52 protein-coding genes, 7 pseudogenes and 1 riboswitch are annotated in these 57,344 nt (G+C 39.8%); of the genes and pseudogenes, 41 read left to right on the forward strand and 18 right to left on the reverse strand.

Features of this window, described 5'->3' with window-relative positions; all coding sequences use genetic code 11:
• Window positions 1–355: pseudogene (locus K5Q29_RS10715) on the forward strand (transposase); the annotation flags it as partial.
• 134 nt (window positions 356–489) lie between these two features.
• Here K5Q29_RS10715 and K5Q29_RS06090 read toward each other — a convergent pair.
• From K5Q29_RS06090 to K5Q29_RS06100, 3 genes are all read right to left on the reverse strand, one after another.
• Window positions 490–798 (reverse strand): DUF1827 family protein, encoded by a 309-nt coding sequence (locus K5Q29_RS06090; protein ID WP_002938710.1) that lies wholly within the window; start codon window positions 796–798, stop codon window positions 490–492.
• A 54-nt stretch (window positions 799–852) separates the two neighbouring features.
• Window positions 853–1,314 carry an NUDIX hydrolase gene (locus K5Q29_RS06095; RefSeq protein WP_172699602.1) on the reverse strand — a complete coding sequence of 154 codons (462 nt, stop codon included), beginning with the start codon at window positions 1,312–1,314 and terminating at the stop codon, window positions 853–855.
• Window positions 1,315–1,499: 185 nt separating this feature from the next.
• Window positions 1,500–3,728: an ATP-dependent Clp protease ATP-binding subunit gene (locus tag K5Q29_RS06100; RefSeq protein ID WP_105138934.1), complete on the reverse strand. Its 2,229-nt coding sequence runs from the start codon at window positions 3,726–3,728 to the stop codon at window positions 1,500–1,502.
• A gap of 222 nt (window positions 3,729–3,950) precedes the next feature.
• Here K5Q29_RS06100 and K5Q29_RS06105 point away from each other — a divergent pair, with 222 nt between their 5' ends.
• From K5Q29_RS06105 to nmlR, 11 genes and pseudogenes are all read left to right on the forward strand, one after another.
• Window positions 3,951–4,181 carry a DUF1797 family protein gene (locus K5Q29_RS06105; protein WP_002938704.1) on the forward strand — a complete coding sequence of 77 codons (231 nt, stop codon included), beginning with the start codon at window positions 3,951–3,953 and terminating at the stop codon, window positions 4,179–4,181.
• A 125-nt stretch (window positions 4,182–4,306) separates the two neighbouring features.
• A complete protein-coding gene (locus tag K5Q29_RS06110) occupies window positions 4,307–4,996 on the forward strand; it encodes an amino acid ABC transporter permease (RefSeq protein WP_105138935.1) in 690 nt (229 codons plus the stop codon).
• Entirely contained in the window at window positions 4,989–5,723 is a 735-nt protein-coding gene (locus tag K5Q29_RS06115) for an amino acid ABC transporter ATP-binding protein (RefSeq protein WP_105138936.1), read from the forward strand. The genes K5Q29_RS06110 and K5Q29_RS06115 overlap by 8 nt, the downstream gene beginning before the upstream one ends.
• Window positions 5,724–5,852: 129 nt before the next feature.
• Complete coding sequence (locus K5Q29_RS06120) at window positions 5,853–6,701, forward strand: bifunctional methylenetetrahydrofolate dehydrogenase/methenyltetrahydrofolate cyclohydrolase (protein ID WP_024385039.1); 849 nt, start codon at window positions 5,853–5,855, stop codon at window positions 6,699–6,701.
• Between the two features lie 1,424 nt (window positions 6,702–8,125).
• A complete protein-coding gene (locus tag K5Q29_RS06125; protein WP_105138937.1) occupies window positions 8,126–8,425 on the forward strand; it encodes a DNA repair protein in 300 nt (99 codons plus the stop codon).
• Window positions 8,415–9,017 carry a signal peptidase I gene (gene lepB, locus K5Q29_RS06130; RefSeq protein ID WP_169051115.1) on the forward strand — a complete coding sequence of 201 codons (603 nt, stop codon included), beginning with the start codon at window positions 8,415–8,417 and terminating at the stop codon, window positions 9,015–9,017. The genes K5Q29_RS06125 and lepB overlap by 11 nt, the downstream gene beginning before the upstream one ends.
• 18 nt (window positions 9,018–9,035) lie before the next feature.
• Window positions 9,036–12,314 (forward strand): SpaA isopeptide-forming pilin-related protein, encoded by a 3,279-nt coding sequence (locus K5Q29_RS06135; protein WP_205032617.1) that lies wholly within the window; start codon window positions 9,036–9,038, stop codon window positions 12,312–12,314.
• A gap of 101 nt (window positions 12,315–12,415) precedes the next feature.
• The gene (locus K5Q29_RS06140) at window positions 12,416–13,900 is read left to right on the forward strand and encodes an isopeptide-forming domain-containing fimbrial protein (protein WP_105138939.1); all 1,485 of its coding nucleotides are present in this window, start codon (window positions 12,416–12,418) and stop codon (window positions 13,898–13,900) included.
• A gap of 235 nt (window positions 13,901–14,135) precedes the next feature.
• Window positions 14,136–14,969, forward strand: a complete 834-nt coding sequence (locus K5Q29_RS06145) for a class C sortase (protein WP_105138940.1) — start codon at window positions 14,136–14,138, stop codon at window positions 14,967–14,969.
• A gap of 130 nt (window positions 14,970–15,099) precedes the next feature.
• A pseudogene (locus K5Q29_RS06150) lies at window positions 15,100–15,277 on the forward strand (phage tail protein); the annotation flags it as partial.
• Between the two features lie 99 nt (window positions 15,278–15,376).
• Entirely contained in the window at window positions 15,377–15,787 is a 411-nt protein-coding gene (gene nmlR / locus K5Q29_RS06155; RefSeq protein ID WP_105138941.1) for a stress response transcriptional regulator NmlR, read from the forward strand.
• 22 nt (window positions 15,788–15,809) lie between these two features.
• On the opposite strand, the gene K5Q29_RS06160 is transcribed toward nmlR, so the two are convergent.
• Complete coding sequence (locus K5Q29_RS06160; protein ID WP_105138942.1) at window positions 15,810–16,124, reverse strand: DUF3270 domain-containing protein; 315 nt, start codon at window positions 16,122–16,124, stop codon at window positions 15,810–15,812.
• 160 nt (window positions 16,125–16,284) lie between these two features.
• On the opposite strand from K5Q29_RS06160, the gene K5Q29_RS06165 reads away from it, so the two are divergent.
• Window positions 16,285–17,214, forward strand: coding sequence for a peptidase U32 family protein (locus K5Q29_RS06165; RefSeq protein WP_221877053.1), 930 nt, complete (start codon window positions 16,285–16,287; stop codon window positions 17,212–17,214).
• A 176-nt stretch (window positions 17,215–17,390) separates the two neighbouring features.
• On the forward strand, window positions 17,391–18,677 hold the full coding sequence (locus tag K5Q29_RS06170; RefSeq protein ID WP_044761901.1) for a U32 family peptidase: 1,287 nt from the start codon (window positions 17,391–17,393) through the stop codon (window positions 18,675–18,677).
• A gap of 19 nt (window positions 18,678–18,696) precedes the next feature.
• Here the strand turns inward: K5Q29_RS06170 and K5Q29_RS06175 are convergent, their stop codons facing one another.
• Complete coding sequence (locus tag K5Q29_RS06175) at window positions 18,697–19,020, reverse strand: hypothetical protein (RefSeq protein WP_024384625.1); 324 nt, start codon at window positions 19,018–19,020, stop codon at window positions 18,697–18,699.
• A 91-nt stretch (window positions 19,021–19,111) separates the two neighbouring features.
• Here K5Q29_RS06175 and K5Q29_RS06180 point away from each other — a divergent pair, with 91 nt between their 5' ends.
• Window positions 19,112–19,327, forward strand: a complete 216-nt coding sequence (locus K5Q29_RS06180) for a YdbC family protein (protein ID WP_105116063.1) — start codon at window positions 19,112–19,114, stop codon at window positions 19,325–19,327.
• An 11-nt stretch (window positions 19,328–19,338) separates the two neighbouring features.
• Here K5Q29_RS06180 and K5Q29_RS06185 read toward each other — a convergent pair whose 3' ends face one another.
• Window positions 19,339–19,878, reverse strand: a complete 540-nt coding sequence (locus K5Q29_RS06185) for a biotin transporter BioY (protein WP_221877055.1) — start codon at window positions 19,876–19,878, stop codon at window positions 19,339–19,341.
• 205 nt (window positions 19,879–20,083) lie between these two features.
• Between K5Q29_RS06185 and K5Q29_RS06190 the strand changes: the two are divergent.
• Window positions 20,084–20,822 (forward strand): annotated as a pseudogene (locus tag K5Q29_RS06190) (cyclase family protein).
• Window positions 20,823–20,873: 51 nt separating this feature from the next.
• On the opposite strand, the gene gorA reads toward K5Q29_RS06190, so the two are convergent.
• Window positions 20,874–22,223, reverse strand: a complete 1,350-nt coding sequence (gene gorA, locus K5Q29_RS06195; protein WP_221877056.1) for a glutathione-disulfide reductase — start codon at window positions 22,221–22,223, stop codon at window positions 20,874–20,876.
• A gap of 213 nt (window positions 22,224–22,436) precedes the next feature.
• Here gorA and K5Q29_RS06200 point away from each other — a divergent pair, with 213 nt between their 5' ends.
• From K5Q29_RS06200 to K5Q29_RS06215, 4 genes are all read left to right on the forward strand, one after another.
• Window positions 22,437–23,594, forward strand: a complete 1,158-nt coding sequence (locus K5Q29_RS06200; RefSeq protein WP_221877058.1) for an efflux RND transporter periplasmic adaptor subunit — start codon at window positions 22,437–22,439, stop codon at window positions 23,592–23,594.
• Window positions 23,575–24,270 (forward strand): ABC transporter ATP-binding protein, encoded by a 696-nt coding sequence (locus tag K5Q29_RS06205; protein WP_044679028.1) that lies wholly within the window; start codon window positions 23,575–23,577, stop codon window positions 24,268–24,270. The genes K5Q29_RS06200 and K5Q29_RS06205 overlap by 20 nt, the downstream gene beginning before the upstream one ends.
• On the forward strand, window positions 24,271–25,518 hold the full coding sequence (locus K5Q29_RS06210) for an ABC transporter permease (RefSeq protein ID WP_105138946.1): 1,248 nt from the start codon (window positions 24,271–24,273) through the stop codon (window positions 25,516–25,518). It begins immediately after the preceding gene.
• A gap of 125 nt (window positions 25,519–25,643) precedes the next feature.
• On the forward strand, window positions 25,644–26,708 hold the full coding sequence (locus K5Q29_RS06215; protein WP_221877060.1) for an LLM class flavin-dependent oxidoreductase: 1,065 nt from the start codon (window positions 25,644–25,646) through the stop codon (window positions 26,706–26,708).
• Window positions 26,709–26,919: 211 nt separating this feature from the next.
• Here the strand turns inward: K5Q29_RS06215 and lysS are convergent, their stop codons facing one another.
• The 6 genes from lysS to K5Q29_RS06245 all read right to left on the reverse strand — a co-directional run bounded on the left by lysS (window position 26,920) and on the right by K5Q29_RS06245 (window position 32,143).
• Entirely contained in the window at window positions 26,920–28,410 is a 1,491-nt protein-coding gene (gene lysS, locus K5Q29_RS06220; RefSeq protein WP_024380363.1) for a lysine--tRNA ligase, read from the reverse strand.
• A 102-nt stretch (window positions 28,411–28,512) separates the two neighbouring features.
• Window positions 28,513–29,139 (reverse strand): histidine phosphatase family protein, encoded by a 627-nt coding sequence (locus tag K5Q29_RS06225; RefSeq protein WP_029752197.1) that lies wholly within the window; start codon window positions 29,137–29,139, stop codon window positions 28,513–28,515.
• Between the two features lie 2 nt (window positions 29,140–29,141).
• Window positions 29,142–29,624 carry an aminoacyl-tRNA deacylase gene (locus K5Q29_RS06230; protein ID WP_105138948.1) on the reverse strand — a complete coding sequence of 161 codons (483 nt, stop codon included), beginning with the start codon at window positions 29,622–29,624 and terminating at the stop codon, window positions 29,142–29,144.
• Window positions 29,624–30,466 carry a DUF368 domain-containing protein gene (locus tag K5Q29_RS06235; RefSeq protein ID WP_105138949.1) on the reverse strand — a complete coding sequence of 281 codons (843 nt, stop codon included), beginning with the start codon at window positions 30,464–30,466 and terminating at the stop codon, window positions 29,624–29,626. The genes K5Q29_RS06230 and K5Q29_RS06235 overlap by 1 nt, the downstream gene beginning before the upstream one ends.
• Before the next feature lie 102 nt (window positions 30,467–30,568).
• Window positions 30,569–31,117 (reverse strand): energy-coupled thiamine transporter ThiT, encoded by a 549-nt coding sequence (gene thiT / locus K5Q29_RS06240; RefSeq protein ID WP_105120808.1) that lies wholly within the window; start codon window positions 31,115–31,117, stop codon window positions 30,569–30,571.
• A gap of 58 nt (window positions 31,118–31,175) precedes the next feature.
• Window positions 31,176–31,271: riboswitch (TPP riboswitch) on the reverse strand.
• Between the two features lie 23 nt (window positions 31,272–31,294).
• Window positions 31,295–32,143: a glycoside hydrolase family 25 protein gene (locus tag K5Q29_RS06245; RefSeq protein ID WP_105138950.1), complete on the reverse strand. Its 849-nt coding sequence runs from the start codon at window positions 32,141–32,143 to the stop codon at window positions 31,295–31,297.
• Between the two features lie 112 nt (window positions 32,144–32,255).
• Between K5Q29_RS06245 and K5Q29_RS06250 the strand changes: the two genes are divergently transcribed.
• From K5Q29_RS06250 to tpiA, 12 genes and pseudogenes are all read left to right on the forward strand, one after another.
• The gene (locus K5Q29_RS06250; protein WP_024406699.1) at window positions 32,256–32,759 is read left to right on the forward strand and encodes a hypothetical protein; all 504 of its coding nucleotides are present in this window, start codon (window positions 32,256–32,258) and stop codon (window positions 32,757–32,759) included.
• On the forward strand, window positions 32,756–33,121 hold the full coding sequence (locus K5Q29_RS06255) for a DUF4430 domain-containing protein (RefSeq protein WP_105138951.1): 366 nt from the start codon (window positions 32,756–32,758) through the stop codon (window positions 33,119–33,121). The genes K5Q29_RS06250 and K5Q29_RS06255 overlap by 4 nt, the downstream gene beginning before the upstream one ends.
• 387 nt (window positions 33,122–33,508) lie before the next feature.
• Window positions 33,509–33,793: a CD1845 family protein gene (locus K5Q29_RS06260; protein WP_105138952.1), complete on the forward strand. Its 285-nt coding sequence runs from the start codon at window positions 33,509–33,511 to the stop codon at window positions 33,791–33,793.
• A 141-nt stretch (window positions 33,794–33,934) separates the two neighbouring features.
• The gene (locus tag K5Q29_RS06265) at window positions 33,935–34,471 is read left to right on the forward strand and encodes a replication initiator protein A (protein WP_398578109.1); all 537 of its coding nucleotides are present in this window, start codon (window positions 33,935–33,937) and stop codon (window positions 34,469–34,471) included.
• Window positions 34,360–34,977 (forward strand): annotated as a pseudogene (locus tag K5Q29_RS10720) (conjugal transfer protein TraA); the annotation flags it as partial. The gene K5Q29_RS06265 and the pseudogene K5Q29_RS10720, both read left to right, overlap by 112 nt.
• Window positions 34,978–35,122: 145 nt before the next feature.
• On the forward strand, window positions 35,123–35,398 hold the full coding sequence (locus K5Q29_RS06275) for a YciI family protein (RefSeq protein ID WP_105138962.1): 276 nt from the start codon (window positions 35,123–35,125) through the stop codon (window positions 35,396–35,398).
• A 423-nt stretch (window positions 35,399–35,821) separates the two neighbouring features.
• Complete coding sequence (gene ftsW / locus K5Q29_RS06280; RefSeq protein ID WP_011922075.1) at window positions 35,822–37,036, forward strand: cell division peptidoglycan polymerase FtsW; 1,215 nt, start codon at window positions 35,822–35,824, stop codon at window positions 37,034–37,036.
• Between the two features lie 20 nt (window positions 37,037–37,056).
• Window positions 37,057–39,753: a phosphoenolpyruvate carboxylase gene (gene ppc / locus K5Q29_RS06285; RefSeq protein WP_024418009.1), complete on the forward strand. Its 2,697-nt coding sequence runs from the start codon at window positions 37,057–37,059 to the stop codon at window positions 39,751–39,753.
• A 116-nt stretch (window positions 39,754–39,869) separates the two neighbouring features.
• A pseudogene (locus K5Q29_RS10910) lies at window positions 39,870–40,025 on the forward strand (RNA polymerase subunit sigma-70); the annotation flags it as partial.
• Window positions 40,020–40,229, forward strand: a pseudogene (locus K5Q29_RS10915) (hypothetical protein); the annotation flags it as partial. The pseudogenes K5Q29_RS10910 and K5Q29_RS10915, both read left to right, overlap by 6 nt.
• 354 nt (window positions 40,230–40,583) lie before the next feature.
• A complete protein-coding gene (tuf, locus tag K5Q29_RS06300; protein ID WP_012775011.1) occupies window positions 40,584–41,780 on the forward strand; it encodes an elongation factor Tu in 1,197 nt (398 codons plus the stop codon).
• A 174-nt stretch (window positions 41,781–41,954) separates the two neighbouring features.
• A complete protein-coding gene (gene tpiA, locus K5Q29_RS06305) occupies window positions 41,955–42,707 on the forward strand; it encodes a triose-phosphate isomerase (RefSeq protein WP_004298713.1) in 753 nt (250 codons plus the stop codon).
• Between the two features lie 157 nt (window positions 42,708–42,864).
• Here the strand turns inward: tpiA and yidA are convergent, their stop codons facing one another.
• Window positions 42,865–43,674, reverse strand: a complete 810-nt coding sequence (gene yidA / locus K5Q29_RS06310) for a sugar-phosphatase (RefSeq protein WP_024377408.1) — start codon at window positions 43,672–43,674, stop codon at window positions 42,865–42,867.
• Window positions 43,664–44,977, reverse strand: a complete 1,314-nt coding sequence (locus K5Q29_RS06315) for an HD domain-containing protein (protein ID WP_105138954.1) — start codon at window positions 44,975–44,977, stop codon at window positions 43,664–43,666. Before K5Q29_RS06315 ends, yidA begins: the two co-directional genes overlap by 11 nt.
• 98 nt (window positions 44,978–45,075) lie before the next feature.
• Between K5Q29_RS06315 and K5Q29_RS06320 the strand changes: the two genes are divergently transcribed.
• The 3 genes from K5Q29_RS06320 (at window position 45,076) to K5Q29_RS06330 (ending at window position 49,255) form a co-directional block, all read left to right on the forward strand.
• Window positions 45,076–45,963 (forward strand): sulfite exporter TauE/SafE family protein, encoded by an 888-nt coding sequence (locus K5Q29_RS06320; protein ID WP_024406705.1) that lies wholly within the window; start codon window positions 45,076–45,078, stop codon window positions 45,961–45,963.
• 11 nt (window positions 45,964–45,974) lie between these two features.
• Window positions 45,975–46,361, forward strand: coding sequence for a DUF1934 domain-containing protein (locus K5Q29_RS06325; RefSeq protein WP_105138955.1), 387 nt, complete (start codon window positions 45,975–45,977; stop codon window positions 46,359–46,361).
• 209 nt (window positions 46,362–46,570) lie between these two features.
• Window positions 46,571–49,255, forward strand: a complete 2,685-nt coding sequence (locus K5Q29_RS06330) for a cation-translocating P-type ATPase (RefSeq protein WP_105138956.1) — start codon at window positions 46,571–46,573, stop codon at window positions 49,253–49,255.
• A gap of 125 nt (window positions 49,256–49,380) precedes the next feature.
• Here the strand turns inward: K5Q29_RS06330 and K5Q29_RS06335 are convergent, their stop codons facing one another.
• Window positions 49,381–49,770, reverse strand: coding sequence for a hypothetical protein (locus K5Q29_RS06335; RefSeq protein WP_105138957.1), 390 nt, complete (start codon window positions 49,768–49,770; stop codon window positions 49,381–49,383).
• A 133-nt stretch (window positions 49,771–49,903) separates the two neighbouring features.
• Between K5Q29_RS06335 and K5Q29_RS06340 the strand changes: the two genes are divergently transcribed.
• The 6 genes from K5Q29_RS06340 (at window position 49,904) to ftsX (ending at window position 55,034) form a co-directional block, all read left to right on the forward strand.
• Window positions 49,904–50,320, forward strand: coding sequence for a TM2 domain-containing protein (locus K5Q29_RS06340; RefSeq protein ID WP_105138958.1), 417 nt, complete (start codon window positions 49,904–49,906; stop codon window positions 50,318–50,320).
• A 170-nt stretch (window positions 50,321–50,490) separates the two neighbouring features.
• Window positions 50,491–50,979 (forward strand): VanZ family protein, encoded by a 489-nt coding sequence (locus K5Q29_RS06345; RefSeq protein WP_024406710.1) that lies wholly within the window; start codon window positions 50,491–50,493, stop codon window positions 50,977–50,979.
• Window positions 50,980–51,019: 40 nt separating this feature from the next.
• On the forward strand, window positions 51,020–52,147 hold the full coding sequence (gene queG / locus K5Q29_RS06350; protein ID WP_221877063.1) for a tRNA epoxyqueuosine(34) reductase QueG: 1,128 nt from the start codon (window positions 51,020–51,022) through the stop codon (window positions 52,145–52,147).
• Between the two features lie 34 nt (window positions 52,148–52,181).
• Window positions 52,182–53,277, forward strand: a protein-coding gene (gene prfB / locus K5Q29_RS06355; RefSeq protein WP_105138959.1) for a peptide chain release factor 2 whose coding sequence is annotated in 2 segments (ribosomal slippage) — window positions 52,182–52,253 and window positions 52,255–53,277 — 1,095 coding nt in all. Because the reading frame shifts where the segments join, the coding sequence is not laid out codon by codon here.
• Between the two features lie 142 nt (window positions 53,278–53,419).
• Entirely contained in the window at window positions 53,420–54,112 is a 693-nt protein-coding gene (gene ftsE / locus K5Q29_RS06360) for a cell division ATP-binding protein FtsE (protein ID WP_002936190.1), read from the forward strand.
• Window positions 54,105–55,034: a permease-like cell division protein FtsX gene (ftsX, locus tag K5Q29_RS06365; protein ID WP_221877064.1), complete on the forward strand. Its 930-nt coding sequence runs from the start codon at window positions 54,105–54,107 to the stop codon at window positions 55,032–55,034. Before ftsE ends, ftsX begins: the two co-directional genes overlap by 8 nt.
• A 52-nt stretch (window positions 55,035–55,086) precedes the next feature.
• Here ftsX and K5Q29_RS06370 read toward each other — a convergent pair whose 3' ends face one another.
• On the reverse strand, window positions 55,087–55,239 hold the full coding sequence (locus K5Q29_RS06370; RefSeq protein ID WP_105138960.1) for a FeoB-associated Cys-rich membrane protein: 153 nt from the start codon (window positions 55,237–55,239) through the stop codon (window positions 55,087–55,089).
• Window positions 55,239–57,221: pseudogene (feoB, locus tag K5Q29_RS06375) on the reverse strand (ferrous iron transport protein B); the annotation flags it as partial. The gene K5Q29_RS06370 and the pseudogene feoB, both read right to left, overlap by 1 nt.
• Window positions 57,222–57,344: the final 123 nt, after the last annotated feature.

Genomic DNA, 57,344 nt, shown 5'->3' on the forward strand with positions numbered 1-57,344 from the left:
ACGGAGCAGAATGGATTTGAGAAAGATATTAAGATTTACGAAGCTGATCCAGTACAAGCTAGCGAGGAATTGGACCAGTTAGCACGGACAGAGAAAGGAAACCTCAAACAAATTCAGTATAATCCTACGTGGAACTATTTCAAGAACTTAGTCAAAGAGAAATTGACAAGTAAAGAGGGAGCCCGCATTTATGCCAAACGCAAGGTGGATGTCGAACCTGTATTTGGTAGGATGAAGGGTATTTTTGGCGTACGCAGAGTTCATGTCAGAGGTCAAAAGGTGGTTAAAACAGAGATAGGATTCCTCCTAATGAGCATGAATCTAACGAAATTGGCTAAGAAATTAGCCCAAAAGAGTAGAAACAGAAAGAAAAACACAGGCAGTTCAGCTGGATTTCATCAGAAGCAGCTCAATCTGTCTGTGTTTTTTATTTACTGGCTAGTTTTTGCCCAGCCTCTTTTTCTTCAATCTGAGAAGCCAATTGGCTTCTTACACTTCTGCGATAATGGGAATAGACATTTCAATCAAACGGTCTGTGTGAATCGTTTGAATGGCAGCCTTGTTAATAGTTCGTTCATCAATTTTTCGATGAAGGAAGAAATCTCGAATTTGCTCGATTTCATTTTGTTGTACTGCACGGTATTTATTACTAATCAAGAGTTCATAATGACGGGGTGCCTGTGTGAAAATAACGTCTGTATTCCCTGCAGAATAAGTCTCTACTAGGAAAGCATCAGTATTAGCCAACTGGCTTTGGACAAGATTGGGATGACTATTTGTCGTGTTAATGATTTTCATGTGGAACCTCCTCTATCTCTTTGGCTACATTATAGCACGATTAGAGTGTTTTTACTAGTTATTGAATGAATTTTCTTGCAATTTCCATTGTTCAATGCCCCATTTGTGACTACCACGTTTGAGTTTATCGATGGCTTCATTGACTGGGAACCAGGCAATATGGTTGAAATCTTCTAGTGGTTGCCCTATTTGATGGTAGCTAGTTACTTCATAGATGTAGGCTGGATTATAGAAATGGGTATCGCGGTGGCTAGAGTAGAAGTATTCGTCAGCCTGACCAAAGTATTTTCCGATTTCAGCGGTGAATCCAAGCTCTTCCATCAATTCGCGCTCCAAGGCAATGAGGTGATTTTCTCCCTTTTCAATTTCTCCACCAGGAAGAAACCAAGCTCCGTTTGGCGCTTGAACGAGTATGATCTGTTCTTTCTTTTCATCTGGGATAACTGCGTAAACACCAAAGCGAGTCTGGTAGCTGACGCCAGCCTTCTTTTCTCCAAATACAGCGATTTTCTCCATAGGCAATTCTATCCTCTTTCATAATTGGAATGAGTTGTATACATTATACCACTTTTTTATTATTTTTCCTTGTGATAGGCTTTACAAAGTAAAATTTTTTTATAGTATGGAGATGGGGAAAAATTTAGAAAAATAGAATATCAAAACAGTAAAATAGGCTACTCGTAGGGAGCAGCTCTATTTTCTTATTTTGTCTTTGTTTGTGCCTTGATCTGAATTGTACCTTTACTTGACATGACAGCACGTAGGTCTTTTTCTGCTGGATGTTCTAAGTAGAAGTCGGTGATAGCATCTTCAATCTGATCTTGGATGGTTCTGCGTAGTGGACGAGCTCCCATCTTTGGATCGTAGCCAAGGTCCACTAATTTTTCCTTAACTTTATCTGTTACATGGAGGCTGATGCCATTGTGAGAAAGGCGTTTGTTTACATCGTCTAGCATGAGGCTGACGATTTCAAGTAAGTTTTCCTTGCTCAGTGGTTGGAACTCAATAATGCCGTCAAATCGGTTCATAAATTCAGGTGTGAAGAAATTGCTAAGTTGGCCAAGGACTGATTGAGTCCGTCCTTCCATAGTCGCACCAAAACCGACACTTGCTTCAACTTTTCCAGTACCAGCATTTGATGTCATGATGATGATGGTATCTTTGAAGCTGACTGTCCGACCTTGTCCATCTGTCAGACGCCCATCGTCTAAGACCTGAAGGAACATGTGCATGACATCTGGGTGGGCTTTTTCAACTTCGTCAAGGAGGATGAGTGAGTAAGGATTACGACGGACTTTTTCAGTCAATTGTCCAGCCTCCTCATAGCCTACATAGCCTGGAGGAGCTCCGACGAGTTTAGCGACAGCGTGTTTTTCCATGTATTCGGACATGTCGAAGCGGATCATGCTGTCTGCCGAACCGAAGAGTTCGATAGCTAATTGCTTAGACAATTCGGTTTTACCGACACCTGTTGGTCCGACAAAGAGGAAGGATCCAATGGGACGATTTGGAGCACCGAGACCGACACGATTACGGCGGATGGCTTTAGCTATCTTGTCAACTGCTTCATCTTGTCCGATAACATGGGCTTTTAAGTCACTAGCGAGGTTCACAAGCTGGGACTGTTCCTTTTCTTTTAAATCACCAACTGGGATATTTGTTTTTTGCTCTACGATGGCTTCGATTTCCTTTTCAGTAATGAGTGGAATATCTTCCTCGCTGATAGTTGCCTTTTGCATCTCCTTGTACTTAGCAATTTGGTCACGGAAATAGGCCGCTTTTTCATAGTCCTCATCCCGTGTAGCTTGTGCTTTCCGATTTTCGGCATCAATCAGGCGTTGGTCAATTTCCTTTGGATCAATAAAGTTGAGGGTCAAATTCATTTTTGAACCAGCTTCATCCAGAAGGTCAATAGCTTTGTCTGGGAGGAAACGGTCTTGAATGTAGCGGTTGGACAGTACTGCGGCAGCTTCGATAGCAGCATCAGAGTATTTAACATGATGGTAATCCTGGTATTTATTTTGGATACCTTTGAGGATGGTAATGGTTTCTTCGACACTTGGTTCTTCAACTTTTACAGGTTGCATACGGCGTTCTAGGGCGGCATCTTTTTCGATAATACGGTATTCGTTGAGCGTTGTTGCACCGACTAGTTGCATTTCACCACGTGCGAGGGCTGGTTTGAGGATATTGCCAGCATCCATGTTGCCATCGCCTGCAGAACCAGCACCGACAATTTCGTGAATCTCGTCAATAAAAAGAATGATTTCGCGACGATTACGGATTTCTTCCATGAGTTTTTGCATGCGTTCTTCAAATTGTCCGCGGATACCTGTTCCTTGTACGAGGCTGACAACATCCAGACGAATGACTTCCTTGTCTCGTAATTTCTGTGGCACATCGCCATCAACAATTTTTTGAGCTAAGCCTTCAACAACCGCTGTTTTACCTACTCCAGGCTCACCGATAAGAACAGGGTTATTTTTTGTACGACGGTTGAGAATTTCGATGACACGGGTAATTTCTTGATCGCGACCGATTACTGGGTCAATATCCCCACGACGGGCAATTTCGGTAACGTTGATACCAAATTCTTCAAGGAGCCCATTTGGTTGTTGGGGTTGTTGCGGAGGAGGGGTCTGTCCACCACGTCCATTATGCCCACCGGCTTGAGTGGGAGGAGTCTGTTCGCGATTTTTTCCAGCAGGGGTATTGCCAGGATAGCCACCTAGGTGATTGAAGAATTCACTAAAGGGATCCATATTGTTAGGATTTGTTAAATCTCCCAACCCACGTAGGATAGCATTATTAGGGTCTGTTTTCATGATTTGGTAGCAGTTGTGACAGAGGTCTACCTGCTGCTGTTTACCGTTTAAGTTGGTGTAGAGATGGATAGTTGCGTCGTTGATATTACAATTTTTGCAGAGCATAATTCTACCTCTTTCTGTGAAAAATGTGACCTATTGTTAAATAGTCAAAAAAGGTCAGTTCTAGCTTTATTATAACAAGATTCATAGAAAAATCAAGAAACTGCTACGCTTGGAAAAACTTTCTATGAAAAATAGGGCGATAGGAAGAAAATAGGGAAAAAATAAGACTTTTTTGGCAATATGTGGTAAAATATTCCTATAAAAAGGATTAGGAGAACGAATATGGAATCACATTTGGTGAGAATTATCAATCGTCTGGAAGCTATGGCTAATGACGGCGGTACGTTGAAACGTAATTTCGAACGTGATGGTATTGTTGTTGCAGAAGTGGCTTATAGCTATGACGAGGAAAATGGTTCAGTATTTACCTTGCGTGATGTTGCTGCTCGTGAAACGTACGCGTTTGATAGCATCGACTTGATTGCAATGGAAATCTATGAGCTATTGTACTAAGAAGAAGTGAGAGGCACCTAAGGGTGCTTTTTTCTTATGTAAAATGAATATTATAAACAAAAGTATTGCATAAATATTCAAAAATGGTATAATAGACTCTAAATGACAGAATTGGAGTAGGATGAATGAATTTTTCTTTTTTGCCTGAGTATTGGGCTTATTTTAATTATGGGGCAATTGTTACCCTCATTATTGCATTTTTCTCAGTATTTTTTGGTAGTATTTTAGGTGTGCTGCTTGCCTTTGCTCAGCGTAGTAAGTATAAAGTTTTAGCTTGGACTGCTAATATCTATGTCTGGATTTTTCGTGGGACACCGATGATTGTCCAGATTATGATTGCTTTTGCGATGACACATTTTGTAGCACCAACTTTTCAGCTAGGAATTTTGACGGTAGATTTGACACGCTTGATTTCAGGTATCATTGTTATTTCGATGAACTCGGGTGCCTATGTATCTGAAACTGTTCGTGCAGGTATTAATGCTGTACCAAAAGGACAGCTGGAAGCTGCTTATTCGCTTGGTATTAGACCAAAGCAGGCGATGCGTTACGTTATTATGCCACAGGCTATCAAGAATATCCTTCCAGCCTTGGGAAATGAATTTGTGACTATTGTTAAGGATAGTTCACTTTTATCAACCATCGGTGTGATGGAATTATGGAACGGTGCTCAGACAGTTCAATCCACTTCTTATATTCCTTTAACACCACTTGTATTTGCAGCGTGCTATTATCTAATTATGACAACGGTGCTAACAGTGATTATTCAGTCGTTTGAGAAAAAGTTGAACAAGGGAGGGCAGTTCCATGTCTAATGCAATTATTTCTATCAAGGATTTACATAAGTACTTCGGAAAGAATGAGGTTCTAAAAGGAATTGATTTAGATATTCAACAAGGTCAGGTAGTCGTTATTATCGGTCCATCAGGGTCAGGGAAATCGACTTTCTTACGTATAATGAACCTCTTAGAAGTACCGACCAAGGGAACTGTTACATTTGAAGGTGTTGATATTACTGACAAGTCAAATGATATTTTCAAGATGCGTGAAAAGATGGGAATGGTTTTTCAACAGTTCAATCTTTTTCCGAATATGACGGTATTAGATAATATTACTTTATCACCTATTAAGACCAAGGGAATTGCAAAGGATGAGGCTGAGAAGAAGGCTAAGGAATTACTTGAAAAGGTAGGATTGCCAGATAAGGCGAATGCCTATCCACAAAGCCTTTCAGGTGGTCAGCAACAGCGGATCGCTATTGCACGTGGTCTGGCCATGGACCCAGATGTTTTACTTTTTGATGAACCGACCTCTGCACTAGACCCTGAAATGGTTGGTGAAGTTCTTGCTGTTATGCAGGATTTGGCTAAGTCAGGGATGACCATGGTTATCGTGACTCATGAGATGGGATTTGCGCGTGAGGTAGCTGACAGGGTTATCTTTATGGATGGTGGTGTCATCGTGGAGGATGGAACGCCTGAAGAAGTCTTTGAACATACCAAGGAAGAACGGACCAAGGATTTCTTGTCCAAGGTCTTGTAATAAATGAACAAATAAGTACGACTCCGATATTGTTCGGAGTTTTTTGCTACATGCTATATTCTACTTTGTACAAGTATAGTCAGTCGGAGAATTTTAGGGTATAATAGAAAAAACAAAAGGAGTGTAGGTATGACAGTCATTGATGGGAAAGCACTAGGTGTAAAAATGCAGGCTGCCTTGGCGGAGAAAACTGCTCGATTAAAAGAAGAAAAGGGGTTGGTACCAGGTCTTGTAGTTATTTTAGTTGGCGAAAATCCTGCTAGTCAGGTTTATGTACGGAATAAGGAGCGGTCAGCTCTAGCTGCTGGATTCAAGAGTGAGGTTGTTCGCGTTCCAGATACGATTTCTGAGTCAGACTTGTTGGATTTGATTGAGCGCTATAATCAGGATGATGAATGGCATGGTATTTTGGTGCAATTGCCCTTACCAGCCCACATCAGCGAGGAGAAGGTCTTGTTGGCTATTGACCCAGATAAGGATGTGGATGGTTTTCATCCGACTAACATGGGAAAATTCTGGTCAGGTCATCCTGTCATGATTCCATCTACTCCAGCAGGAATTATGGAAATGTTCAAGGAATATCAGATTGAGCTGGAAGGGAAGTCTGCTTTAGTTATTGGTCGTTCTAATATTGTTGGTAAACCGATGGCACAGCTACTATTGGATGCCAATGCTACTGTAACGATTGCACATTCTCGTACCAAAAACTTGCCAGATCTTGCTCGTCAGGCTGATATTCTTGTTGTTGCCATTGGTCGTGGTCATTTTGTGACCAAGGAATTTGTTAAGCCAGGTGCCGTGGTGATTGATGTTGGTATGAATCGTGATGAAAATGGCAAGCTAATCGGTGATGTCAAATACGATGAAGTATCAGAAGTAGCAAGTTATATTACCCCAGTTCCAGGTGGTGTTGGTCCGATGACTATTACCATGTTGATGGAACAGACCTATGAAGCTTGTGTCAGAAGTGCAAAATAAGATAGAGAGTTTAATAAAAATAAATATATCCATGCCTGCTTTGGTAAAGCTCTATTCTTAGAACCTGTATTTACAAGCGAAGTACTCATATTAAGAGACAGATTTAGCTAATCAAGGTAATTTTTTGAGGGGATGTTGATTGTATTTTGAAAAAAACTAATGATGAGTAGCTTAAAAACTAGCCTTAGAATAGAAGCGTTGAACTGTGAATACGGGTTCTTAAATTATGACTGCAGTTCTCGTATGAATAAGTCTATTTTTAAGCGACTCTACTCATTTTATTGGTCATATTCAATAAATCAGTCTTAAGACGGATGTGACTTTTAGTAATATTGGTTATACTATACCCAATCCTAAATATTTTTCATAATCTCCTGAAAAGCCTGATCGTGTGATCAGGTTTTTTTGTATGCAAAAATGAGCCTAGGCAAAAAAACAATACTATTTCTCAAAGTTTGACCAACATCCCAGTGTAGTAAAAACGTTTGGAGACAGATTGTTTCAGCTCAACAACTGGGATAAAGATTTATTGCCGAATTCTTTTTTATACTCTTCGAAAATCAAAATCAGACGTTGTTGACTTGGTTTGATGAACTTCAGTTTTATCTGCATCTTCGTCGTCTAGTCTGATTTTGATTTTCATTGAGTATTATCTGTCTAGTTCTTTCTCTCTTTCATTTTGTGTTTATAATGTTTTAGGTGATTGTGGGACGTTTTCAGTGAAATTGCTAATAGAACGGTTTTTACTCCTAGTCTTATCTGAGTAATAATAGGATAAAACTCATATACCCACATAAGAGTAATAGAGGTTTGTGAATAGTATTTAGTTAGAAACATTTGTTATCAAATACAGGTTCTACGTTATATTTAAAGAACTTCTCTATCATTCGTTAGGAAATATTTTTTCTCCGATTTATTGCTAGATAGGAGCAGTGTATGCGTTTCTAAAAATCTGAAGTTGGAGGATGTTCAATTTTAAATAAGTTACAATCTGCAAATCACTACTAAAATCAATTTATCCCTTATACAGGGTAATGTAATAAATTGTTTTTTCTTTGTTTTTTGTATGTTTTTTCAAAAAAATATATGAAATAAATGAGGGGAATCTAGTGATGCACTAGCTATGAAAAAAATATTTATATTAATGGAATTGTTTGAGAAATCAGAAGGATGTAGTTTTTCGATTTGCATACATATTTTTTCTTAAACATATATGTGCAAAAAGTTCTGATTTTTTTGTGTTTTTTTAAGAAATTGGCATTGTTGACAAACTAAGGATTGGCTTGGTATCATGTACAGGCTAATTTGATTGTATTATATTTACAAAAATGTATATATTTTGATTGATATGTGATATTTAGAAGCAAACAAGCATATATTTTGTAGCTAAAGCAATATAAGCAAAAAGGAGAGAGGAAGAAGCAATGTTAAATGCAAAAGACCTTAGAAAACTGAAGCGTTCTGAATTATTTGAACTCTTGGTTGAGCAGGCAAGGGAAATAGAGTCTTATCAAGCAAAATTAGTAGATTTGGAAAAAAGAATTGAGTATCGCGAAGCGGTTTTGGGAGAAATTGGTTCGATAGCGGAGGCGTCTCTAGCAGTTACTAGGATTTTTGAAGAAGCACAATTGGCTGCAAATATTTATCTTGAACAGGTTCAAAAAGTTACACATAAACAATCTGATAATTGTGAAATAGGGAGAATAGATGAGGATGGCGACTAATAAAAATAAGGATTATGTTACCATATCAGATTTACCCAGTATATCAATAATGTCAGAGGAGCTGAATAAAATACGATATAAAGAGCGGTATCTTGAGACATTAAAAAATACTATTTTCACGCTTATTACTGTCGCTGCACTTGCAGTATTAATAGCCATGTTATGGTTGCCAGTTCTGCATATTTATGGAAGTTCCATGTCTCCTACTCTGGAAGCAGGTGATATGGTGGCAACTGTGAAGACAAATACACTTTCAACTGGAGATATGGTTGCATTCTACTACAATAATAAGGTTTTGGTAAAAAGAGTAGTAGCCACTTCTGGTCAGTGGGTAAATATAGATGAGCAGGGGAATGTTTATGTAAATGGAAAAACATTAGACGAACCCTATGTTAAAGATAAGGCCTATGGTCAAACGGATATTAAACTACCGTACCAGGTTCCAGAAGGTCAATATTTTGTAATGGGAGATCATCGCAGTGTATCTATTGATTCTAGAAATACAGCTATTGGGTCAATTGGTGAGGAGCAACTGGTTGGAAAGTTAACCTTTCGGATATGGCCATTTCATAAAATGGGAGTAATAAAATAAAGGAAGGAGATAGAAAACATGAAAATATTATGGGAAAGATTGTTTAAATTTGTTCAGCAATACTTTCGAGAGAAAAAGACTGCAAAAATAACTATGGCGTTGTCAATAATTATGGCTTTTGGAATATCGTATTTGCTGATTTTACCAGCCATTACTTTAGAGACAGACAGTCAGGAGAGTGTTCTGCAATCAGTCTATAATCAGCCAACAACAGTAGAACAGCCAGTTCAAGAAGAACAGGCGGAGTCACAGTTGGCACAGGTTCAATCTGCTGGAAGCTTATTCGCTGAACATGAAAATATAACTGTACAAGTTAACTATGAGGCTCATACATTTGAACAGCCTGTTCGATTACAGGTTTTACCTTCAGAAGATAGTACAAAATATAGTGATAGAGTATCATCTATTCTTGAGGAAAATTCTCAGATTGTTCAGCAGGCTCATTCCTACGAACTTTCTTTTTTGACTGAATCAGGAGAAAAAATCGAACCTCAAAAAGAAGTGAGAGTTTCATTTACATTTAAAAATAGTATACCTGTAGAAAAAAGCTCGACAAAATGGAAGTTCTATCATTTCAAAAATAATGATTTAGATAGTGTTGAAGATTTAACAGATAAAACAGAAATAAAGACAGATGAAACAGGACTCACCAGTATTGAATTTTCTTCAGATTCTTTCTTCAACTACACACTAGTAGAGACAGCTGAAAAGCCTATCACTTTATATGCAAGAAAAGAATGGAATGAGTTTGATAGTGATGACGTTATTGATATAGAATTGCAAGTTCAAAATGAAGATGGTTCATGGAGAATAGCAGAAGTTGAAAATGCTGTTCAAAGTATTGAAGCGCCGGATGAAGCAACTTCTACTCAGTTAGTATGGGAAAATGTAGCAAATTCCTCAGCGACGTATCGAATAATTGAACGAGCAGCAACAAATAGTGAATTGGTAAATAAAACAGGGAATGGAAGCAAGGAAAATCCCTTTGTATTAACAAGAGAAGTGACAGAAGCAACTGTCTCAATGGATTCCTTTTTACGCTCGGCGTCAAATGTTCAGATAGCTGAACAAAGTGGAAGCTTTACTTTGAAGAAAGTAAATGAGAAAGGGAAGGCATTAGCAGGTGCTGTATTTACTCTTTCTGATTCAACTGGTAAAGTTATGCAAACGATAACTACTACTAACGATTCAAAGGGGACTGTATTCTCAAATCTAACGAAAGGAACGTATACCCTTAGAGAGACTAAAGCGCCTGAAGGTTATCAGTTATTGAATGATTACTATGAAATCAGAGTTAATCATTACGGAATTGTGGAAGCCAAATATATAAAATCCACCGATTCAACATCTGAAGAGAAAATATCAGAGTCCCGGGGTAATACTATTATTAGGCAGCCTAAAGTAGAAAATGTAGTTGAAGTATTAAAATACGAGCTGACTTCAACGCGAAGTGATACAAAAAAAGATAATGAAGATGCAGTGTGGATGACCAGTGGAGAGTTTATAAAGTTAGCTTTTGAACTTAAAGTTAAACCAGATACTCAACCGGGAGATTCTTTCACAATTAAGTTGGATAGTAAATTATCACCTACAGGGATTAGAGAACGTACTTTACCGCCTATTCCTTTGAAAGTTGGAGATACGGTTGTAGCTACAGGAAGGTATGATGAAGCGACAAATAGCTTTATTTATACATTTAATGATTATGTACGACGAGAACAGAATATCAAGCTTTCAGCAAGTTATGCGACTATGGGAGCGGATTTGAAGAATGTACCTTATTCAGGTAAACAAAGTTTTACAAATGTTATAGATGGACAAAATCAACCTTCAAAAACATTTTATATTGATTATGGGGCTTCCAGAGAGATGCCAGGCGGTGTAGCTAAAGGATTAAAAATTCGTAATCAGGTAGCCTCTGTTAATCGTCTTACTGGAGAAGTTGAACGAATTATTTATATCAATAATGGAAATGACCTATCTAGAGATTATGTTTCCAGTTGGTTTTTGGGGAAACATCAAATTACTCTTGATAACCAAGGTCAAACTGATATTACTAATCTTGAAATATTTAAGGTTCCAAATGCTCTTAAACATACCTATATGCCTGATAGTATGCATGGAGGGACTGAGGGATTAGAGAAAATAACTAGTGCTCAATATAATCCTAATTCCTCTGCAATCATTATAGAAAAGAATGAATTTTATGATGATGCGACTGGTAAGTATAGCAATGGTTTTTTAATTAAAATTACAGAAAAATTACGGGTTCCAACTGCTGCTACCAATATGACAGCGACATGGGGATTTACAGGATGGAGTAGCAATTCAGTTAGTGTTAGTGCAAGTGTTGTTGCATCACAGGCTGAATCAGCTGGAGAAGCAGAGCGTAAAACCCCGGTTATTACTATTAGTAATAAAAAAGAAGTTGTGCCAACAAAAACATCAATCACTGTAAGGAAGCAGTGGTTAAATGAGGATGGAAGTGAGATTGGAGAACCAACAATTTCTTCCATTACGTATAATCTTAACCAAATTTCCACGACAGAAGATGGAACGAAGACAACAACAGTCTATCAAGCTAACCAGACCTTAACTGCGGCTGAACAATGGACAAAACGGTATGATAATTTACCAATATCAGGTGTAAATGAAGCTAAACAAAAGGTTAGCTATGCTTATTATGTAGAGGAAGTCCCCCTACCAGGCTATAGTGTTTGTTATTTGAATGAGAGTAATGCTGATACGGTAAATCCAGCAGAAGCAGCTATTGTTAAGGGGATATTGACAATAAAAAACCAGAAGTTAAATATGACAAGCATTACGGTCAATAAACAATGGTTTACAGCAGATAAGCAGCCAACGGATCGTGTGAACGGAGAAATTAGCTATGATTTGAAGCAAATAGTTCATTTTGATGACGGACGTAAAATTATAAAAGATTATTTGAGTGGCGAGACCCTCAATCATACGATGAATTGGAGTAAGACATATCATGAACTTCCTAAAAAAGGTAAGGAAGAAGGAGAGACTGTTACGTACAGTTATTTTGTACAGGAGCATCCAATAATTGGTTATAACACTAGCTATCAATCTGAGAATAATGAGGTGGATGTAACTACTCCAGAAAATGCAGCCATTGTTTCGGGGATAATAACCATAAGAAACGTCTCTACCCGAAAATACGTGTTGCCTAATACAGGTGGACCAGGTGTAATCATGTATTACTTATTGGGAGTAATAGTATTACTGGTTGTTGCGGGAGGATTATTCTATAAATTTAATTTGTATAGTTGATTCATTTATATGCGTTATAGGAGGAGAGACTGTGCTATAACTGCAGAAAATGGTGAGAAATTATTTTATAAAAAATTTTTTAAGTCAGAAAGGATATTTTCGTGAAAAAGTTAATAACAATCTTTACAGTATTTTTTACAGTCATGTTCTATGCCTTGGGTATTCTAAAGGTTTCTGCTGAGGAATCTAGAAATTACAGTTTAACAATCAATGGTACAACAGCTGGTCATACCTATGAAGCCTACCAAATTTTTAAAGGTGAAATTTCAGAAGACGGTAAGACACTTTCAAATATTGGATGGGGCTCTGATGTTACACCTTTTACTTTTGAAGAAAAGAAAGAGGTAACAGATATTGTAGATTTATTAGGTAAGGAAAATGACGACTCTAACAAAGTTAAGGAGTTTGCATTTGAAGCCGGTAAACATTTAAAAGGGGCTCCTTCAAAATCAGTTGTGAGTACTGCTGACAAGACAATTCTCCCTGGGTTAAAGCCGGGTTACTACCTAGTTAAAGATAAAGATTTTTCACAAGAAGCTACGAATAAGAAAACAAATACTTCTTATACTCGCTTTATTTTGAAAGTTGTCGGAGATGCAGAAGCTACTTTAAAAAGTGACATTCCAACCGTTGAAAAGAAAGTTAAAGATAAAAATGATACCACAGGTGTAGAATCAAATTGGCAAGATGCAGCAGATTATGATTTTAATGACCAAGTTCCTTTTAAATTGACAGCAACCCTACCAAGTAATTTTGATGATTATCAAACATATAACCTTGAATTTGTTGATACTTTATCTAAGGGGTTGAAATATAATGAAGATGCTAAAATTTATTTAGAAAACGAAGGTAAAAATAGAGTTGAAGTCACAGACAAATTTAAAATTAGTAAAAATCCTAAAGAACTTCAAATCTCTATTGAAAATTTGAAATCTATTGAAAATCAAAAAATCAATTCTAAAACTAAAGTGGTTGTAGAATATACAGCAACATTAACTTCAGAAGCTGTTATTGGTGGACAGGGAAACCGAAATGAAGTTGAGTTAGTGTACTCAAACAATCCTAACTCTGAAGGGCACGGTAGAACACCAAAAGATGTAGTTATTGTCTTTACATACCAAACTATTGTAAATAAGCAAGACCAGGATGGGAAGGCTTTGACAGGTGCAGGATTTACTCTTTATAAAAAAGTAAAGAATGATTGGAAAAAGGTTGGTGAAGAAATAAAAGGTGGCGAACTAACTAAATTTGAATTTAAAGGCCTTGATGCTGGAGACTACAAATTAGAAGAAACTACCACTCCAAGTGGTTACAATACAATCAAGCCACTTGAGTTTACAATTACTGCGGAATATACTATTGAGTCTGCAATGCCAACATTGAACAAACTGTCAGGTAACGAAGAATTGAAATTTACTTCAAACTTGCAAGATGGCTCTCTCTCAACAAATGTCATTAATAAAAAAGGTTCATTACTGCCGTCAACAGGTAGCGTTGGGACAAAGATGCTTTACCTTATTGGGGCATTGTTTGCAATCAGTTCAGCAGTCCTTCTTGTGACGAAGAAACGTGTAGACCTTAAGTAAATTTGGAATAGGTTGGAAATTAAGCTAACTTGTTCGCAACAGTCGTAGAGGTCAGATTTGAAGCGTAAAACATGAATTACTGAGATTTGCTTTGCAACTCCTATCTCCAACCTTTAACAGTCCAGTGGACTGTTAAACCCAATCAACCACTACGCTGAGATGTAGACACGAACTCTGAGAAGCGAGGCTGGCCTTTTTCCCAGCCTCTTTTCCTATTATTCAAAATGAGGTTATTATGATTTCCAAATCTAAAAATAATTACATAACGAGTCTGCTAGTCTTTTTCTTAATAACTGGCCTATTATTGTTATTATATCCAACAGTAAGTGATTATTGGAACTCACATTATCAATCAGAAGCAGTAGCTACTTATTCTGAGAAATTATTGGATATTTCAAAAGAAGAAAAACAAAAAATTTTAGAAAATGTTAGTGCATATAATAGCACGCTCGAAAAGGGGACAATACCTAATTTAAATATAGACAGTGTAGCTTTAAAAAAGTATGAATCAATTTTAAATATCACAGATACTGGTATTATGGGCTATGTAGAAATTCCTAAATTACAGACAACGTTACCTATTTATCACGGAACGGATGATGCCGTATTGCAGGTAGCAGTAGGTCACCTTGCTGGGACTTCCCTTCCCATTGGCGGTCAGGGAAGTCACGCTGCTATTTCAGGACATCGGGGATTGCCTTCTGCAAAACTGTTTTCTGATTTAGATCAGCTGGTTATAGGGGACACATTTATGATACAAGTTTTAGATAACACTCTGACATACGAAATTGATAAAATTATTACGGTTACTCCAGATGATGTATCTCCTTTGATGATAGATCCGAATGAGGATTTCGTAACCCTTGTGACTTGCACACCTTATGGTGTTAATAGCCACCGATTATTAGTTAGAGGTCACCGAATTGAAAATCAACTACTTACTAAGCAAGTAGTCTCAGAGGGATCAATTGTAAAACCTATACTGGTTTCTCCTTTTATTGCTTTATGTTTATTAGGACTACTTTGGAGTTTATTTTTTATAAAAAAAGAAGTAAATTTGTTTATGTGACTTAGATAGTATCGCAAAGAATGTCAGACTATTCGACTTTGTTCTTTAGCTTTTAAGCTTAGGAAAGGGAGATTTTTCCAACTCCCAATCATCCAAAAGGTGAAATAGAAGATAAACCAAATGACGATATGTCAATGTCCTCTATACGCTTGAAGAAGGCGGCAAGCGATCGGTCGGTTTCAAATTGTCAGACGGCATTGAAATTCCCAAAGAATTTGAAGGCAAATTCAAGTTTGCCCGCCAACGGCTTCAAACTAGCAGGCGAAATCCGTGGCAGCTTCTTTGTGGTTAAAGGGGACTATTTATAAAATAGCAAATCTGGGGAAACCCAGATTTTTTGTCGCATACTTGACTTAGAGTTGACTTAAAGGTATATAATAGATATACAAAACTAAGGGAGAATGAATATGAACATTAAAGAAGTTAGTGATGTAACAGGTCTATCGGCAGATACCATTCGCTACTATGAGCGGATAGGGCTTATTCCCAAAATTGCAAGAAAATCTTCTGGAGTAAGGGACTTTGTGGAAAATGATGTAGCCGTTTTGGAATTTGTTCGCTGCTTTAGGAGTGCTGGTATGTCTATTGAGCGCTTGATTGAGTATATGGGCTTGGTGCAGGCTGGCGATAGTACTGTGGAAGCCCGGATTGATTTACTAAAAGAGGAACGGGAAGTCCTGCAGTTACGATTGTTGGAAATTCAGCAAGCTCTAGAACGTTTAGATTATAAGATAGAAAATTACCAGACTATATTAAGAGGTGCAGAAAATCAATTGTTTACAGACGGCAGTGGTTCATGCAAAAAAGACAGAGAATAACTTTCTCTGTCTTCATACTTCATTATTCATTTTTTCTGATAACTTGTCTGGGTTTAAATTTCTTCTTTAGTCCAATTTGAACCAAACGTAGTCCAAGAAAACCCGTCGCACTTGCCAATATGATGGCAATAAAAACAGGAATGCCTACGGATAGATAGACATAACTAGCGATGACTGTTATCAAACTAAAAAATGCGATATTAACAAAAAACAACAATTCCTTTAGACGTTCTTTATTGGTATTTTTTGCTTGATAGGTTTGAAAATTAGCCTTTTTCTCTTTCGGGATATACTCTTCGTACTGGTACTCATGGGACTGATAGTGTCTTAATGGCATATCGTCTCCTTTTCTGCTCCTTAAAGAATACCATATCATTGATGAATTATTATGTCATTTATATTACAATAATGTTACAAGAAGGATATTAGAAAAGTCTGAATATTAAAACACAGCTAGTCACTTATCAGATATTTCTCTTTTTGATATAATTATCCTTATGGGAAAAATTATCATTACAGCAACAGCTGAAAGTATTGAACAGGTCAAGGAACTGCTTACAGCAGGCGTTGACCGCATTTATGTAGGTGAAGCCGACCATGCTCTTCGCATCCCAACAAATTTTACCTATGATGAACTCAGGGAAATAGCAGAGCTAGTTCATAGCGCTGGGAAGGAATTGACGGTCGCTGCCAATGCCCTCATGCACCAAGATATGATGGACAATATCAAACCGTTTATGGAGCTAATGAGGGAAATCAAGGTTGATTATCTGGTTGTCGGAGATACTGGAATTTTCTATATCAATAAACGTGATGGCTACAATTTCAAGCTAATCTATGATACATCTGTCTTTGTGACTTCCAGCCGTCAGATTAACTTTTGGAAAGATCATGGAGCAGTAGAGTCTGTTTTAGCAAGAGAGATTCCATCAGAAGAACTCTTTGATATTGCTAAGAACTTGGAAATGCCAGCGGAAATCTTGGTCTACGGCGCCTCTGTTATTCACCATTCTAAACGAACCTTGTTACAGAATTACTACAATTTTACAAAGGCGGATGAAACAGACTTGTCACGTGGACGCGGACTTTTCTTAGCTGAGCCGAGCGACCCAGATAGCCACTATTCTATCTTTGAGGACAAGCACGGTACCCATATCTTTATCAACAATGACATTGATATGATGACCAAGCTATCAGAATTAGATGAACATGGTTATCATAATTGGAAGCTTGATGGTATCTATTGCCCTGGTCAGAACTTTGTTGAAATTGTTAAGCTTTTTGTTCAAGCAAGAGATTTGATTGAAAAAGGCGAATTCACTTATGATCAGGCCTTCCTTTTGGATGAACAGGTGCGCAAGCTCCATCCAGCTGAACGTGGCTTGGATACAGGCTTCTACGAATTTGACCGCAATAAGGTTAAATAACAATATTTATAGCACAATTTATTTACTTTAACCTGGCAGAGTTAGCTCTGTCACTTACTATGTAAGGTCAGAGCACGAAAACGCCTTTGGGCGATTTTCTAAACTCTGTACTAGGTTTCCACATGAAAAAGTATCGTTTTCACGTGGAAACCGTCGTAAATAGAAAGAAGTTTATTATGTCAAAAACATTAAAGCGTCCCGAGGTCTTGTCACCTGCTGGGACTTTGGAGAAATTGAAGGTAGCCATTGATTATGGTGCTGATGCTGTCTTTGTCGGTGGCCAGGCCTACGGTCTGCGTAGCCGAGCAGGGAACTTTACCATGGACGAGATGCGGGAAGGGATCGAATATGCCCATGCCCGCGGTGCCAAGGTCTATGTAGCTGCCAACATGGTTACCCACGAGGGAAATGAAGAGGGAGCAGGAGCCTGGTTCCGCGAATTGCGAGACATGGGCTTGGATGCGGTTATCGTTTCCGACCCAGCTCTTATCGTCATCTGTGCGACTGAAGCACCAGGCCTTGAAATCCACCTGTCAACTCAGGCATCATCTACCAACTACGAAACCTTTGAGTTTTGGAAGGAATTGGGCTTGACCCGTGTTGTCTTGGCCCGCGAAGTGACCATGGAAGAAGTGGCTGAAATCCGCAAACGGACAGACGTTGAAATCGAAGCCTTTGTTCACGGTGCCATGTGTATCTCCTACTCAGGTCGCTGCGTCCTCTCCAACCACATGAGCAAACGCGACGCCAACCGCGGTGGTTGCTCTCAGTCTTGCCGCTGGAAGTACAACCTCTATGACCTACCTTTTGGCGAAGAACGCCGTTCGATTAAGGGGGAAATACCAGAGGAGTTCTCCATGTCTGCGGTGGATATGTGTATGATCGACCATATTCCAGATATGATTGAAAACGGAGTCGATAGCCTGAAAATCGAAGGCCGGATGAAATCCGTCCACTATGTATCAACCGTAACCAACTGCTACAAGGCAGCGGTAGATGCTTATCTTGAAAGCCCAGAGAAGTTTGAGGCAATCAAACAAGACCTGATTGATGAAATGTGGAAGGTTGCCCAACGCGAATTGGCAACAGGTTTCTACTACAGCCCACCGAGTGAAAATGAGCAGCTCTTCGGTGCCCGCCGTAAAATTCCAGAATACAAATTCATCGCGGAAGTAGTAGCCTTTGACAAGGAAAACATGACCGCCACCATTCGCCAACGCAATGTTATCAACGAAGGCGACCAAGTGGAGTTCTACGGACCTGGTTTCCGTCATTTTGAAACGACTATCCAAGACCTTCGTGATTCAAATGGAGAAAAGATTGACCGGGCCAACAAGCCTATGGAACTCTTAACTATTAAGCTGGACCGTGAAATTTATCCTGGCGACATGATTCGTGCCTGCAAATCAGGCCTCATCAACCTCTACCAAGAAGATGGACAATCCCTAACTATTCGTGCATAAACATAAAAAGGCTGAAATTTCAGCCTTTTGTTTGTTGTTGAGAAGTCTTGATGCTATCTGGAACCAAGGTAACTTTTTTGATGTCCTCGATTTTTATAATGCTGGTAACCTGACGTTTGAAATTTTTCATGATAATCCGTTGGCGATTGGTATCATATTTCACAATGTCACCTGTGAAACTACGATCGCCATAGATGACATGGACTGCAGCTTTTTTATACAAAGCCAGCTCCAAGTTATTCTTGATTTCTTCCTTGCTATCTGGCTCAATAGACTTAGGAGCTTTGCCATGTTCTAAAAAGACGGTGATCTGCTCGAAAATAACTTCTAAAAACCTCTTCATGGCATAATCCTTTCAAACTTGATATAATTATATTATCTAATTTTTATAAAAATGACAAGCTTTTTCGAATAGATAAGCGAGGAGGTAACAAATGGCAGAATTTACATTTGAAATTGAAGAAAAATTATTGGTCTTATCTGAAAATGATAAAGGATGGACCAAGGAGCTTAATCGAGTATCTTTTAATGGGGCACCAGCCAAGTATGACATCCGTACCTGGAGTCCTGACCATACCAAGATGGGGAAAGGGATCACTCTTAGCAATGAGGAATTTCAAGTTCTACTCGATGCGTTTACTAATAAATAAATGAAAGAAGCCTAAGCAAAATAGGCTTCTTTTTTGATAACAGGTTGCAATAAACGATGACAAATCATGACTAGTGTAATTTTAGCTAAATCAGGAAGAATGAAAGGCAAAACAGTCCATCCGATAGTGTCAGTCCAACTGGCACCTGAAACTAGCTTAAATACAAAACAGCCGAGAAGGAAACAGATACTTGTTCCAAGTAGGCAGGCTAGAAAAATTGTAACTGGTGAGGAGTCTGATTTAGTGAGGGTAGAAGTGATGATAGTGTAGAGTAGAAACCCCCATAGAAAGCCAGATGTCGGTCCTGTGAGTGCAGCAAAGCCACCAGAAAAACCAGCAAAAACAGGTAAACCGATAGCGCCAAGAACTAGATATAAGCTGACACTTGTAATTGCCTCCTTGGGTTTGTATAGACAAGCTACTAAGCCGATAGCCAGGGTTTGTAATGTAAATGGTACAGGTCCAATAGACAGACTGATTTGTGAAAGGGTGGAAATTAAGGCTGTTCCAATAGCGATATAAACAAGTGATTTGATAGAAGTTGTTTTCATTTGTTATCCTCTTTAAATTTTATGGTTAACAAAAATTATAGTGAGATTGGATAAGAAAGTCAATGCTCTTTCATCGGCTGTAACAACTCTATAGGTGATTTTTATAACAACTAATAAGAAGCTTATATAGTAAAGAAACAACAAATTATATGTAAAACAACCTACACCTATGCTAGAATAATAAAAAAAGAAAGTGAGGATTTCTATGACAGAATTACTTGATATTTACCGTACTCTTAAATCTAAAACTTGGGTAGACTTGACTCACCAAATCAATGAAAAGAGCCCGCATTTCCCTGTGCTACCAGCTCTCGAAAAGAAAGCCCTATTTTACTCATAAGGATGGCTTCTTTGTCGAACAATTTACTGTTGTGGGGCAGTATGGAACCCATGTTGATCCTCCGATTTATTTTGTAGAAGGAGCTCGTTATCTTGATGAGATTGATTTGAAAGATTTACTCCTGCCACTCTACGCTATTGATAAATCAGCTGCTGTTATAGAAAATAATGACTATGAGATAACTAAGCAGGATATTTTAGACTTTGAGGCTGAATATGGTCCAATAGCGCCAGAATCTATTGTTGCCTTTCGTTCGGATTGGTCAAAGCGCTGACCTAGTCAAGATACCATTCGTAATCTAGACGAAGATGGAGTTCAACGTACACCAGGATGGAGTCATGAAGCTCTAGAATATTTGATTGAAGAACGTCAGGTGAAAGCAGTTGGCCATGAAACATTGGATACCGATTCAGGAGTATCTACAGCCAAACACGGAGGAAATTTACCAGAAGAATACTATCTCCTATCAAAAGATATTTATCAGTTGGAAGTATTGGCAAACTTGAATCAGGTACCACCAACAGGTGCATTGATTTCAATCGCTTTTCCTCATTGGGAGAAGGCTTCGGGTTCACCAGTGCGAGCAATTGCTATATTACCATAAGAAAAAGTCCAGACAGTGCTGACCTTCATGTCTGGACCTTTTTCAATTGAGTTAACGCATAGTAACAAATTCTTCAGAACCTGTCGGATGGATGGCGACAACGGCATCAAATTCTTCTTTTGTAGCTCCCATTTTGATAGCAACTGAGAATCCTTGAATCATTTCATCGACACCATAGCCAATGCCGTGCAGTCCAACGACTTTTTCATTTTCTCCCACAGTTACTAATTTAAACTTGGCCATTTGGCGGTTGTTTTCTAGGGCAGTGTACATAGAAGTAAAGGCTGAAGTATAGACTTTTACATTGTCCTGACCGTATTGGGCAATTGCTTCGTCCTCAGTTAGACCAACGGTCCCGATAGCGGGGTGAGCAAAGACGACAGTTGGGATGGTTGTGTAATCCATTTTTGCGGTTGGTTTATTGTTAAATAAACGTTCTGCCAAAAGACGACCTGCCTTGATTGCAACGGGTGTTAATTCCTTTTCACCAGTCACATCACCGAGGGCATAGATGCCTGGTACAACTGTTTCTTGGTATTCATTGACAGAAATATGTCCTGAAGAAGTAAGTTGAACACTAGTTGCTTCTAGGTTGAGTTTGTCAATATTTGGTTTACGTCCAATTGCCCAAAGGACCTTCTGAGCAATATGGCTACTACCGTCAGCAAAGTTAATCTGGATTCGTCCATCATCAGTTTTTACAAGACTGACAGGAGTTTTCCCGGTATGGAGTGGAAGGTTGGTACGTTGCATTTCTTCCATCAAGGCATCAACAATGTAAGTATCAAAGCTACGAAGAGGGCGATTGCCACGAACAAAGAGGTCAGTTTGGACACCGAGTCCATGTAGGAGACCAGCCATTTCCACAGCGATATAACCAGCACCAATCACAGCCACAGAAGAAGGTAATTCTTCCCATGCAAAGACATCGTCAGATACAATCCCTAGCTCACTACCAGGAATAGCAGGGACTGCCGGTTTGGCGCCAGTTGCGATGACAATGTGTTTTGCACGAATCAGCTCACCATTGACTTCAACCGTTTGATTGTCCACAAAACGTGCGAAACCCTGGATAACTTCTACTCCGTTATTGTTAAAAGTATTACCGTAGGATGCGCGTGAACGCTCAATATAGGCTTCGCGATTTTTACGCAAGGTAGCAAAATCAAAGGTTACTTCTTGGCTAGTAAATCCATATTCAGGTCCATAATGCTGGATGGCTTCTGCTACCTGAGAACCGTACCACATAATTTTTTTGGGTACACAGCCAAGGTTAACACAGGTCCCTCCTAGATAGCTTCCCTCAATAACTGCTGTCTTGGCACCGTACATAGCGGCTCGGTTCATGGTAGCGATGCCTCCGCTCCCGCCTCCGATAGCGATAATATCAAACACTTTCATAAATTTCCTCCAATAAAGGTCAATAATTATATTCATTGTAACGCTTTTTTGTATGTCAATCAAAAATCTGCTACGTTACCTTACAAAAATGTAAGTGGGAAAATTGCCTAACTTTTTATAAAATAGTTAGGAAAAAACTTGCATTTGTTCTTGTATTTGTGTATTATATAGACAACACAAATAGGTATGTTTTGTAAAGAAAAGGAGTTTGTTATGTTAAAGACAAAGAAAGCAAAAATTGCTTTGTTTGGTGGTCTTGGAGTGGTCGCAGTTGCCTTAGTAGGTGGGGCTTTAATTTTTAGCAATATGCTAACATCGCCATCATCTTCGGAAGATGTAGCCATGAGTATGACCTATACTGTTGCTAAAGAAGGCTCAATTGCTTCCTCAACGCTACTTACAGGAACGATTACAGCAGCAGACGAGCAGTATGTTTACTATGATCCTTCTAAGGGAGATTTGAGTGAGGTTTTGGTTGCTCCAGGTGCTAAGGTCGAAGTAGGTACCCCTTTGATTCGCTATGATGCTACAGAATTACAGTCTGCTTTGGATACTGCTGTTCGTGGTCGTGATAAGATTGGTCGCCAAATTGCAGACTTAAGAACTAACGGTCAGACTATTCAAACAACTGGTGATGCAGAAACAGATGCTGCAGCAACTGCTACTGCACAACGTTCAGTAGATATGCAGTTGGCAGACTTGAATGATTCATACGCAGATGCTCAAGCTGCGGTTGATAAAGCCTATACAGCCTTAACAGAAGCGACAGTAACTAGTACCGTTGCTGGTACAGTTGTTGAGGTGAATAAGGCTGTTTCTAAGAATTCTACATCGAGCCAAACAGTTGTACATATTGTAAACCAAGGTAGTTTGCAAGTAACAGGTAGTTTGACAGAATACGATTTGGCTAACATTGCAGTGGATCAAGAGGTCAAGCTGACTAGCAAGGTATATCCCGATAAGACTTGGACAGGGAAAATTACCTATATTTCAAACTATCCATCTAGTGATCAAGCTGGTGCTGCTACAACAGGAACCAGTGGTTCAGGTGCTAAATATCCATTTAAGGCAGCTTTAACTAGTGAATTAGGTGAGTTGAAGCAAGGATTTTCTGTAAATATTGAGGTTGTCAATACAAGTAAAAACATTTTAATTCCGGTGTCCGCAGTTGTGCCAGAAGAAGATAAAAACTATGTGTGGACCTTGGTTGATGGGAAAGCTAAGAAAGTAGAAGTCACTCTGGGGAACGCAGATGCTTTGAATCAGGAAGTGACCGCTGGTATAGCAGCAGGAGATAAGGTTATTACCATTCCAACTCCGAATCTCGAAGATGGCAAAGAGGTTGAAGCCAATGAAGAACCAGCTTATTAGACTAACAAGTATCAATAAATCCTACAAAAATGGTGATCAAGAACTCCAAGTTTTAAAGAATATTGATTTAGAGGTGGAAGAGGGAGAATTTCTTGCCATTATGGGGCCCTCTGGTTCAGGGAAATCAACCTTGATGAACATTATTGGGCTTTTAGATCGTTCCAGTTCAGGAAACTATTGGTTGGAAGGTGAAGAAGTCAGTCAACTTTCTGAGAAAAAATTAGCTCAGGTTCGGAATGACCAAATCGGTTTCGTTTTTCAACAATTTTTCCTCTTATCGAAACTTAACGCCCTTCAAAATGTAGAATTACCCTTGATTTATGCTGGAGTTCCATCAAGCAAACGTAAGGAACTAGCTAAACAATATCTTGAAAAAGTTGAATTGGCAGAGCGGATGACGCATTTACCATCAGAATTGTCTGGTGGTCAAAAACAACGGGTAGCTATTGCACGTGCACTAGTCAATACCCCAGCTATTATTTTAGCAGATGAGCCTACAGGTGCCCTAGATACCAAGACAGGTGAGCAGATTATGCAACTTCTGACGGAGTTGAATAATGAAGGAAAGACCATTATCATGGTTACGCACGAGCCTGAGATTGCTGCCTACGCAAAACGAAAAATCGTTCTACGTGATGGAGTAATTACCGAAGATAGTCGAAGGGAGGGAGTTTAGATGGAAAATTGGAAATTCGCCCTCAAATCTATTATGGCTCATAAAATGAGATCGCTCCTTACTATGTTAGGTATCATCATTGGTGTGGCTGCAGTTGTCATTATTGTTGCCATGGGAACAGGGGTGGCCAAAAGCATAGAAAAGTCTCTAGCTGGTGATCAAAATAATGTTCAGGTTTACTTTACTGCCTTCTCCAGTTCAAGCACAGCTTTCGGTCCGTTTGGCACAGCGTCGACGGAAGAACCAATTTTAGAGGAAGAGCCGGATTTGACGGATTCTACTTTAAAAGGACTGCTAGAGATTGATGGCGTATCAAACTATTACTCCAGTATTAGCAACATAGCTGAAGTCAGATCGGGCAATAAAAAAGCAGAGAATGTCACTATTACTGGTGTTAGCCAGAATTTCTTTGCTGTGAAAGAGTATGAGATTTTAGCTGGTCGTCAGTTTACAGCTAACGACTATAGTCGTTTTTCACGTATGATTATGTTAGATACGGCACTAGCAGAGAAGTTGTTTGGTTCTATAGAGAACTCTCTCAATCAGACGATTAGTGTTAATAGCAATGCCTATCTAGTAATAGGGGTTTACAAAGATCCGAAAGCAGGGACAGCTATTTATGGAATGAATTCAGGTGGAAATGCCGTCATGACTAATACGCAGCTGGCTGCTGAAACAGGCATGAAAGAAAATTCTCAAATCTTTGTCCATGTTGAAGATGTTACACGGGCAACAGAAGTTGGTCAGGCTGCTGCAGATTACTTGACTAAAGCGACTGGATTGAAAGAAGCGAGATACGAGATTTATGATATGTCAGCCATGTTGGAGGAGTTTAAATCTCAAATGTCTGGCGTTACCTTGTTTATCGGTGCTGTTGCAGGTATCTCCTTGCTAGTTGGTGGTATCGGTGTCATGAATATCATGCTGGTATCAGTAACTGAGCGGACTCGTGAAATCGGTCTTCGAAAAGCGCTTGGAGCAACTAGAGGAAATATCTTGGTTCAATTCTTGATAGAAGCGATGGTCTTGACAACTCTTGGTGGAGCAATTGGTCTCGCAATCGCTCAGACAATAGTGTTCTTGCTCAATGTGAGCAAGGCGTTGGGCGAAAGAATAGCTGCTGAAATTTCAATTCCTGTTGTGTTAGGTAGTCTGGCTTTCTCAGCAGTAGTTGGTATTGTGTTTGGTGTACTACCTGCAAACAAAGCATCTAAGCTTGATCCAATTGAAGCTTTGCGCTATGAATAATCTGTTGAAACGATTAGGTTTTCCTAGTCGTTTTATTTTTTGAGCAAATTAATTTATTTTATCACTAGTTGGAGATAAAATGAACGCATCAATTAAGAAATAGTGATTTCAAAGGAGAACACATCATGGTAGAATTAGGTATTTCAACATTTGGTGAAACAACCCCACTAGAAAAAACAGGGGGAACTTACAGCCACGACGAGCGGATCCGTCAGCTAGTCAAAGAAATCGAACTAGCTGATGCGGTGGGGCTTGATGTATATGGGATTGGGGAGCATCACCGAGAAGATTTTGCGGTTTCTGCACCTGAGATTGTGTTGGCAGCTGGTGCCGTTAATACCAAGCATATCAAGTTAACATCAGCAGTTTCTATCCTTTCCTCCATGGACCCGGTGAGACTTTACCAGCAGTACACCACCATTGATGCTTTGTCAAATGGCAGAGCGGAAATCATGGCGGGTCGTGGTTCCTTTACGGAGTCATTCCCCTTGTTTGGCTATGATCTCCGTGACTATGAAGAACTCTTCGATGAAAAGCTAGATATGCTTCTGGAAATCGACAAGGAAACCAATCTCAAGTGGGATGGACATTTTACCCAGTCAGTCGATAATAAGCCAGTCTATCCACGTCCTGTTCAGGAAGACTTTCCGATTTGGGTGGCAACTGGGGGCAATGTAGAATCCACCATCAAGATTGCTAAGAAAGGCTTGCCAATCGTTTATGCTGTCATTGGTGCAGGTGCCCATCGCTTTAAACTTTTAGTCGATGCTTATCGCAAGGTTGCCCGCAACTCAGGTCATGATCCAAAGAAAACGAAAGTTGCAGCCCATTCTTGGGGTTGGATTGCAGACGACCATGACAAGGCTGTGGAAGAATACTATCATCCAACTAAAGTAATTACGGACAATATTGCCAAAGACCGCCCATATTGGGGCGAGATGACCAAGGCGCAATATCTCTACTTCCTGACAGACGAAGGGGCAACCATCGTCGGAGATCCAAAACGAGTTGCTGAAAAAATTATCAAGACTATTGGAACACTTGACTTGGACCGTTTCTTCCTCCATCTCCCAATCGGATCTATGCCACATGAAGATGTCCTCCGTGCCATCGAACTCTACGGAAAGGAAGTCGCGCCAATTGTCCGAGATTATTTTGCAAAAAAAGAAGAGAATCAGTCCCAAGACTGATGAGATAGTTGATAAGATGAGCTATACTATAGTCAATCCTAAATATTTTTCATAATCTCCTGAAAATCCTGACCAAGTGGTTGGGATTTTTTGCATGCAAAAACACTCTTGGAATTTCCAAGAGTGTTTTAAGTAACGGTGTTAAACAGTTTGTAATTTTTATTTCATTATCGGGAGTGACAAGGTCTAGCAGACCTTGTCAGCCTGTTACCTATTTCATTGTAGGGAACAATAGCACATCCCGAATAGTAGTGGTGTCTGTCAGGAGCATGCAGAGGCGGTCGATACCGATTCCGAGGCCGCCTGTTGGTGGCATACCGTATTCGAGGGCTTCGATGTAGTCGTAGTCAACGCCTGTCGCTTCGTCGTCACCGAGTTCTTTAGCCTTGGCTTGGGCTTCGAAGCGTTCCAATTGGTCGATTGGGTCGTTCAATTCTGTAAAGGCGTTTCCATATTCCTTGGTCATGATGAAGAGCTCGAAGCGGTCTGTGAAGCGTGGGTCTTCATCGTTTTTCTTAGCCAGTGGAGATACGGCTACTGGGTGCCCATAGACAAAGGTTGGTTGGATAAGAGTTGCTTCAACGTATTCTTCAAAGAAGCTGTTGATGATTTGACCAACTTCTGTATGGTGTTTTTCCACAGGGACTTTATGCTCAGCTGCAAGGGCTTTTGCTTCCTCGAAGCTCATCTCTTGCCAGAAGTCCACGCCAGTTTGTTCCTTAATAGCGTCAACCATATGGATACGCTTGAATGGCTCATGGATAGCAATTTCAGTGCCCTGATAAGTCACAGGACCATCACCGACAACAGCCTTGGCAGTGTGCTGGATAATACCTTCGGTCAAGTCCATGATGTCTTGATAGTCTGCATAAGCTTGGTAAACCTCAATGGAAGTGAACTCAGGGTTGTGGGTCGCATCCATACCTTCGTTGCGGAAGATACGACCGATTTCATAAACGCGTTCCATACCGCCGACAATCAGGCGTTTGAGGTGGAGTTCTGTCGCGATACGAAGGACCATGTCAATGTTTTGGGCATTGTGGTGGGTAATGAATGGACGAGCCGCAGCACCACCAGCTTCGTTGTGAAGGACAGGTGTTTCCACTTCCAAGAAACCAAGTCCGTCAAGGTAACGGCGGATTTCTGAGATAATTTTTGAGCGGGTCACAAAGCGGTCAAAGCTCTCGCGGTTAGTAATCAAGTCCAAATAACGTTTGCGGTAGCGGGTCTCGATGTCTGTCAAACCGTGGAATTTTTCTGGCAATGGGCGGAGCGCTTTAGATAAGTGAGTCAATTTGCGAGCATGGATAGACAACTCACCAACGTTTGTCTTGAAGACATCTCCCTCGACACCGATAAAGTCACCAAGGTCTGCTTTTTTGAAGATTTCATAATTTTCTTCGCCAACATCATCCTTACGAACGTAGATCTGAATCTGGCCTTCGCGGTCTTGAATGTGAGCAAAACCTGCCTTACCTTTACCACGCTTGGTCATAATACGACCTGCAATGATAGCTGTTTGCCCTAATTCTTCCAAGTCTTCTTTTGATTTGTCTTCGTACTGGGCCTTCAATTCAGCTGAATTTGCAGAACGCTCAAAACGTTTTCCAAATGGGTCAATGCCCTGTTCAGCAAGAGCCGTCATTTTCTCACGACGGACAATCTGTTGGTCATTTAATTCTTCAAAATGTTCAGTTGACATAAAAATTTCATTCCTCCAAAGTCTGTTATTTCTATTTTATCATAGAAGAGAGAAAAAATCAGTATAAATTGCTAATAGGATAGGAAAAAACAGCAGAAAATTCTACTGTTTTGCTTTATAGCTGGTATCATTCCAAGCTAATTCTGTAAAGTTTTCGAAATCGCTTGTTTCTAAAATAGTAACCGATGCATTATCCAAACCACCTCGGTGACGCAGTTGGGCTGGTGGAAAACCAAGCAGGCGATGGATAGAAGCGGTTAGAAAGGCACCATGACTGACGATGAGGACTGTTTCCAAGTTTTCTTCTTGAAGAGACTGGATAAAATCGACCATTCTCTGTGTGACCTGATGGACAGATTCGGCATCAAAGACATCGTGTTTAAATCGTGCTAGATTATGTTTGAGTGCCCAGGCTTGTTTGGGGTAGATGGCACGAAAAATTGCCATCTTGCTTCCTTCTAGCGTTCCAAAATTCCATTCACGTAGTTGTGGCGTGGTTAGAACGGTTTGGCAATGGTGATTGGCTTTGGCAATTTCTACGGCAGTGCTATGTGCACGCTGCAAATCACTAGAATAAATAGCATCAAAGGGGATTTCAGCAAGGTATTTGCCTAGTTTTTCTAAATCCTGATAAGATTCGGGCAAGAGAGCCGAATCTCCAGAATAGCCTTGAAAGCGCCCCTCCAAATTCCATTCGGTCTTACCGTGACGTACAAAGTAGATTTTCAAGTCTAGTCCCTCCCCTCGATCAAATCGGCAAAGTCAGCTTTTACAAAATCAGCTAAAACCTGGCTATCAATTTTAATCGACCGACCAATTTCACCAGCAGAGACAATCAAGTGACCGAGTTCAAGGGCAGATTGATCAATGTAGATTGGGAAATTATTCTTCTGACGAATGCCCACGGGATTGTTGGCACCGTGGACGTAGCCAGTTGTCTTTTCCAAGTCCTTTTGCGGAATCATGCTCACTTTTTTATTGCCAGAGATCTTGGCTAATTTTTTCTCAGACAGGTGTTCTGTGATTGGGACAATGCCGATAATTGGTCCAGTTTTATCTCCAGTTAATGCTAGTGTTTTGTAAATTTCGTGTTCTTCAATTCCTGGTGGAAGTTGACCTTCGAAGGCATTTAAAACAAGGCTATCATGATCGATCTTAGCCTTGTCTAATATTTGGTCCACCAAGGTTTTCTTTATTTTAACCTTTTTTGCCATTATTTATATTTTTCCTCAAGTTTACTCATCCAAAGCCCTAACCATGCACCTAGTATAAATAGGACAATAGCAGCAATCCATGTAACAAAGTTCGCTCCAACATAGGAAATTGATTCTTTATTACTTGCTTGTGGAATCAAAATTAGCAGAGTAGAAGATGAGACGATACCAATAATAAAGTGATAAACACGTGAATGGTATACTTTCAGAGCGTGGTCCATTGCTTTTGAAAATGCAACCATTGCAAGAACGCCACCGATTGCGATTGGTAGGAAGGTACCGAATAGATCAAGTGATTTGAAACCATTTAGCATTGGCGTGTAGATACCCAAAATCAATAGCAAGTTTGAAGGGCTGAGTCCAGGAACAAGTACCCCTAAAGCAATCAAGGCACCTGCCAAGACAAAACTAGCAAAAGTAGCTGGAAGCGTCCCTACAAGATCACTTAAATTGTAAAGTAGGAAACCAGAAACGACGAATGTCCCAATCAACCAAGCCAAATCAATGCTATCTCGTTTGCTCTTTTGAGTTGATTCTTTAAGCAGGCTAGGAATAGTTCCCACGATTGCTCCCGCAAAGGCCCACAAAACTGGGACTTGGAAATGTTGCAATAAATATTCAACAGGGAAAGAGAAGAGTGCGATTCCCAAAATTCCACCGATTCCTACAGGAACAAAATAAAGAAAGTTTTCCTTGAAATCTTTTCGAATATTTGCTAAAAATCCAATTAGTCGCTCATAAATTCCGAGGATAGCAGCGAGTACTCCCCCAGAGACACCAGGTAAGATAAAGCCGAGTGCGATAATCATACCTTTAATAATTCTTGAAATCCAAGAAGCCATAATTTCCTCCAAAATGTATTATAACGCTCCTATTATAGCATAAAGCAAGTAAAAATAATTAAAAAGACTGCCTGTTAGATAAAATCCAGCAGGCAGTTTTGGTTAAAGATTGTAAAAACCTGGTCTTGCTCTATAGAGTAAAATGAGCAGAATAGAGGCAATTGCAGTGGAAGGAAGAATATAGCTGATATTGTAGGTAAAGGAATAGAACCAGACAGGCATACCATCTGGAGCGTAGTCTGCGTAGAAAATAATTCCTGATAAGAAGGTGGCTATCAATCGGATGCTTCCTCCTAGAAAACTAGCCAGAGTAATGATGAGAGTAGCATTTTTTAGATCTTTTTGTTTGGATAGGGTGGGGGCCACTAAACCTGCTAAACCAATTCCGGCGTAAGAAAGTGCGTAGTCAAGAAAAACTTGAAAAACGTTTAGGAAGTAGCCACCGTAGAAAAGTTGAATGGTTCCGACAATACCACCAGTAAGAACCCCCACCCCTAGTCCGTGGCGTAGAGCAAGCAGTAGGATTGGAAGCATGACTAAAGACACGGATCCACCTTGGGGCATTGTAAAGAGCGGGATTTTGTCAAAGACGAGGGCAATTGCAGAAAAGATAGCGACTTCGGCTAGGATGGACAATTTTGATGTGGACATAAAAATACTCCTTTGTAGATTGCAGACAAAGGAGTGTTTATAGCAGAATATAGTATCATTCTATAAAGCACACAATTCCTACGCTAGTTTTAACTAGATCAGGTTCGAGGATTTCGCAGTTGCGATCTCAGCCGAAGCACTCCTTTGTGTATATGTAATTAGTGAAATTGTATCATTTTATTCGGGTGTTGTAAATAGTTTCTGATAAACTTCGTTAGGATCTTTGAGTGTAGTAATGAGGTTTAAATCCAAATGGTGTTCAAATCCGTTGACATACCCACGTGATGTGTATTGGTGAAGATCGTAATCCAAATCAGTATTTGGAGCGGCATTGTAGTAGCCAGAATCATCACCATATGTAGGAATCCAGACTGCATCGAATTTATCCACATTGATGCTGTGGTCTTCCATGAAATAGGTTCCAACGTAAATTCCAATGTTTTTAGCACCGAGTGTTTCTAACTCTTTTCGAAAAGCCTCCACTCCAGCATTCATATCATCCATGGTATATTCTTCAACGTCTAACCAATAGAAGGTTGGCTTATATTTATTGGCGGCCTTATAAAAACTTCGAGCTTCCTCCTGCATGCTCTCAATACTATTTCCCGTGACATAGGCATAGACAGCAACAGGGATATTTCTTGCTTGGAATTCTTTAATATGGGTATCAAAGGATTTATCTAACCCGTTTTTATCAGTCGCTGTATTTTCGTTTTTAGTGTGTGATCCACTTTGAATACGAACGATTGCGCCAGAAATGTTTTTGCTAAGGGTATCGTAGTCGATTTCAGACGGTCTCTGCCAAGCAGAAACGTCGACGATAGGTTTCATTTCGAGCGCATTTGCAATGTAATAACTTGAGCTAGAAGTTTTAGAACTTGTACTGGTGTCTGATTGTGTGACTGCGGGTTCGTTAGCTACCTCCGTCTTATTTACAGTATTTCCAGTCACCCCAGTGATGAAAATAAGAGCAAAGAAGGATAGGAAAAAACCAACAACAATCATCGGATTTAGTTTCTTTCTCATCTCCTCAATTCTACCGTAAAATCATGAAAAAATCAAAAAAATACGATTCAAGAAATAGTAAAAGATTATCTGAACTTGACATAATAAAGGGAATAAGGTAGGCTAAATTGGTATGCATGACAAAAGTGAAAAAGTAAGACGTGTTAGTCAGCTAGTTGTTCTGTCCTCTTTGACGATTGTTTTAAGGGTGGTTTTTGGTCCATTTCCCAATATAAAGCCTCTTACGGCTATTTTCCTCATTGTTCTGTCCTATTTCAGTTTGCTGGAGAGCTGGACATTGATGATACTAGCGATGGTAGGGAGTGGCTTGCTTTTTGGATTTGGAACAGTTGTTTTGTGGCAAGTTCTTAGTTTTGCTTTCATCCAATTTATATGGTGGTTGGCAATTGGTCCTTCTATCAAAAAAGAGAGCATTCCCTTGTGGCTACAGAGTCTTCTGGCGGGGATTCTTGTCTTTTTGTATGGGCTAACGATAAGTTTTTTATCTGCGACACAGTTTGGGATTTCCCCTATCGTCTTCTGGCTTAATGGTCTAGTCTTTGATAGTTTACACGCTGCTTCAACAGTTTTGTTTTATCCAATTATTGATTATATTTTTAGGAGATTTTATAAATGAAAAAAATTAGTCTTATGTTGACGGTTGTCTTCTCGCTCTTCTTGGCTGCTTGTACAAACACTACTGAGAAACAGAGCAACTCGGCTATCGAAGTCACTTTGCAGATTACAACCAAGGACAAAGCGAATCGTCAGGAAGTCACTGCGGAAGAAGGTGATAGTGTCATGGATGTACTTAAAGAACATCATGACATTGTAGAAGACAATGGTTTGATAACAGAAATTGATGGTGTTAGCCAAGATGCGAGTACCAATACATACTGGATGTATAAAGTTAATGGCCAAATGGCTGATAAAGGGGCGAAAGACCTTACAGTTGCGAATGGGGATGAAATTGAATTTTATCTTGAAACATTTGAATAGATATGAAAGGCTTCGGCCTTTTTCTTGTTATGACTTCGAGTCAGTTTTTCTCGTAGAGAAAAACAAGAAAACCACCAGCTATGCTGGTGGCTGACAAGGCTTTGAGCTTCCATTTCTTTTTCTTGATATAATCTCATTGTTCAGGTTAGATAAAGGAGGAAAAAGAAATGGCTAAAACCAGTTACAGTTTATCACATACCAAATGGGCTTGAGATATAATAGGGATACAGAGAAAAAAGCTTGATAATTCGGGGCTTTCAGCACTGTATCCTTATTTTTAAAATTGTAAAAATCAAACAATCAGGTCTAAAAGGAGGCATTTATGGTATGTAAAAATATTTCAAGCCATTACATCAGCCTTTCCGATACAAGGAAGGTGAGAGTTTTATGAGATGGATAATAAAAATAATCTTGTTCCCAATCAGTTTGCTGTTAAGCATTTTGACTGCCTTTCTGACATTCTTGCTTAGTGTAGGAACTGCAATCCTATATTTGCTTATGCTGATGTGTGTATTTGCTGCCATAGGCTCGTTCTTTATGCTACACGATACAAAAGCAGCAATAGAAGCACTTATCCTTGGATTTCTGCTAAGTCCTTACGGAATACCGATGATTGGAGCAGCAATCATAGCTTTTATACAAGGAATCAATGAAGCGATAAAATCAATCTAAAAAATTTTATAAAAATGGTTACCAAAGGCGATAGCGAGAAAACTATCGTCTTTTTTCGTGCAAATTTTAAAGAAGGGTGGGAGGTGAAAGATGGACTTTGATTATTTCTATAATCGGGATACGGAGAGATTTAGCTTTTATATGTTACCCAAGGTTTTGGTAACCGAAGATTTATATAAAAATTTATCTTCCGATGCCAAAATACTCTATGCCTGTTTATTAGAGCGTCCAAGTCTGTCATTCAAAAATGATTGGATTGACGAGCAAGGTAGAGTTTGCATCGTGTTTACGGTCGAAGAAATCATGAAGATGCTAAACAAATCCAATAAAACAGCGGTAAAGATTCTAAATGAGCTTGATGCCAACACAAAAGGAATCGGACTGATTGAGAGAAAAAGACAGGGACTTGGAAAGCCAAACATCATTTATGTGAAAGACTTTATGAGTGTGTTTCGCTCCGAGTGTAAAAATTACACTTCAGAAGTGAAGAATTTACACTCCAGAAATGTAGAAACTACACTTCAAGAAGTGAAGAATCTACACAGTAGTAATACTAATATAAATAAGAAAAAACCGAAAAAGAAAACACAAAGTCCACCCTCTCACCTAAAGAAAATCTACTATCCATCTTTGAAAATCTTATCCGTGACAACACAGAAAATCACAATGCAGACTTAGAGAAATATATTGAAAGTTATCAGCTACTCAAAGAGAAAAATATTACAAGTATCAATCAACTAAAAGAGAGCATTACCGATTTACGAGACAAGAATTACAAAACTACAAGAGCCTTGAAAGATACTGAAAAGAGAATTGATGATAACACCAAACTTATTGACCAAGCAGAGAAATATTTGAAACATAAAGATACCTATAAATCCTATAGCAAGCTAAAGAAAAGCAAACAGGAAGATTTTTACAACGAACATACCGCAGAGCTTATTTTGTTTGAGAGTGCTAATAAATATCTGAAAGAGCATTTAGGAGAACGCAAGACCTTAGCTATATCCAAGTGGAAATCAGAAGTAATAGCATTGAAGAAAGAAAAAGATACCCTATATTCCCAAATCTTAGGTATGCGAAAAGAGGTTGAACAAGCTGAAAGTGTAAGAAGCTGTATAGAGAATTTGCAACAAGAAAACAGAGAAATAACACAGGCAAAGAAACAAGAATTAGAGCTATAAAACTAATTGAAAATATGGTATAATATTACAAACAGCGAATAAAACAAATTAGAAGTTGTAAAAAAGCGAAGTTATTAAAACGATGAGGTATTATATGCCTTGAGAGTATTAGTCGAAAAGTTTTTTATTAGGAGGGATGGTCGAAATGAATTATATATATCTTATGAAAAATATAAAACCTCTCAGTATTGAAGTAGTCAAAAAGCATATTGAACACATAAAAAACTTGGATAACTTAGGAAAATTAGTATTATGTGGTCCATTTACAGATTACGAAGGAGGTATTGTAATTTTAAAGGGGTGCGATATAAACGAAGCAAAGTCAATTGCAGATGAAGATCCGTTTATTAAAGGAGGTTATAAAACTTATGAGCTAATAACGCTTAGAGTTGCTAATAGAGAAAATAATTATGGCTTATAAGTTAATATAATAATTTGAGAGACAGTAAATCACAAAGGTTTGCTGTTTTTTGTTGCTCAATTTTCAAAAAATCGTCCATAAATATAAAAAGGCACTTGACAAAACGCTTCCTGGGGAAATAAAAAAGACATTGAGCCGTACATGGATGAAAAGTTTCAAAACAATAGAACGAGATAAAAGCCCGTTGTTACGGGCATTAGTCAAGTAATTATAGCACTAACCTGAACGAAGTTCAGCGAACGTCTTTAGACGTCGCTGGAGAGAAACGGCTTATAGCCGGTGTACAAGCCACCCGTTTTCACGGGTGGTTATGACTGACAAAAGTTAGTTCCGAATGTTTGAAGAGCAACTTAGAAAGTGATAAGTATTTTTATACAAAGTATGCTATAATAAGAGCTATACTCGAAGAAGGTTGGATAAGCAATGAAGATTGACAAACGCCAGTTGTTGAATTACTCCATACTGATTCCCTATCTCATCTTATCGGTGATTGGGTTGGTCATGGTCTATTCGACAACCAGTGCTACGCAAATTATTAATGGTGGAAATCCATTTAGAACAGTGATTAACCAGGCAGGATTCTGGATAGTCAGCTTGGTAGCAATTTATACGATTTATCGTATGAAATTAAGTTTTTTACGCAAGAAAGCCGTTATCTATTCGGTTATTTTGGTAGAAGTATTTCTGTTAGCTATTTCTCGGTTGTTTCCTCCGATTAACGGGGCTCATGGCTGGATTCCTCTGCCGATTGCAGGAACCTTGCAGCCGGCGGAATATTTGAAATTAATTATCATTTGGTATCTGGCACATGAGTTTGCAAAACAACAGGCGGATATTCGGACTTATGACTATGTATCGTTGATTAAAGGAAGTTGGATTCCGAAAGAGTTTACAGATTGGCGGGTGGTCAGTCTGCTCCTCCTTGGTCTAGTTGCGACACTGCCAGACTTGGGGAATGCGACGATTATTGTGCTGATTATGGTCGTGATGATCAGTGTGAGTGGGATTGCCTATCGCTGGTTTTCAACAGCGGTTTTGGGAATTGTGGCCGCCTCAACAGTTATTCTAGGAACGATTCGTATTTTGGGTGTAGAAACGGTGGAAAAAATTCCGCTCTTTGGTTATATTGCTCGTCGTTTTGCGGCCTATTTTGATCCATTTGGTAATGCCACCAACTCAGGTCTTCAATTGACTCATTCTTACTATGCGATGAGTAACGGTGGATGGCTTGGACGTGGCTTGGGAAATTCGATTGAGAAAAAGGGGTATCTACCAGAGGCCCACACCGACTTTGCGTTTTCGATTGTCATTGAAGAACTCGGTTTTGTCGGAGCTAGTTTAATTCTAGCCTTATTGTTCTTTTTGATTATTCGAATTATTATTGTAGGCGTCCGTGCTCGTAGTCCATTTAATGCGATGATGGCACTTGGAATGGCAGGTATGCTTCTGATTCAAACATTTGTCAATATCGGAGGAATTTCGGGAATTATTCCTGCAACGGGGGTAACTTTCCCCTTCTTGTCACAGGGGGGGTCGAGTCTTTTGATTATTTCCATCGGGATAGGGTTTGTTCTGAATATTGATGCTAGTGAAAAACGTCGATTAATTGAAGAAGAAATAGAGCGTACGCTAATTTAGAGATAGGAAAGAGGTAGGAGATGGCTATTCAAAAATTAGAAAACTATAACAACAAGGAAGCAATCCGTGAAGAAGTAACGATTCTAACATCTATTTTGGAAGAAGTAGCAGCTCAAATGATGCCTGCAGAGACTTTTGCTAAAATTGTAGAATTATCTCAATTGTCTCGTCAGGATGATTATCAGGCATTGATTGCTATTATCAGTCAGTTGAATAATGATGAACTAGCAGTTATTTCTAGATATTTTGCTGTTTTGCCACTTTTGATTAATATATCAGAAGATGTTGACTTAGCCTATGAAATCAATCACCAAAACAATATTGATCAAGACTATCTTGGCAAGATTTCAACAACAATTGATATGGTTTCCAAACAAGAAAATGCAGCTGAAATCCTTGAAAAGTTGAATGTTGTTCCAGTCTTGACAGCCCATCCTACTCAGGTTCAACGCCAGTCTATGCTTGATTTAACCAAGCATATTCATGAGTTGCTTCGTCGTTATCGCGATGTAAAATTGGGCTTGCTCAATAAAAACAAATGGGAAGATGAGCTCCGTTGTTACATTGAAATTATCATGCAGACGGATATGATTCGTGAGAAGAAGTTGAAGGTAACCAACGAAATCACAAACGTTATGGAGTATTACAATTCTTCCTTTATTAAGGCTGTCACTAAGTTGCAGCGGGAATACAAACGTTTGGCTGCTGAGAAAGGAATCGCCTTAAATAACCCTCGTCCAATTACAATGGGTATGTGGATTGGGGGAGACCGTGATGGAAATCCATTTGTTACTGCAGAGACCTTGAAGCTGTCGGCCTTGACTCAGTGTGAAGTCATTATGAATTATTACGATGAGCAACTCTATAAACTCTATCGGAATTTTTCGCTCTCAACTTCCATTGTGAATGTATCTACAGCGGTTAAGATGCTGGCGGATTTATCTGAAGATAGTTCTGTCTACCGTGAAAATGAGCCTTATCGTCGTGCTTTTCACTATATTCAGATGAAACTTGCAAATACAAGAGATTATCTAGTTCACAATAAGCCGTCAGATGTTCGCTATGGTAATGTAGCCGAGTTTAAAGCTGATTTATTAGCCATCAAACAATCTTTGATTGAAAATAAATCTATGGCGCTATTGAAAGGTGATTTTACAGAATTACTTGAAGCGGTTGAAGCGTTTGGTTTCTACCTAGCTAGTATCGATATGCGCCAAGACTCTTCTATTCATGAAGCAAGTGTTGCGGAACTATTGGCTTCTGCCCGTATCGTGGAAGACTACTCCAGTTTATCTGAGGAAGCTAAATGCCATGTTCTTTTGAAACAGTTGGAAACTGATCCACGCATTCTTTCTGCAACGCACATGCCAAAGTCAGAACAATTAGAAAAAGAATTGGCTATCTTTGCTGCTGCGCGTGAATTGAAAGATAAGCTAGGTGAGGAAATCATCAAGCAACATATTATTTCACACTCGGAGAGTGTTTCTGATTTGCTGGAATTAGCTGTCCTATTAAAAGAAGTTGGTCTAGTAGATGTCGATAAGGCCCGTGTTCAGATTGTTCCACTTTTTGAGACAATCGAGGACTTAGATAATGCACCTGATACCATGCGTCAATATCTGCAATTAGATTTAGCGAAACGTTGGATTGCAGGCAATAAATACTACCAAGAAATCATGCTTGGCTACTCAGATTCCAACAAGGATGGTGGCTACCTGTCCTCCGGCTGGACACTCTACAAAGCACAGAATGAATTGACGCAAATTGGTCAAGACTACGGAGTAAACATTACCTTCTTCCACGGTCGTGGTGGTACTGTTGGTCGTGGTGGTGGTCCTTCCTACGATGCGATTACATCTCAGCCATTTGGTTCCATCAAGGACCGGCTTCGTTTGACAGAACAAGGCGAAGTGATAGGCAATAAATACGGTAACAAAGACGCAGCCTACTATAATTTAGAAATGCTGGTATCTGCAACGCTTGACCGTATGGTCACACAAATGATTACCGATCCAAATGAAATCGATGGCTATCGCGAAACCATGGATGAAATTGTATCAGATAGCTATCGTATTTATAGAGATCTTGTGTTCAACAATCCACATTTTTATGATTATTTCTTTGCCGCTAGTCCAATTCGTGAAGTATCAAGCTTGAACATTGGCTCACGTCCAGCGGCTCGAAAAACCATCACAGAAATCGGTGGTTTGCGTGCGATTCCATGGGTATTCTCCTGGTCACAAAACCGTGTCATGTTGCCAGGTTGGTATGGAGTTGGTTCAAGTTTCAAACGCTTTATTGATAAGCACCCTGATAATTTGTCTAAGTTACAAAAAATGTACGAATCTTGGCCATTCTTCCGTTCACTTCTATCAAACGTGGATATGGTATTGTCTAAATCCAATATGAATATCGCATTTGAGTATGCTAAAATGTGTGAAAGCGAAGAGGTACGAAATATCTTCCATGTCATTTTAGATGAATGGCAGTTGACCAAAGAAATCATTTTATCAATCGAGCAAAATGATGAGCTTTTAGCAGAACTACCGTTCCTAAAAGCCAGTCTTGATTATCGCATGCCTTATTTCAATGTGCTCAACTATATTCAGATTGAATTAATTCATCGTCTTCGTCGTGGAGAATTGAGCAAAGAACAAGAGAATCTCATTCATATTACCATCAATGGTGTGGCGACAGGTTTGCGCAACTCAGGTTAATACCACTACAAAACAACTTCTTCGGAGGTTGTTTTTTTCTATTCTAAAAATATATAATAATTATAAGAAAGCGTAACCAAATTATCCCTTATTCGTTTTATTAGTGAAAGGAGGAGATGAGTATCAAACTTGATCAATATGAAAAAGAAGTCATTGGTATTGCAGAGGAGATTTCCTACTATCTGCAAAAATCAGGAGCCAGTCCAGCTGACAGTCAGGATATTGCCCAAGATGTATTGGTCAAATTGCTTGAATCTGATATTGTCCTTCCTTTGAATGACTTGCAGGCCTTTGTCGATAAGTTTGGTAACACCGACTTTACCAAACAAGAAGAGATTGATCAGTTGGAGTTCGCAGGCATTATCCTGACAGGAAAAGCAGAAGACTTTGCTCAGTTGGAAGGCAAGGACTGGATCTATGCTTCTAGTATTGGCGCGTCCATCCCTATTCAGCCTTATTATCAACTGCATCATTAAGTGAAAATAGTCAATATATTTTCAATACTTATAGCAAGAGGCTTGCCAGGGAGTCGTAGGATGACTGAACGGAGAAAGGTCTGTTGCAGTAGTCTCGTATTTGTGGCACCTTGTAGCTATGGTAACATCAATATCCCTATAGAAGTGAGGTATTTTAGTTGAGTAATAGCATAAAATGGGATGATAAAAAAGGTTATGAGCGAAGCTAATAGCCCTTGCAGAAAATGGATAAAATAAAAAACGATAGAAAATGCTTGCAATTCTGCTACAATTTGATAGAATAGTAAGGTAAAGTTAGACTGTATTGCCTACTGTCTATCTATAAAATATATTTTATTGGAGGCTTTTACCAAAATGGCAAAAGAAAAATACGATCGTAGTAAACCACACGTTAACATTGGTACAATTGGACACGTTGACCACGGTAAAACTACTTTGACAGCAGCTATCACAACTGTATTGGCACGTCGCTTGCCTTCATCAGTTAACCAACCTAAAGACTATGCGTCTATCGATGCTGCTCCAGAAGAGCGCGAGCGCGGTATCACTATCAACACTGCACACGTTGAGTACGAAACTGAAAAACGTCACTATGCTCACATCGACGCTCCAGGACACGCGGACTACGTTAAAAACATGATCACTGGTGCTGCTCAGATGGATGGTGCGATCCTTGTAGTAGCTTCAACTGACGGTCCAATGCCACAAACTCGTGAGCACATCCTTCTTTCACGTCAGGTTGGTGTTAAACACCTTATCGTCTTCATGAACAAAGTTGACTTGGTTGACGATGAAGAATTGCTTGAGTTGGTTGAAATGGAAATCCGTGACCTTCTTTCAGAATACGATTTCCCAGGTGATGATCTTCCAGTTATCCAAGGTTCAGCTCTTAAAGCTCTTGAAGGTGACTCTAAGTACGAAGACATCGTTATGGAATTGATGAACACAGTTGATGAGTACATTCCAGAACCAGAACGCGACACTGACAAACCATTGTTGCTTCCAGTCGAGGACGTATTCTCAATCACTGGTCGTGGTACTGTAGCTTCAGGACGTATCGACCGTGGTACTGTTCGTGTCAACGACGAAATCGAAATCGTAGGTCTTCAAGAAGAAAAATCTAAAGCAGTTGTTACTGGTGTTGAAATGTTCCGTAAACAACTTGACGAAGGTCTTGCCGGCGATAACGTTGGTGTGCTTCTTCGTGGTGTACAACGTGATGAAATCGAACGTGGTCAAGTTATCTCTAAACCAGGTTCTATCAACCCACACACTAAATTCAAAGGTGAAGTTTACATCCTTACTAAAGAAGAAGGTGGACGTCACACTCCATTCTTCGACAACTACCGTCCACAGTTCTACTTCCGTACAACTGACGTAACTGGTTCAATCAAATTGCCAGAAGGTACTGAAATGGTAATGCCTGGTGATAACGTTACTATCGACGTTGAATTGATCCACCCAATCGCCGTTGAACAAGGTACTACTTTCTCTATCCGTGAAGGTGGACGTACTGTTGGTTCAGGTATGGTTACAGAAATCGAAGCTTAATTCGATTGAGTTCCCAGAAATAACAATTATAGTCAGACAACTTAATTGTAACTCTCTACTTTCGGGTAGAGAGTTTTTCTGTAAGTATTCATAAAATGCACAGAAATTCTTTAATCTTAGCTAAGTTTATGCTATAATGTACCTTGTACAATAAATATAGAAGAGGTAAGTGAAATGTCACGTAAACCAATCATTGCCGGTAACTGGAAAATGAACAAAAATCCTCAAGAAGCACAAGCTTTCGTTGAGGCAATTGCAGGAAAATTGCCTGCAGGCGACAAAATTGAAGCTGCTATCGCAGCTCCAGCTGTAGATTTGAACGCTCTTTTGTGGTTCGCTAAAGATTCTGAATTGAAAGTCGCTGCTCAAAACTGCTACTTTGAAGATGCAGGTGCCTTCACTGGTGAAACATCTCCAAAAGTATTGGCTGAAATGGGTGTTAACTATGTTGTTATCGGTCACTCAGAGCGTCGTGATTACTTCCACGAAACTGATGAAGATATTAATAAAAAAGCTCATGCAATCTTCCGTAACGGTTTGACTCCAATCATCTGTTGTGGTGAGTCACTTGAAACTTACGAAGCTGGTAAAGCAGTAGAATTTGTAGGTGCACAAGTTTCTGCAGCTTTGAAAGACTTGACTGCTGAACAAGTAGCATCACTTGTTATTGCTTATGAGCCAATCTGGGCAATCGGTACTGGTAAATCAGCTACTAAAGATGATGCACAAAACATGTGTAAAGCTGTTCGTGACGTTGTTGCTGCTGATTTCGGTCAAGAAGTTGCAGACAAGGTTCGCGTTCAATACGGTGGTTCTGTAAACCCATCAAACGTTGCTGAATACATGGCATGTCCAGACGTTGACGGTGCGCTTGTTGGTGGTGCATCACTTGAAGCAGAAAGTTTCTTGGCTTTGTTGAACTTTTAATATAGTCATTTAGTTTTTCTTTTATTACTTCGTTAACTCGCTTTGCCGTACTCCAGTACTGTCTGCAGCTCGTTGCCTAGTACTAAAAGTAAACTAAAAGACTATAACAAAAAGCATCGGCTTTTGAATCCGATGCTTTTTTTGCTATTTTAAGAGGTTATTTCAGTACCCATTCTCTCAGAGCGTGGGCTACACCGCTCTCATCATTTGACTTCGTAATGTATTTAGCGATTTTCTTCAGTTCAGGATTTCCGTTTTCCATGACAACAGGATTACCAACAACTTCCAACATTGGACGGTCATTTTCTTGGTCACCGATGGCCATAGTTTGATCCATAGTTAGTCCAAGCTTCTCAGCTAGATGAATGATAGCTTGTCCCTTGTTAACAGTTTTAGGGGTGATTTCCAAATAAAATGGTGCTGATTTTGCTACGTTGTACTTTTCAGTCAAGCTGGTCGGTAGAAGTGGAATAGCAGCATCAAGAATTTCTGGTTCATCAACCATCATTGTTTTGATGATTTCCTTGTCAGCCATTTCTTCCGGAGTGCGATAGAAAATGGGTGCACTTACTAGTGTTGATTCGTAAATGGTGTATTTACCGATGTTACGGTTGGCAGTATAGATACCTTCCTTGGTGCTGGCATGCATTGGGAGCTTGAGTTTACGGGCAGCAGATTCGATGTCAAGATAATCTTCATAAGTCAAGGTATCTTTGACAATATCCTCACCAGTTGCTGCATCTTGGACTAAGCCACCGTTAAAAGTGATGACGTAGTCACCTGCTTCTGTAAGATTGAGTTCTTCTAAAATTGCTTGAACACCGGAAATGGGGCGACCAGTAGCAATAACAATTTTAACGCCTGCTTTTTTTGCTTCTTGGATTGCTGAATGCACTTCAGCTGTAATTTGGTGTTGACTATTTAGTAGTGTACCATCAATATCGATGGCGACAAGTTTAATGCTCATTTGATTCTCCAATTATAAAATGATCGTTATGTATATGGCTGTTAAAATCAGCTATTTGAGGTGCGAAAATCCCTGTTTCTTCTAACATTTCTTTTGGGAAATAGAAACGGCTATCGCCGTGGATTGTGCCTGATAGGGAGTGAACAATTGGTGATAGAGAGGATAGTTCTACCAAGGTTTCATCTTTGCGATAAATCTCAATTTGAGTCCGTTTCTTTTCTGCATTCGGACGGTAAATGTCATACGGCAAATCGAAGTTGTGGTGAATAGCAGTATAGTATTCTGGGTCAAACCCGACATCTGCGACCAGGCTACGCAGGCGGTCCAAAGCTTCCTCTTCTTCGGCCTTGAAAGTGATGGATTTGAGCACTTTCCTATTGATATAGCGCTGGGCTAAGTCAGATAAAATACGATCTGGTCCATCTATCCATGATTGAAAGTAAGCATTCATAACTCCATCATCCAGACTGAGGTAGTCGGTTAGACGGATACGATGCTCAAAAAAAGGTAATAGTCGAGGTGAGGTTCGTGTAAAAAACTCCTGTTCACTAGTATATAGTAGTTTGGCACGATTGAGTAAATTCTGCAATAGGACTTCCATAGAGCGGCTTGCTGGATGAAAATAGACTTGCATGTACATCTGGTAGCGGCTGAGAACGTAGTCTTCTACTGCATGCATACCAGATTCTTTGAAGGCAATTCCATTTTCTGTCGGGCGAATGACACGTAATATCCTAGTTAGGTCAAATTCACCATAGTTCGCTCCTGTGAAGTAGGAATCTCGCAATAGATAATCCATTCGGTCAACATCAATCTGGCTCGAAATGAGTTGAACGACCTGTTTATTTGGATAGGTGTGTTTGATAACACTAGCAACCTTGTCTGGAAACTCAGGCGAAACTTGTTTCAACAGAGCATTGATCTCCGTTTCTGGACTAGTAATAATAGCACAGGTCATTTCCTCATGGTCTGTATCAAATAGACGCTCGAAGGTATGAGAATAGGCTCCGTGTCCGACATCATGGAGTAGCGCAGCAACCATGGTCAGTAGGGACTCATTTGTATCCCAGATTTGTGGATACTTGTCTTCAAATTTTTGAGTAATCCGTCTGGCGATTTCGTAGGCGCCAAGGCAGTGCGAAAAGCGGCTATGCTCGCCACCATGGAAGGTATAGGAAGTAGTCCCTAGTTGCTTGATGCGGCGTAGTCGCTGAAATTCTTTTGTATTGATAAGTTTATAAATCAGCTCATGATCAACATGTACATAGTTATGAACTGGATCGCGAAATACTTTTTCTATCATAGTTTTATTATAACAAAAAAGGGAGATAAATTCCTGATTTTTCTAAAACACAAGGATATTGCTATGTATCCAAAGGAATCTTTTGGTATAATGGAGAAATGAATAATCAAATTATCTTATTAACTATTCAGGTCTTTATTATAGCCCTGATTCTTTGGATGCTTTACACAATTCTATCCTATGCTAAAAAGCACGATATTTCTCTAAAAGAGAAATTTTGGACAGGATTTGGTATCGGTTATGTTACTGATTTGCTAGACACCTTGGGGATTGGAACCTTTGCAACGACAACCACTATGTTTAAACTGACAAAGTTGGTGGAAGACGATCGTAAAATTCCTGCGACCATGACAACGGCGCACATCATACCAGTCTTAGTAGAGGCGCTATTGTTTATTACGATAGTTGAGGTTGACATGGTCACTCTGATTGCTATGGCAGTAGCGGCATTTACGGGTGCCTTTGTTGGTGCCAAGGTAACTCAAAAATGGGATACAAAGAAAGTTCAACGAATTCTTGGGATTTTGCTAATTATTGCAGCCTGTTTCATGGTCTATCGCATGATTACTAACCCTGGCGCAGATCTTACCAATGAAGTAAAGGGCTTAACTGGTTGGAAACTGGCTGTTGGTATTGCCTTTGATTTTATGGTGGGAATGCTGATGAGTATGGGGCTGGGTAACTATGCTCCTGAGTTAATCTTCTTCTCATTGATGGGAATTAGTCCAGCGGTTGCTCTTCCGGTCATGATGTTGAATGCTGCTATGATTATGACAGCTGGTGCCAAGCAGTTTATCCAATCAGGACGAGTAAACTGGCCAGGAGTTCCAGGAATCATTGTCGGTGGGGTGCTGGGGGTTTTGACAGCCGCTTTCTTCTTATCAAATTTAGATATTAATAATTTAAAAATTTTGGTTGTCTTCATTGCAGCGTATACAGGCTTTACTCTGCTTCGTTCTTCCTTTGTTACTAGGATTAAAAAATAGTAGGAGGACCTATGTATATTCATTTACGAAATGAAATTGATTTGGATGGGCAGATTGAGGTAGTGGATCAGCAATTTCAAGTGGAGGTCAAGGAAAAAGACGGCAATCTCTATCTCATTTATAGTAACGATGAATCTGAAAAAGTTGTCATAAAATGTGACGAAGAAGAGTTAGTGATGACACGCTTTTCCACTCCGAAGTCTATTATGCGATTCATTTCTGGTAAAGAAGCTATTGTGACCATTCCTACACCGTTAGGAATCCAGCATTTTGTGACCGATACAAAACATTACCAATTAAACCGTTCGGATCAAAGTGTCCAGTTGCAATATGAATTAAAGGGATTGGAGAACCAGCAAGTTTTTGCTTCCTATGATTTGGAAATCTCGTGGAAATAATCTCTTATTTCCAGAAAAATATTCTTGAATTTCTCGGGATTTTTGATATAATAGTTAACAAATCGAGGGAGTAGCTAGCGGAAATTTCCGTGATATTGTCGTCAATCCGACTTGTTTCCGGCAATATATTAAATAGCGAGACTTGTTTTAATAAGACAGGTCTCTTTTTTATTTGTTAGGTAAAAAAGAGACCGAGAAGGAGAAGGAAATTGTCAAAAGAACAAAAACGCGATTTGTTTTATACACAGAGCGAAGAGCAAGTATTGTCAAGCATGGGGTCTTCTTTAGACGGTTTGTCTAGTGATGAGGCAAGCAAACGTCTAGCAGACTACGGTCGTAACGAATTGGATGAGGGTGAAAAACGCACACTCTTAGCTAAATTCTTGGATCAGTTTAAAGACTTGATGATCATTATCTTGATTGCAGCAGCAATCTTGACGGTGATTACAGAAGGTTCACACGGTTTGACAGATGCCATTATCATCTTGGCCGTGGTTATCTTGAACGCAGCCTTTGGTGTTTATCAAGAAGGGCAAGCAGAGGCAGCCATTGAGGCGCTAAAAAACATGTCAAGCCCAGTTGCGCGTGCGCTTCGTGACAATCATGTAGTCGAAGTTGATTCTAAAGACTTGGTACCAGGTGACATCGTCTTGCTTGAAGCAGGTGATGTTGTTCCTGCCGATATGCGTTTGTTGGAAGCTAACTCCCTCAAAATCGAAGAGGCAGCTCTTACAGGTGAGTCTGTACCAGTTGATAAAGATTTGTCAGCAGTTTTGGCTGAAGATGCACCGATCGGTGACCGTGTCAACATGGCTTACCAAAACTCAAACGTTACTTACGGCCGTGGTCTTGGTGTGGTTACAAATACAGGTATGTACACTGAAGTTGGTCATATTGCTGGTATGCTTGCCAATGCTGATGAGACTGATACACCATTGAAACAAAACTTGCACCAGTTATCAAAAGTCTTGACATATGCAGTTCTTGTAATTGCTGCGGTAACGATGGCTGTTTCGGTATTTGTACGTGGAGAAGGTATCTTACCTGCTCTTATGACTTCTGTAGCTCTTGCGGTTGCGGCCATTCCTGAAGGTTTGCCAGCTATTGTTACAGTGGTTCTTTCGCTTGGTACACAGGTCTTGGCTAAGCGTAACTCGATTATCCGTAAGTTACCAGCGGTTGAAACACTTGGTTCAACTGAAATCATCGCATCAGATAAGACTGGTACCTTGACTATGAACCAGATGACTGTTGAAAAAGTTTATACAAACGGTCAATTGGTGGATGCTAAAGAAGCTTTGGATGCAAGCAATACCACGCTTCGTGTTATGAACTTTGCCAACGATACAAAAGTTGACCCAACTGGTAAATTGATCGGTGACCCAACTGAAACGGCACTTGTTCAATTTGGTTTGGATCAAAACTTTGACGTTCGTGAAGTCTTGGTATCTGAGCCTCGTGTAGCTGAATTGCCATTTGATTCCACACGTAAATTGATGTCAACTGTTCACCAACAAGCTGCTGGAAACTTCTTCGTAGCTGTTAAAGGTGCTCCAGACCAATTGCTCAAACGTGTAACGCAAATTGAAGAAAACGGTACAATTCGTCCGATTACCGATGCGGATAAACAAGCCATTCTTGCAACTAACAAGGACTTGGCTAAACAAGCCCTTCGTGTCTTGATGATGGCATACAAGTATGTTGATGCTATTCCTGAATTGGAATCTGACGTTGTTGAAAACGACCTTGTCTTCTCAGGTTTGGTTGGTATGATTGACCCTGAGCGTCCTGAAGCGGCAGAAGCTGTTCGTGTTGCTAAGGAAGCTGGTATCCGTCCAATCATGATTACGGGTGACCACCAAGATACAGCTGAGGCGATTGCAAAACGTCTTGGCATCATCGATCCAAATGATACAGAAGACCATGTATTTACAGGTGCAGAGCTCAACGAATTGACAGATGAAGAATTCCAAAAAGTCTTCAAGCAATATTCTGTATATGCTCGTGTATCTCCAGAACACAAGGTTCGTATTGTAAAAGCTTGGCAAAATGATGGTAAGGTTGTTGCCATGACTGGTGACGGTGTTAACGATGCGCCATCACTTAAGACAGCCGACATCGGTATCGGTATGGGTATCACAGGTACGGAAGTTTCGAAAGGTGCTTCTGATATGGTCCTTGCAGATGACAACTTTGCGACCATTATCGTTGCGGTGGAAGAAGGACGTAAGGTCTTCTCAAACATCCAAAAAACGATCCAATATCTCTTGTCAGCTAACACTGCTGAAGTATTGTGTATCTTCCTTGCAACCCTCTTTGGTTGGGACGTATTGGAGCCAGTTCATCTTCTTTGGATTAACTTGGTAACAGATACACTTCCAGCGATTGCCCTTGGTGTTGAACCTGCTGAACCAGGTGTTATGCAGCACAAACCTCGTGGTCGTAACTCAAGCTTCTTCTCAGGTGGTGTCTTGAGCTCTATTGTCTATCAGGGTATTCTACAAACAGCATTGGTACTTGGTGTCTATGGTTTTGCACTGCTTTACCCAGAACACAGCACTTATGAAGAAATCCATGCAGATGCTCTTACGATGGCATATGTTACTCTTGGATTGATTCAGTTGGTGCATGCTTTCAACGTTAAGTCTGTCTACCAATCTATCTTTACCGTTGGTCCATTCAAGAACAAACTCTTTAACTGGTCTATCGTAGCAGCCTTCTTGCTCTTGATGGCAACTGTTGTGATTCCAGGATTCAATACCTTCTTCAAGGTTTCAATCTTGACTCCGACTCAATGGATGGTAACAGTAATCGGTTCAGGTCTCATGGTTGTCGTTGTAGAAATTGTTAAATTTGTACAACGTAAGTTGGGATTGGATGAAAAAGCTATCTAATATAGTTATTCAGCTTATCTTTTATTACTTCGTTAACTCGCCTTGCCGTACTTCAGTACAGCCTGCGACTCGTTGCCTTGTACTAAAAGCAAACTGAAGACTATATCATTTGAAAAAGCTCAGATTTAGTGGTCTGAGCTTTTTTCTGTACTGATAATGTATTTTGGGAAGATTACTTGTCCCAAAAATGTAAAGATTAGAGATGTAGCAAGTAGGATTATCTTTATCATCGTAGAAAATTGGAAAAAGATGACAATTGGAAGGATAGCCAGGCTGAAATAGTAGAGGGTGAAGTACTTACTGTTTTCTATTATTTGAACCCTATCGCCGTCTTTAACTTGAATGCTTGATTTTTTATCCCCTCGAACGCTTAGTATAACAGATGATTGTGTAATTGGTAAGCTTAGAATTTTTCCTTGAGTAACTGTCCCAGCAATTTTTCCGTCTACTAGGAGTGGTAGTCTTTGGGAGGATAGTTGTTTGATAGGTTTTGGATAATGAATAATAACTCTCATATGAACCTCCTTGTAATCTAGTTTCATTATAGCAAAAAAAGAAAATATGTAAACGATTTCTGACACTGTTTTCCCCTGTAGGCTTGCTTGAAGAATAAGAAACTGCTATAATTTTGAAGAGGTAGGAGTTTATATGAATTATCTTCAGAATTATATTTTAAGTAAAAGCAGTTATTTGCCATCTGATAAGTTATTCATTCTGCAAAAAGAACTAGAAGATTTAGATGATGAGGCTTTAAACGTTCTTATGATGGTTGAGATGCGTCACCCTCTTGTCGCTCTTATTTTGGCTATTTTCTTCGGTGAGTTTGGTGTCGACCGTTTTTATGTCGGGAATAAAGAATTGGGATTTGCCAAGCTGATTGCTTTTGCAGTATCTTTTGTTACGCTATTTATCTTGATTGGGTTCTTGTTATTTTTGGGACTTTATTTGTGGAAGTTTATTGATTGCTTCTTAATCATGCGAGCATGTAAGGAGGCGAACTTTGAGCGTTTGATGCTACAAATCCATCAATATAAGGCTTTTCAGCATAGCCATCAGACATTTTAAGTAAGATATTTTTGTGAATAAGGGGAGGCTTGGTATTGTCTTCCTTTTCTGTTTTTTAGCAGGATGTAAAGTACTTGTAATATGGAACGAGCTTTGTCACAGAAGTGACATTTTATGGAGCAGCATTTATGATATAATGATAAAATATGCTAGTTGAGAGGAGAATTTCTATGCAGACAAAGAAAATGAGTATGTTTTTATTTTTTGCCTATCTCCTTTTACTTACTTGGATGATTGTCTTTAAGATGGACTTGAGCATCTTATATGGACGCTATGGTTATGCTAGTATAAACTTAATTCCGTTTGCAGGAACAGCAGTCTATGATGGAGTGCTGGATTTTCCAGAAATTCTATTTAATATTGTCAGTTTTATTCCCTTTGGTATTTATATGGAAATGCTATTTCGCAAGGCATCGTGGGTGGCTAATCTATGTTTGATTATGTTAGTGAGTCTCTGCTTTGAGGTTCTGCAATATCTTCTTTTACTTGGAGTTGCAGATATAACTGATTTACTGGCTAACGGCTTAGGGGGAGCAATCGGTATTAATGTCATGTATGTCTTGACCAGTATTTGGCGGGAGAAGGCCTATGTTCGTATGAATATTTTTTGTTTTGCGCTAACGTTTTTTGTTATATTAATAACTTATTTAGCTATGTAGGTCTTGCTAAATATATCCAAAGTTTGCTAAAATGAATATAATGAATATTAAGGAAGAGATTATTAAATTATCTCAGGAAATCGGAATTTCGAAGATTGGTTTTACAACGGCTGATGATTTTGCTTATTTGGAGAAATCACTTCGTGCTAGTCAGGAAGAGGGGCGTTCGTCAGGCTTTGAACATAAGAACATTGAAGAACGTATCCGTCCCAAATTATCGTTAGAATCAGCTAAAACCATCATTTCTATCACGGTAGCTTATCCTAGACATTTGCCTGTCAAACCGCAGAAGACCCAATACAAACGTGGAAAGATTACACCTAGCTCTTGGGGCCTAGACTACCATTATATCTTGCAAGATAAGATGGAGCGTTTGGCGAGGGGGATTGAAAAACTGACGGATGGTTTGGAATACAAGGCCATGGTGGACACGGGTGCCTTGGTGGATACTGCTGTTGCCAGACGAGCAGGCATTGGTTTTATCGGTAAGAATGGCCTGGTTATTTCTAAGGAATTTGGTTCCTATATGTTTTTGGGCGAGTTGGTGACCAACCTTGAGATTGAGCCTGATAAGCCAGTGGACTACGACTGTGGCGATTGCAACCGCTGTGTTGCAGCCTGTCCGACGTCTTGTCTATTAGGTGATACGACCATGAATGCCCGTCGCTGTCTGTCCTTTCAGACACAAGATAAGGGTATGATGGACTTGGAGTTTCGTAAGAAAATCAAGACGGTCATCTATGGTTGTGATATTTGCCAGATTTGTTGTCCTTACAACAAGGGAATTTCCAGTCCACCTGTGGTGGAGATCGACCCTGATTTGGCTGAGCCTGAGCTGATTCCATTCTTGGACTTGTCAAATGGGCAATTCAAGGAAAAATTTGGTATGATTGCGGGTTCTTGGCGGGGGAAAAATATTCTCCAGCGCAATGCCATCATAGCCTTGGCTAATAGTAATGATCGCTCTGCTATTCCCAAACTCCTAGAAATCATCGATAAAAAACAAAATCCGGTCCACATGGCAACGGCTATCTGGGCCTTGGGGCAATTGGTCAAACAACCCAATGATGAGATGGTAGACTTTATCGCAGGTATTTCATCAGACAATGATGATGTTATAGCGGAGCAAACGGCCTTTCTCAACATGGTCAAGGACTTGCAAATGTGATATAATAAAGATTATGAATAAAAATGAGGTGTATATGGATACAGCAGAAATTCGCCAAAAGATTGAAGAACTTGGCAAAAAATTAACTTCCTTTAGGGGGTCTCTTTGACTTAGAAGGTCTGGAAGAAGAGATTGCCATTCTTGAGAACAAGATGACGGAGCCAGATTTCTGGAATGATAATTTGGCTGCACAAAAGACATCTCAGGAGTTGAATGAATTAAAAAATACTTATGGAAATTTCCATCAGATGTTGGATTTCTATGATGAATCCGAAATTTTGCTAGATTTTCTAGCAGAAGACGAGTCTGTTCGGGATGAACTGGTTGAGAAGTTGGCAGAATTGGACAAAGCCATGACTGCCTACGAGATGACTTTGCTCTTGTCGGAACCCTATGATCACAATAACGCTATCTTGGAAATCCATCCAGGTTCGGGTGGTACCGAGGCACAAGACTGGGGAGAAATGCTCCTGCGGATGTATCAGCGTTATGGAAATGCCAAAGGTTTTACAGTAGAAACCTTGGATTATCAAGCTGGTGATGAAGCAGGTATTAAATCCGTAACTTTAAGCTTTACTGGTCCAAACGCCTATGGCTTGCTTAAGTCAGAAATGGGAGTTCATCGGTTGGTGCGCATCTCACCTTTTGACTCAGCTAAGCGTCGTCATACTTCCTTTACATCTGTGGAGGTGATGCCTGAATTGGACGATACCATTGAAATTGAAATCAGAGATGATGAAGTGAAGATGGATACCTTCCGGTCAGGAGGTGCTGGTGGACAGAACGTCAACAAGGTCTCAACGGGTGTTCGATTGACGCACATTCCGACAGGTATTGTGACTCAGTCCACAGTTGACCGTACTCAGTATGGAAACCGAGACCGTGCAATGAAACTCTTGCAGGCTAAATTGTATCAATTGGAGCAGGAGAAGAAAGCGGCAGAAGTAGACTCACTCAAGGGAGACAAGAAAGAAATCACTTGGGGAAGTCAGATTCGTTCTTATGTCTTTACACCTTATACAATGGTAAAAGACCACCGTACTGGTTATGAGGTGGCTCAAGTCGATAAGGTTATGGACGGAGACTTGGACGGCTTTATAGATGCTTATTTAAAATGGCGAATTAGCTAAGAACCTGTATTTACAAGTGAGGTACTTGTATATAAGAGAGAGTTTTTCGCTCATCAAGGAAGTTTTTTGAGAGAATACGGACTGTATTTTGAAAAAAACGTTCTCAAATCTAAAGAAAGGACTGTCTAAGACAGGAAATCCTATGGGAATAATAGAAATGAAAGACGTTTCCAAGAAATATGGAAACGGAACGACTGCCCTTCGCGGAGTATCAGTCAATGTTGAAGCGGGAGAATTTGCCTACATTGTAGGTCCTTCTGGTGCAGGTAAGTCAACCTTTATTAAACTCTTGTATCGGGAGGAAAAGCTCGATAAGGGGAGTCTAAAGGTTGGTAAGTTTGACCTTGCAAAAATTAAAAAGAGAGATGTTCCTCTTCTGCGTCGTAGTGTAGGAGTGGTTTTCCAAGATTACAAACTCTTACCTAAAAAGACTGTCTTTGAAAATATTGCTTATGCGATGGAAGTTATCGGTGAGAAACCACGGAATATCAAGAAACGTGTAATGGAAGTTTTAGATTTGGTTGGTTTGAAGCACAAGATTCGTTCTTTCCCAAATGAACTTTCAGGTGGTGAGCAACAGCGTATTGCTATTGCCCGTGCCATTGTAAATAATCCTAAAGTATTGATTGCTGATGAACCAACTGGTAACTTGGACCCTGAAAACTCTTGGGAAATCATGAATCTATTGGAGCGAATTAACTTACAGGGGACAACGATTTTGATGGCGACACACAATAGTCAGATTGTGAATACACTTCGTCATCGTGTTATTGCGATTGAAGATGGTCGTGTAGTACGTGATGAAGCGGAAGGAGAATATGGATACGATGAGTAATCGATTTTTTAGACACTTTATTGAGTCATTGAAGAGTTTGAAGCGAAATGGTTGGATGACGATTGCAGCCATTTCATCTGTAGCCATTACCCTTACCTTGGTTGGTCTATTTGCTTCAGTTATTTTGAACACAGCAAAGCTCGCTTCGGATTTGGAACAGAATGTACGCATCAATGTGTATTTGAGAGCGAACTCAACCGATCAAGCTGAGACGATTGTGAACGAAGCAGGAGAGACGGTAGCTAATCCAGATTATAAAAAGGTGTATAATCAGATTACAGCCTTAGAAAATGTACAATCTGTCACTTATTCAAGTAAGGATGAACAGTTGCAGAAATTAACAGTTACCTTGGGAGATACTTGGAACCTATTCCAAGGAGATGCCAATCCACTTTACGATGCTTATATCATTGATACGACTGAACCGCAATATGTAAAAACTGTTGCAGCAGAGATTGCTAAAATTGATGGTGTTACAGAGGTACGCGATGGGGAAGTTGAAACGGAACGTATTTTTAAATTAGCTAATCTAGTTCGTACATGGGGATTGGCAGCAACTGGCTTATTGCTGTTTACTGCTGTTTTCTTGATTTCCAATACTATTCGAATTACCATTATTTCTCGTAGCCGTGAAATTCAGATCATGCGTCTGGTTGGTGCTAAAAACAGTTATATCCGTGGACCATTCCTCTGGGAAGGTGCCTGGGTAGGTCTCCTCGGAGCTATTTTGCCTTCTGCTTTAGTCTATTCTCTTTATAAGATGATTTATACTTCGGTAAATGCTAGTCTTGCTAGTCAAGATTTGTCTCTGATTAGTATGAATGTCTTTGTTCCAGGAATGATTGGCGCACTTTTTGTAATTGGTATTATTATTGGTTCCTTGGGCTCAGTCATTTCCATGAACCGCTACTTAAAAATTTAATAGACAAGCTACATGTAAAAAGGTCTACACAATAATGAGGCAGACCTTTTTGTTATGGATGTTTATGGTGAGAAGATTCGTTCATCTCTTGCTTAATAGTACAGTCGCAGGAACAATCTCCGCAGGATCCATTTCCTTTGATGAGACTGCGAATAGCAAGAGAAAATAAGATGACGATGATGAGAAAGAGGATAAGTGTGGGCATTAATATTCTCCTTTTTCTAATGTTTTTAGCGTGACGATTGGAAGAGTATTGGCTGGTTTTTTCACTAGGCTGTAGATGGCTGTGATAATTAGAAAGATAGCGATAAATGTCCAGACGGTTGGTAATTGTCCGTAGATAAGTACAAGACCAAGCTGATAGATAACCAAACTACTTGCATAGGCTAAACCTGTTTGGAAACCGATAGCAATCCATGTCCATTTGGCTTCTCCCATTTCACGGTGAATGGCACCAATAGCCGCAAAACAAGGGGCACAGAGGAGATTGAATACTAGGAAGGAATAGGCTGACAATGCTGTATAGTCTTGTTGTAAAAGCCCCCAGAGTTCGGGATTTTCTTCGGTTGTTTCTCCTAATTTATAGAGGATACCAAAGGTGGCAATGACGGTTTCCTTGGCTAAGAGACCTGTAATGGCTGCAACAGTTGCTCGCCAATTTCTAAAACCAAGTGGGGCAAAGAGGAGAGAAAAACTGCGTCCAATGGAGGCTAAGATACTCTCATCTGTTTCTACCATTTGTAAGGACCAATTATAGGAACTGCTGAACCAAATAATGATGTTGGTCACAAATATAATGGTACCAGCTCGTTTGATAAAACTAAGTGCCTTATCGAATGCATACCGGAGAACCGTACTGAGTTTCGGTAAGTGATAAGATGGTAATTCCATGATAAAGGGGCTTGCGACTCCACCGAGCTGCTTGGTCTTTTTTAGTGCCATTCCGGATAGGACGATGGCGGCCATACCGACAAAATAGGCGCTTGGAGCAATCCAAGGATTGTCAGGAAAGAAAGCACCGGCTACCAGCGAAATGATAGGAAGTTTGGCAGAACAGGGCATGAAGGTTGCTGTCATAATGGTGATTTTTCGGTCCTGTTCATTTTCAATAGTCCGACTTGCCATGACTCCAGGAACGCCACAGCCTGTGGAAATCAACATGGGAATAAAGGATTTACCTGATAGACCAAAACGTCTAAAAATCCTATCCATGACAAAGGCGACTCGGCTCATATAGCCGATGTCTTCCAAGATTCCCAAGCAGACGAAGAGGACGAAAATTTGTGGTACAAAACCGAGAATGGCTCCGCATCCTGCAATAATGCCATCAAGGACCAGAGATTGTAGCCAGCCAGCGATTTCAAATCGATCTAGATTTTCCTGAATAAGGCCTGGAACAAGCTCTCCGAAGAGGACATCATTTACCCAGTCTGTCCCCATTGTGCCAACCGTTTGAATAGACAGGAAGTAGGTCAGCCACATGACTGCCGCAAAGATAGGGAGGGCAAGAAAACGATTGGTAACAAGTCGGTCTATGTTATCAGACAGGTTAAAAGCCTTATCGCTGTCTTTTGTGACCAGTTCTGTGATTTTCTCGATAAATTGGTAGCGTTGATTGACGATAATGGCTTCCATATCGTCTGCGTAAATTTTTTCCAAAATGGCAATGATTTCGGTCAAATCAAGCATGTCTTGTGCATTGAGTTGCAATTGATCTAGAATGACTTGATCTTGTTCGAGTAGCTTAATGGCGTAGAAGCGTTTTTGATGATTTGGGATGGAATCCGATAATAGGTCAATAACTTGGGCGAGACCGGCTTCAAATTGCTTATCATACTGAGGATAGATTGGCTCGGCTTGCTGATTGGTAATTTTTTCTACTTCATGGAGGAGCTGGGATATACCTAGCTTTTTTAGTGCACTGATAGGCTGTACAGGAACTCCCAGTTGATAGGAGAGCTGGTCGCTGTTTATTGAGCGACCTTGACTTTTCAGGGCGTCTGTCATATTGAGGGCGATAACAATAGGAAAGCCCATTTCTAATAACTGCAAGGTCAGATAGAGATTTCGCTCCAAGTTTGTTGCATCAAGGACGTTGAGGATAGTAGCTGGTTGGTCCGCTATCAAATAATCTCTGGCAACCCGTTCTTCTGGTGTGTAGGGAGACAGCGAGTAGATACCTGGTAATACTCAATTAAAATCAAAAATAGCCGATATCCAATCTCTATGTACAATTGATTTGAGTTGATAAACAGTTAAGGTTTGAATAATCTCTTGAAGTTTATCGATTACCCCATTTAAAGTCTTAAA

It is taken from the genome of Streptococcus sp. 2018037 (genome assembly GCF_019754195.1).
GTDB classification, from domain to species: domain Bacteria; phylum Bacillota; class Bacilli; order Lactobacillales; family Streptococcaceae; genus Streptococcus; species Streptococcus hashimotonensis.

Excerpts from the sequence above, each read along its gene's own strand:
- K5Q29_RS06145 (WP_105138940.1), top strand. The coding sequence starts at position 14,136 with ATGATTTCCAAATCTAAAAATAATTACATAACGAGTCTGCTAGTCTTT.
- thiT (WP_105120808.1), bottom strand. The coding sequence starts at position 31,117 with ATGTCCACATCAAAATTGTCCATCCTAGCCGAAGTCGCTATCTTTTCT.
- K5Q29_RS06315 (WP_105138954.1), bottom strand. The coding sequence starts at position 44,977 with ATGATAGAAAAAGTATTTCGCGATCCAGTTCATAACTATGTACATGTT.
- K5Q29_RS06180 (WP_105116063.1), top strand. The coding sequence starts at position 19,112 with ATGGCAGAATTTACATTTGAAATTGAAGAAAAATTATTGGTCTTATCT.
- K5Q29_RS06200 (WP_221877058.1), top strand. The coding sequence starts at position 22,437 with ATGTTAAAGACAAAGAAAGCAAAAATTGCTTTGTTTGGTGGTCTTGGA.
- K5Q29_RS06340 (WP_105138958.1), top strand. The coding sequence starts at position 49,904 with ATGAATTATCTTCAGAATTATATTTTAAGTAAAAGCAGTTATTTGCCA.
- K5Q29_RS06255 (WP_105138951.1), top strand. The coding sequence starts at position 32,756 with ATGAAAAAAATTAGTCTTATGTTGACGGTTGTCTTCTCGCTCTTCTTG.
- K5Q29_RS06175 (WP_024384625.1), bottom strand. The coding sequence starts at position 19,020 with ATGAAGAGGTTTTTAGAAGTTATTTTCGAGCAGATCACCGTCTTTTTA.
- K5Q29_RS06165 (WP_221877053.1), top strand. The coding sequence starts at position 16,285 with ATGGGAAAAATTATCATTACAGCAACAGCTGAAAGTATTGAACAGGTC.
- ppc (WP_024418009.1), top strand. The coding sequence starts at position 37,057 with ATGGCTATTCAAAAATTAGAAAACTATAACAACAAGGAAGCAATCCGT.
- K5Q29_RS06205 (WP_044679028.1), top strand. The coding sequence starts at position 23,575 with ATGAAGAACCAGCTTATTAGACTAACAAGTATCAATAAATCCTACAAA.
- K5Q29_RS06115 (WP_105138936.1), top strand. The coding sequence starts at position 4,989 with ATGTCTAATGCAATTATTTCTATCAAGGATTTACATAAGTACTTCGGA.
- K5Q29_RS06215 (WP_221877060.1), top strand. The coding sequence starts at position 25,644 with ATGGTAGAATTAGGTATTTCAACATTTGGTGAAACAACCCCACTAGAA.
- K5Q29_RS06135 (WP_205032617.1), top strand. The coding sequence starts at position 9,036 with ATGAAAATATTATGGGAAAGATTGTTTAAATTTGTTCAGCAATACTTT.
- ftsE (WP_002936190.1), top strand. The coding sequence starts at position 53,420 with ATGGGAATAATAGAAATGAAAGACGTTTCCAAGAAATATGGAAACGGA.
- K5Q29_RS06370 (WP_105138960.1), bottom strand. The coding sequence starts at position 55,239 with ATGCCCACACTTATCCTCTTTCTCATCATCGTCATCTTATTTTCTCTT.
- K5Q29_RS06250 (WP_024406699.1), top strand. The coding sequence starts at position 32,256 with ATGCATGACAAAAGTGAAAAAGTAAGACGTGTTAGTCAGCTAGTTGTT.
- K5Q29_RS06100 (WP_105138934.1), bottom strand. The coding sequence starts at position 3,728 with ATGCTCTGCAAAAATTGTAATATCAACGACGCAACTATCCATCTCTAC.
- K5Q29_RS06095 (WP_172699602.1), bottom strand. The coding sequence starts at position 1,314 with ATGGAGAAAATCGCTGTATTTGGAGAAAAGAAGGCTGGCGTCAGCTAC.
- tpiA (WP_004298713.1), top strand. The coding sequence starts at position 41,955 with ATGTCACGTAAACCAATCATTGCCGGTAACTGGAAAATGAACAAAAAT.
- K5Q29_RS06160 (WP_105138942.1), bottom strand. The coding sequence starts at position 16,124 with ATGCCATTAAGACACTATCAGTCCCATGAGTACCAGTACGAAGAGTAT.
- K5Q29_RS06110 (WP_105138935.1), top strand. The coding sequence starts at position 4,307 with ATGAATTTTTCTTTTTTGCCTGAGTATTGGGCTTATTTTAATTATGGG.
- K5Q29_RS06235 (WP_105138949.1), bottom strand. The coding sequence starts at position 30,466 with ATGGCTTCTTGGATTTCAAGAATTATTAAAGGTATGATTATCGCACTC.
- K5Q29_RS06125 (WP_105138937.1), top strand. The coding sequence starts at position 8,126 with ATGTTAAATGCAAAAGACCTTAGAAAACTGAAGCGTTCTGAATTATTT.
- ftsW (WP_011922075.1), top strand. The coding sequence starts at position 35,822 with ATGAAGATTGACAAACGCCAGTTGTTGAATTACTCCATACTGATTCCC.
- K5Q29_RS06265 (WP_398578109.1), top strand. The coding sequence starts at position 33,935 with ATGTTACCCAAGGTTTTGGTAACCGAAGATTTATATAAAAATTTATCT.
- K5Q29_RS06120 (WP_024385039.1), top strand. The coding sequence starts at position 5,853 with ATGACAGTCATTGATGGGAAAGCACTAGGTGTAAAAATGCAGGCTGCC.
- K5Q29_RS06320 (WP_024406705.1), top strand. The coding sequence starts at position 45,076 with ATGAATAATCAAATTATCTTATTAACTATTCAGGTCTTTATTATAGCC.
- lysS (WP_024380363.1), bottom strand. The coding sequence starts at position 28,410 with ATGTCAACTGAACATTTTGAAGAATTAAATGACCAACAGATTGTCCGT.
- lepB (WP_169051115.1), top strand. The coding sequence starts at position 8,415 with ATGGCGACTAATAAAAATAAGGATTATGTTACCATATCAGATTTACCC.
- K5Q29_RS06260 (WP_105138952.1), top strand. The coding sequence starts at position 33,509 with ATGAGATGGATAATAAAAATAATCTTGTTCCCAATCAGTTTGCTGTTA.
- K5Q29_RS06090 (WP_002938710.1), bottom strand. The coding sequence starts at position 798 with ATGAAAATCATTAACACGACAAATAGTCATCCCAATCTTGTCCAAAGC.
- queG (WP_221877063.1), top strand. The coding sequence starts at position 51,020 with ATGAATATTAAGGAAGAGATTATTAAATTATCTCAGGAAATCGGAATT.
- K5Q29_RS06245 (WP_105138950.1), bottom strand. The coding sequence starts at position 32,143 with ATGAGAAAGAAACTAAATCCGATGATTGTTGTTGGTTTTTTCCTATCC.
- K5Q29_RS06185 (WP_221877055.1), bottom strand. The coding sequence starts at position 19,878 with ATGAAAACAACTTCTATCAAATCACTTGTTTATATCGCTATTGGAACA.
- ftsX (WP_221877064.1), top strand. The coding sequence starts at position 54,105 with ATGAGTAATCGATTTTTTAGACACTTTATTGAGTCATTGAAGAGTTTG.
- tuf (WP_012775011.1), top strand. The coding sequence starts at position 40,584 with ATGGCAAAAGAAAAATACGATCGTAGTAAACCACACGTTAACATTGGT.
- K5Q29_RS06275 (WP_105138962.1), top strand. The coding sequence starts at position 35,123 with ATGAATTATATATATCTTATGAAAAATATAAAACCTCTCAGTATTGAA.
- yidA (WP_024377408.1), bottom strand. The coding sequence starts at position 43,674 with ATGAGCATTAAACTTGTCGCCATCGATATTGATGGTACACTACTAAAT.
- K5Q29_RS06230 (WP_105138948.1), bottom strand. The coding sequence starts at position 29,624 with ATGGCAAAAAAGGTTAAAATAAAGAAAACCTTGGTGGACCAAATATTA.
- K5Q29_RS06210 (WP_105138946.1), top strand. The coding sequence starts at position 24,271 with ATGGAAAATTGGAAATTCGCCCTCAAATCTATTATGGCTCATAAAATG.
- nmlR (WP_105138941.1), top strand. The coding sequence starts at position 15,377 with ATGAACATTAAAGAAGTTAGTGATGTAACAGGTCTATCGGCAGATACC.
- K5Q29_RS06325 (WP_105138955.1), top strand. The coding sequence starts at position 45,975 with ATGTATATTCATTTACGAAATGAAATTGATTTGGATGGGCAGATTGAG.
- gorA (WP_221877056.1), bottom strand. The coding sequence starts at position 22,223 with ATGAAAGTGTTTGATATTATCGCTATCGGAGGCGGGAGCGGAGGCATC.
- K5Q29_RS06170 (WP_044761901.1), top strand. The coding sequence starts at position 17,391 with ATGTCAAAAACATTAAAGCGTCCCGAGGTCTTGTCACCTGCTGGGACT.
- K5Q29_RS06105 (WP_002938704.1), top strand. The coding sequence starts at position 3,951 with ATGGAATCACATTTGGTGAGAATTATCAATCGTCTGGAAGCTATGGCT.
- K5Q29_RS06335 (WP_105138957.1), bottom strand. The coding sequence starts at position 49,770 with ATGAGAGTTATTATTCATTATCCAAAACCTATCAAACAACTATCCTCC.
- K5Q29_RS06345 (WP_024406710.1), top strand. The coding sequence starts at position 50,491 with ATGCAGACAAAGAAAATGAGTATGTTTTTATTTTTTGCCTATCTCCTT.